Consider the following 56,207-nt stretch of genomic DNA (forward strand, 5'->3'; position numbering starts at 1 on the left):
TCGGCCTCGGCCAGGTAGATGCGCTGACGCACGTGCCGTTGGCGCAGCCTCAACCGCCCACGCGGCCCGTGGTAGGCCACCGTGTCGGCGGCCGTCTCGATGGCCCGCACGTCCAGGGTGCGGGCCTGGCCGATCAGCGCGGCCAGCAGCATCACGCCCTCGTAGCAGGACTCCCCCAGGCTGCCCAGCGGCGGCGCCTCCACCCCGAACCGTCGGGCGAACTCACCGTGGAAGTCGAGGTTCTCCTGGGTCACCAGCCCGGCGAAGAAACCCGCCGTGCTGTACAGCCGTCGCGTCGCGCCGGCACCACTGGCCAGCAGCATGTTCTCGTCCATCAGCGTGCTCAGCCGCAGACAGCGCTGATCCAGGCCGGACCGGGCGAACGCCCGGTTGAAGCGCACCGCGTCCGCACCGACAAGCAGCATCAACACCGCGTCCGCGTCACTGTGCTCGATGCGGCGCAACACCTCGGTGAAGTCGTGGGCGTCCAACGGCAGGAAGTGCCGGCCCACCACCTGCCCACCGCCGCGCAGCGCGTACCGCTGGGCCGCCCGCGCCGTGCGGCGCGGCCACACGTAGTCGTTTCCGACCACGAACCAGCGACGCACCCCCTGCTCTCCCGCGAGCAGCCGCATCGCGGGCCACAGTTGGGCATCCGGCGTCTCGCTGGTCAGGAAGACACCTTCGGTACGCTCACCGCCCTCGTAGAGTGCGGTGTAGACGTAGGGCACCCGGTGCGCCACGCGGGGCGCCAACGCCTGGCGCACCGACGAGATGTGCCACCCCGTCACCCCCTGCACAGCCCCCACCGACACCAACGCCTCGACCTCGGCGGCCACCTCGGCCGGCGGTGCGCCACCGTCGACCGGCACCAGCCGCACCTCCCGACCCAGCACCCCGCCGCAGCTATTGATCTCCTCGACCGCGAGTTGCGCGCAGAGCTCGCAGGTGGGGCCGAACATGCCGGCCGGCCCGCGCATCGGGTAGACCAGCGCGATGCTGACCACGGCACGGTCGACGGTCAGCCACGGCGGTGCCGGCGCGGACATGAGCACATGATTGCCCGGCCCTGGGCGGAAGACCAGCGCTCACCACGGACCGGGACGACTCGCTACGATGACAGGGCCACCGGACCAGGGAGTTTCATGTCAGACGTGCCCGGGGCGCCAGCCGACCTGCTGCGCTCGCTCACCCGCGCCGAACGGCTGCTGTCCCGCCGGCTGGGCGCTGTCCTGGCCGACGACGCGCTGACCATCGAGGCGTGGCGGGTGCTCTGCCTGCTCGCCGACGGCCAGGGTCACCCGATGAGCGAGGTGTCCGCCGAGGCGTCACTGCCGCCGGGCACCCTCACCAAGCTCGTCGACCAGCTCGTCGACCGCAACCTCGTCTTCCGCCGGATCGATCCGCTGGACCGCCGACGGATCCGCGCCTACCTGACGGCTCGGGGCCGACGCGAGCACGACCGCCTCGACCAGCGCGTCCGCGCCAGCCTCGCCGAGCTGGGCATCGTCGGGACGGGCAACGTCGGGACGGGCAACGCGAAGCCTGGCGGCGCGGGGCTGGACACCACGGAGAGCAGCAACCCGGATCTGCCACCGACCGCCGACCTGGTGGGTCAGCTCGACGACCTGATCGGCCGCCTCGATCCCGCCCGCCGCGACGACCCCGCCAGCCGCCAGGACCCCGCGCGTCACCTCGATCCCGCCGGCAGCCAGGACCCCGCGCGTCACCTCGACCCCGCCCGCAGCCAGGACCCCGCCCGCCGCGATTCTCGCGTCGATGCCGGCGCCGCCGGTGGCCTCCACCGCTAGCGGCCCTACGGGCAAGGCGTTTGCTGTGCCCGCACGGCAGGCCGGCCGGGTCCTCGCGCTGGCCCGGCACGCCGGGCCGAAGTCCCGACCGTCGCCCAAACTACGGTCGAGGTCGGTCGCCCCGGAGATCGCTATACCTGTGAGTCATAGTTATGACTCACAGGTATAGCGCTCGGGAGCAAGGCACCGCCGGGCGGACGGCCACCAGGGCCGACACCACGCACGACGGCCAGCGCCGCACGACAAGCCAGCGCCGCACGACGGCCAGCGCCGCACGACAAGCCAGCGCCGGTTCTGCTAGGACGTCAGGTGGGCCCGCAGGGTGTGCGCATCGGGGGCGGTGGCGGTCCACAGTGTCGCCGGGCCGCCGGCCAGCGGTAACCGGGCGACGCTGCCCTCGACCGTCGGAGGTTCGGCGGGTCGCGACGGGTCGACCACCAGCAGCGATCCGGTGGCCGGCGCGCCGTCGAGCACCGCCGGTCCGGCCCAGCCGGGTGCCTGTGGCCCCACGGCGAGGGACTGCCGCAGCAGCGGCCGGCCCCCGTAGTCGACCTGGGTGTGCACGACGGCCCCGCCGGGCGCCTCGCCGTACCGGCCGCAGATCAGCTCGTCGCGCCAGCGCAGGCTCGCGCCGGCGGCCAGGTCGATCCGGGATTCGGCGAGGTGCGCGCAGCCGGCCGCCGCGACCAGCTGTTCGGGCAGCCAGTGCAGCGTGGCTCCGGCGTGCACCACCGCCCGCACCGCCATCCGAGACACGGCACCCGGCCGGCCGGGTAGGGCGATCGACGCGGCGACGGTGTGCACCCGGACCGCCGCGCCCGGACCCACCTCGATGTCCAGGCGCAGATCGTCGCCGGCGAGCGGCCCAGCCGCCCCACCGACGAGGTGCACGGTGGCGACACCGCGGTCGGCCGGGGTCTGGCGCAACAGCAGCGGCGTCTCGCCGTGCAGCTCGACCAGGACGGTCCCACCCCGACCGTCGGCCCGAGCGACCAGTCGGGCGGATGCCCGCATCAGACCGCAACGGCCGGCACGGCACGTGGGTGCGCGGTGGCGTGGTGGGCCAGCTCGTGCCGGATCCAGTCGGCGACCGTACTCGCCGTCGTGTCACCGACGATGGACAGGAAGACGGTCGGGAGGTCGCCACGTCGGGCTCGCGCGTCGCGATCCATGACGGCGAGGTCGGCACCCACCATCGGCGCCAGGTCGGTCTTGTTGATCACGAGGAGGTCGGCGGCGGTGACGCCCGGCCCGCCCTTGCGCGGCACCTTGTCCCCTCCCGCCACGTCGACCACGAAGATCTGCCGGTCGACCAGACCCCGGCTGAAGGTCGCGGTCAGGTTGTCCCCGCCGCTCTCCACCAGGACCAGGTCCAACGGGCCGACCGTCTCGGCCAGCTCGTCGATGGCGTCCAGGTTCGCGCCGATGTCGTCGCGGATCGCGGTGTGCGGGCAGCACCCGGTCTCCACCGCGCGGATCCGCGCCGGGTCCAGCACTCCGGCCCGCCGGAGGAAGTCGGCGTCCTCGGTCGTGTAGATGTCGTTGGTCACCACCCCGAGCCGCAACTCGTCGGCGAAGGCACGGCAGAGCGCGGCCACCAGTGCCGTCTTGCCGGATCCGACCGGGCCGCCGATGCCGACCCGCAGGGCACGACCCGCAGGTGTCAGCGGCGGATGAGGGTCCACCCCCGGCTCCGGGTGGGTGTGCGGGACGGTCTCGTCGTGGGGAGCGGTGATCGGCTGCGTGGTCGGATCGACGGCGGGCACAGCGTTCGGCACAACGGTGTCAGGACGCAAAGAGACGCACCTCCCAGGTGGCATGGATTTCGGCATGGATGTCGGCGAGCGGAGCGGCCGCGGCGGGCAGCCGTTCCGGTGGGTCGTCAGCGGCCCGCGCCGCGTCGGCCGCCGTGCGGTCGCAGGAGTCGGCCAGGCCGACCAACAGGGCCTGGACCTGGTATGGGTCGAGGCCGAGCAGGCGTACGCCGGCGCTGGCCGCGCCGGTCAGCGTCCCGTACGCGGCGATCGTGGCGGTGTCGACGCGGGACAGCCCGGCCGCGGCGCAGAGCAGCCCCAGTACCAGCGGTTGGTGTATGCCGCAGGACGTCGCGGGCAGGTCACCGAACGGCGCGTCCGGCCAGATGGCCCGACCCGCGCGCAGTAGCGCTCGACCCTGCCGCCGGGAGATCGTCCGCAACGTCGGCGACGCGGTACGTGCGTCCAGCTCCACGTCGAGCTGGGCCAGCATGTGCGACCGCGCGGCGGACCCGGCGGACGCCGATCCGCCCGCCACGGACGCACCCGCCGCAGACCCGGCCGTCGCGGACCCGCCCGTCACGGACCCGTCGGCGTCGACCACGTCGACGGGACCCGCGGCCTCGACCACGTCGGCGCCCCCCAGCTTCGCCGCCCGGTGTGCGGCCGCCGCGAAGGCCGCCCCGACCAGGCCGGCGGTGGCCAACCGTCCGGCCAGGAACGCGTCCAACGAGGCCAGGTCGGTGACCCGCCCGGCGGCGACGGCCGCTTCCAGGCCGCCGGAGTGCGCGTGCGCCCCGGCCGGGAAGCGTCCGTCGGCCACCAGCAACAGCAGGCTCGGTGTCGCCATCAGAACAGGAAGTACCGCTGGGCCATCGGCAGCCGGGTCACCGGGTCCGGCTCCACCACCTGCCCGTCGATGCGGACCGTGAAGGTGTCCGGGTCCACCTCGATGCGGGGCATCGCGTTGTTCTCCGGCAGGTCGGCCTTGCCCCGCGACCGCACGTCACCTACCGGCACCACCCGGCGTCGCACGTCCAGGCGGAGCCCCGCGTCCAGGGCCGCCGGCGCCACGAAGGCCACGCTGGTGGCGGCCGCCGCCGCCCCGTACGCCCCGAACATCGGCCGCGGCAACATCGGCTGCGGCGTCGGGATGGACGCGTTGGCGTCACCCATCTGGGCGTACGCGATCATGCCGCCCTTGATGACCAGGTGCGGTCGTACGCCGAAGAACGCCGGATCCCAGAGCACCAGATCGGCGAGCTTGCCCGGCTCGACCGAGCCGACCTCGTCCTCCAACCCGTTGGCCATCGCCGCGCAGATGGTGTACTTCGCGACGTACCGTCGGGCTCGGTGATTGTCGGCGGCCCCGTCGCCCGGCAGCGCGCCGACCCGGTCCTTCATCACGTGGGCGCTCTGCCAGGTTCGCATGATCACCTCGCCGACCCGGCCCATCGCCTGCGCGTCGGAGCCGATGATGGAGATCGCGCCGAGGTCGTGCAGCAGGTCCTCGGCGGCCATCGTGGACGGGCGGATGCGGCTCTCGGCGAAGGCCAGGTCCTCCGGCACGGACGGGTTGAGGTGGTGGCAGACCATCAACATGTCCAGGTGCTCGGCGAGCGTGTTGGCGGTGTACGGCCGGGTGGGGTTCGTCGACGACGGCAACACGTTCGGCTCACTCGCCACGGTGATGATGTCCGGTGCGTGCCCGCCGCCGGCGCCCTCGGTGTGGTACGAGTGGATGGCCCGGCCGCCGATCGCCCGCAGGGTGTCGGCCACGAAACCGGCCTCGTTGAGCGTGTCGGTGTGGATCGACACCTGGACCCCGGAGGCGTCCGCCACCCGCAGGCAGGCGTCGATCGCCGCCGGAGTGGTGCCCCAGTCCTCGTGCAGCTTGAAACCGCCCGCGCCGGCCCGCAACTGCTCCCAGAGCGCCTCGGTGGAGACGGTGTTGCCCTTGCCGAGCAGCAACACGTTGACCGGCAGGGTGTCCAGGGCCTCGTGCATCCGGGCCAGGTGCCAGGCGTTCGGCGTGACGGTGGTCGCCCGGGTGCCCTCGGCCGGCCCGGTGCCGCCGCCGACCATCGTGGTGATGCCACTGGCCAACGCCTCGGTGACGATCTGCGGGCAGATGAAGTGCACGTGGGTGTCCACCGCGCCGGCGGTGAGGATCCGCCCGTTGCCGGCGATCACCTCGGTCGCCGGGCCGATGACCAGGTCGGGGTGGACGCCAGGCATGGTGTCCGGGTTGCCGGCCCGACCGAGTGCCACGATCCGTCCGTCGCGCAGCCCCACGTCGGCCTTGACCACTCCCCAGTGGTCGAGTACCACGGCACCGGTGATGACGGTGTCCAGTGCCCCTTCGGCGCGGGTCGCCCGGGACTGCCCCATCGACTCGCGGATCACCTTCCCGCCGCCGAAGACCGCCTCGTCGCCGCCGACGCAGTGGTCGGTCTCCACCTCGATCAGCAGGTTGGTGTCGGCCAGCCGGATCCGGTCACCGGTCGTAGGGCCGTACAGGTCGATGTAGCGGTCCCGCCGCACGGCGCTCACTCCGGGGACCCGTCGGCCGGCGGGTCCAGCGGGCCGGCGCACTCTCCGCGCAGCCCTGGCACGATGCGCGCTCCCCCGAACGGGACGAGGTCGACGCTGCGGCTGATGCCCGGCTCGAAGCGGACCGAGGTCCCCGCCGGCACCCCGAGCCGTTGCCCCCAGGCGGCAGCCCGGTCGAACGCCAGCGCCGGGTTGCACTCGGCGAAGTGGTAGTGCGAACCCACCTGCACCGGTCGGTCGGCGGTGTTCACCACGAGCAGGGTGGTCACCGGGCGACCCGCGTTGATCTCGACTGGGCCGGCGGCCGGCAGGATCTCCCCCGGGATCACGGAATCGGGTGGTGCACCGTCACCAGCTTGGTGCCATCCGGGAACGTCGCCTCCACCTGCACCTCCCTCAGCAGCTCGGGGATGCCGTCCTGGACGTCGTCGCGGCCGAGCACCGTCCGGCCGGCCGACATGAGGTCGACCACCGACCGGCCGTCGCGGGCACCTTCGAGCAGGAACGCGGTGATCAGCGCGACGGCTTCGGGATAGTTGAGGCGCAGGCCGCGCTCGCGGCGGCGGCGGGCGACATCGGCCGCGACGTGGACGAGCAGGCGGTCCTGCTCGTGCGGACTGAGGAACACGGGGCTCTCCCGGTGGGGTAAGCGTGCCCCGCTCGTCGTCGGCTCCGCAGTGAGCCACGCCGGGCAGCAACACACCCGGGATTACGAGCTGGAGTCACACGACCGCCGAGCCGCCGCCGACGGGTCGACCCGGGACTCCACCATCCCGGCCCGAACGACGGGCAACCGGCGGTGTCCGGTCGGATGCGGACCGCACCGCCCACCGCTGAGCAGACCGTAGAGGATCGCCACCGACCGAGGCAACAGTCCGGCACGGATCGCAGGGCATGATCGCCGGATGACGGCGACGAGGGGTACGCGGGCACTGCTCGGTGTTCTGTTCCTGGCGACGGCCACGGTCGGGTCGTGGATCCTCTGGCTGGGCTGGGACACCCGGTACACGGTCGACGAGCAGACCGGCGCGACCAGCGGCCCGTACGAGCCGTGGCAGGTGATCGGTTGTGTGTTGACGCTCGTGCTGCTGGCCGCGCTAGCCGGGACGCGGCTTAGCCCGTGGCTGGTGGCGCCGGTGATGGCCGTGGCGTTCACGGCGGCCTGGTCGTGGCGGGCCGCGTCGACCGACGACAGCGGGTTGTGGGTGGTTGGCGGGACCCTGGTGCTGCTGGGCATGGCGGCCGGCAGCATCGCGGTCAGCTTCCCGGCGCGGCGGTTCGCCCAACGCCGGGCCGGTCGGCCGGGCTAGCCGCGAGCCCACACAGCCGCGGCGAATGCCGCAACGACGACCCACCCACCAGCTCCGGAATGCGCGTGGATCGAGGGATTTGCCGCGACTTTGAGCAAAAGCGCGCGGATCGGAGATCAAAACATGCGCTCTTGCCCTTGATCGACGAGCATGAGCACGATGCGAGAGGCCGATTTCAGACAGTTGGGGAATTAGGCTAGGCATTCAGCATGGTCATTCGGGATTTTTCGGGTTGTGCCCCTTCTTCCAAACTCTGGACCGGCTCACAACAGGCGTCATACCTTCGATACGGAAGCGCCAATATCCTTATCGCCTGTCGGATCAACGACCGCCCGAATCGGCCAGATCCGCCGCGCAGGAGAAGGCAGTCAGAAAGGGACCGACTTATGCCTGATTCCCCGTATCCTAATCCACCCGATCCCGCCGACGCGTCGTTCACCAGGCGCGTACTCCTACGCATCGGCGGCGTGCTCGGCCTGACTGCCGCCGGCATCACCGCGGTCGGTGCCGGCGCGTCAGCGAATGACACCAGTGCGCCGGCTGCCCCGGACGCGCCGGGCGGCTTCGGCGCCCCGCCGGCACCGGGGATCGCCCCCCAGCAGGCGAACCGGGCCCGCACCGGGAGCATTACCAACGTCCGGCCGGGCCAGGCGACGGGGCCCGCGCCCGCCACCGCCTCAGGGGCCCGTCTCGCCCCCAACCACAGCCGCATCATCAACACCCCGCTGAGCCGCCGCCAGGCGCCGTGGACCGTGGAGGGCTGAGCGATGCAGCTGCATTTCCGCAACAGCTACGGCCCGCGGATCTGGGTCGCGATCATGCACTACGACACCGGATGCAACTCCGACGGTTCCTCGTGGGGAACCCGGGGCTGGTGGACCATTGACAACGGCGGCCAAGCGTACGTGCTGAACACGAACAATCGCTACGCCTACTACTATGCCGAGGCCGCCGACGGCACGGTGTGGACCGGCCAGTACGGACCCATCTACGTCCCGCAGACCGCCTTCAGCTGGTGCTCGAATACCGGCAGTACCAACTCGCGGGTCGTCGGGCTCCGCGAGGTCTACATACCCAGCGACAAGCACACGGTCAATCTCGTAGCGTGAGCCGCTGCTCCCGCTCAGGCCCGATCAGGGCTGGTCCGCGAGCCAGAACCCAGTCGGCCGGTCAGTGGGCCGCGGCCGGCTGCGGCGTGGGCATCGCGGCGAACGGCACATCGATGTTCTCCGCCACGCCGGGCGGTCCGTCGGGGTGCCGCCACAGGCCACGGTCGCGCAGGATCGGCAGCACGCCCTCACCGAACCAGTACGCCTCCTCCAGGTGCGGATAGCCGGAGAGGATGAACTCGTCGATGCCGAGGGCGTGGTATTCGGCGATCCGGTCGGCGACCTCGGTGTGGCTGCCGACGAGCGCGGTGCCGGCCCCGCCACGGACCAGCCCGACCCCGGCCCACAGGTTGGGCGCGACCTCCAGGCCGTCGCGGGAGCCGCCGTGCAGGTCGAGCATCCGGCGCTGCCCCTCGGACTCGCTGCGGCGCAGCCCGTCCTGCACGGCCCGGATGTCGGCCTCGGCGATGCCGTCGAGCAGCCGGTGGGCCTGTGCCCAGGCCTGCTCGGCGGTGTCCCGGGCGATCACGTGCAGCCGGATGCCGAAGCGCACCTCTCGCCCGGCGTCGGCGGCCAGCGCCCGGACCCGCGCCAGTTTGGCGGCGACAGGCGCCGGGGGCTCACCCCAGGTCAGGTAGACGTCGCTGTGGCGCACCGCCACCGGAAGCGCGGCGGCGGAGGACCCACCGAAGTAGACAGGCGGGACCGGGTCGGGCAGGCGGTGCAGCCGCGCCTGCTCGACGCGGACGTGGGTGCCGGCGTGGTCGACCGTCTCGCCGCGCCACAGCGCGCGCACCACGTGCAGGAACTCGTCGGCCCGCGCGTACCGGGCGTCCTTGTCCAGGAAGTCACCGTAGGCCCGCTGCTCCGACGACTCGCCGCCGGTGACCACGTTGAGCAGCAGCCGGCCCCGGGACAGCCGTTGGAAGGTCGAGGCCATCTGGGCGGCGAGGGTGGGTGAGGTCAGGCCGGGTCGGAAGGCGACCAGGAACTTGAGCCGCTCGGTCACCTCGGTCAGCATCGCCGTGCTCAGCCAGGCGTCCTCACACCAGGCGCCCGTCGGGGTGAGCGCGCCGACGAAGCCGAGCTGCTCGGCGGTGCGGGCGATCTGTCCCAGGTACGCCACGCTGGCCGGACGGGATCCTCCGGCGGCGCCGGTCGGCACGCCGTGCCCGCCACCGACGATGTCCCGGCTGTCGCCGTTGGTGGGCAGGAACCAGTGGAAGGTGAGGGTCATGGCGGCTCTTTCCTCCAACGGGGACGGACGGCGCACGCGCTGCGGCGGGCACCTCCTGAGGGGTGGGACGATCACGCCGACAGCCTACCCATAAAACCTATCGGGTTAGTAGGCTACTGCCGGCGCCGCCACCTGTCGATGCGCCGCTACCCCCGTATGCCCGACCCGAGGAGCCGCCATGCCCACCCCGTCAACGAGCCGCCCCCCGCGTCACCGCCTCCTGACGGCCGCGCTCACCACCGTGGCGCTGCTCGCCACCGTCGCGGTGAGCGCCTGTGGCGGCTCCGCCGACGCCGGGGAAGGCGGAAGCAAGCTCCGGATCGGGTACCAGCGCTTCGGCGGCCTCAGCCTGGTCAAGGCACGCGGCGCCGCGCCGGACGTGGAGTGGTCGCTGTTCGAGAGTGGCCCGGCGCTCACCGAGGCCCTCAAGGCCGGGTCCGTCGACATCGGACAGGTCGGCGAGGCGCCACCCGTCTTCGCCGCCGCCGGGAAGATCCCGTTCTCCATCATCGGGACCTCGGCGCCGATCCCGCAGGGCGAGGCCGTGCTGGTCAAGGCCGACCGCGGTTACCGCACCTTCGCCGACCTGAAGGGCAAGACGGTGGCGCTGAACAAGGGGTCGAACGTGCACTGGCTGCTGGTCCAGCTCCTCAAGGCGAACAACATGACCTTGAAGGACATCCAGGTCAAGTACCTCAAGCCCGCCGAGGGGCGGCCCGCGTTCGACGGCGGCCAGGTCGACGCCTGGGTGATCTGGGACCCGTACTTCGCGCTGGCCGAGCAGCCGGGGGTCCAGGTGCTCGCGGACGCGACAGGGCTGGCCAGCAACCGCGAGTACGTCCTGGCCGCCCCCGGCGCGGTCGACAAGCGGTCGGACGAGATCCGGGCGTTCCTCCAGCGCTACCGCGAGGTGACCGACTGGGGCATCGCCCACCCCGACGAGCGGGCCAGCACCCTCGCGCCGGAGCTGAAGATCCCGCAGGACGTCACCACCCGCGCCCTGGCCCGCAGCGCCCGGCCCCTCGCCCCGGTGACCCCGGCCATCGGCGACGAGCTCCAGGCGATCACCGACAGCTTCATCGCCCTGGAGCTCATTCCGGGGCCGGTCGACCTGCGATCCCGGGTCGACGACCGGTTCAGCGCGGTCTTCCAGTGAGCCGGACGACGCTCGCCGAGCCTCCCGCCGAGGTCGTGACCGCCGCGCCCGTCACGCCTCGGCGCCCGAGATCGACTCGGCGCTACCGGCGGCTGATCAGCCCGGTGGTCCTGGTCCTGGGCTGGGAGTTGGCCGCCCGGACCGGGTTGCTGGCACCGGAGAAGCTGCCCGCGCCCAGTGACGTCCTGGCCACCGGCTGGCGGCTGACCCGGGACGGGACGCTTCTCGTGCACCTGCTGGACTCGCTCACCCGCGCCGGGGCGGGGCTGCTGATCGGCGGCGTCCTGGCGCTGGTCCTGGGCACGGTGGCGGGACTGCTGCGCCTCGGTGACGACCTGGTCGACCCACCTGTGCAGATGGCCCGCATGCTGCCGCACCTGGGCCTGGTCCCGTTGCTGATCATCTGGGTCGGCATCGGTGAGTCGCTCAAGATCAGCCTGGTGGCCCTGGGCGCGTTCTTCCCCATCTACTTCAACACCTACGCCGGCATCCGGGACATCGACGAACGGCTGGTGGAGGCCGCCCGTACCTGTGGGCTGGGGCAGGCCGCCCGACTGCGGCACGTGGTGCTGCCCGGCGCGCTGCCCTCCCTCTTCCTCGGCCTGCGGCTGGCGATCGGCGCGGCCTGGCTCAGCCTGGTCGTCGGTGAGCAGGTCAACGCCCAGACCGGGATCGGCTTTCTGATGATGGAGGCGCGGGAGTTCAGCCAGACCGACGTGGTGGTGCTCGGCCTGCTCGTCTACGCCCTGCTCGGGCTGATATCCGACCTTGCGTTGCGGGTGCTGGAGAGGAGGATGTTGACATGGCGTCGCGGGCTGCGGGCCACCTGACCGGTACGACGCCGGTGTTGACCGCGCACGCGGTGCACCGGGCGTTCGGGCCGACTGTCGTGTTGGCCGGGGTCGACCTGACCATCGCCCGGGGCGAGGTGGTGGCGCTGTTGGGCGGCAGCGGCTCCGGCAAGAGCACCCTCCTGCGGATTCTCGCCGGGCTCGACGGCGAGGCCAGCGGCGACATCGTCGTGCACGGCACCGCCGCCGTGGTCTTTCAGGAGCACCGGTTGCTGCCCTGGAAACGGGTGGCGCCCAACGTCGGGCTCGGACTGTCCGGCGCGGACACCGCCGGTCGGATCCAGCGCGCGCTGGCCGAGGTCGGGCTCGCCGAACGGGACCGCGCCTGGCCGGCTGAGCTGTCCGGTGGGCAGGCGCAACGGGTGGCCGTCGCGCGGGCACTGGTCCGCGAACCGGACCTGCTGCTGCTCGACGAGCCGTTCGGCGCCCTGGACGCGCTGACCCGACTGCGGATGCAGGTCCTGCTGCGCCGGCTGCGCGCCGAGCACAGCTTCGCCGCCCTGCTGGTCACCCACGACGTGGAGGAGGCGCTGTTGCTCGCCGACCGCATCCTGCTCCTCGACGAGGGCCGCATCGCCGCGGACCTGCCCGTCGACCTGGCCCCCACCCGTACGCCGGACGACCCGGCCTTCGGCGCGCTGCGCCGGCACCTGCTCGACCGACTCGGCGTTCCCACCACCTGACGAGCGGAGATCCGATGACCCGCTGGACCCCCGATCCCACCTTCTACCCCTCCCCTTCGGAGGCGGCGACCGCACCGGCGGAGAAGCTCGCCTACGTGGCGGCCTTCGACCGTACGGCCAGCCGTCCGGACGCCATCGTGGTGCTGGACACCGATCCCGACTCCCCCGCCTACGGCACCGTGGTCGGCTGGACGGACCTGCCGCACCTCGGCGACGAGCTGCACCACTTCGGGTGGAACGCGTGCAGCAGCGCGCTCTGCCCGACCGCCCCGCACCCGCACGTGGAGCGGCGCTACCTGATCGTGCCCGGTCTGCGGTCGTCGCGCATCCACGTGCTCGACACGCAACCCGATCCGCGCCAACCGCAGGTGGTCAAGGTGATCGGGGCGGAGGAGTTGGCGAAGAAGGCCGGCTACTCGCGCCCGCACACCGTGCACTGTGGCCCGGACGGCATCTATCTCTCCGCCCTCGGCGGCGCGGACGGCGCGGAGGGGCCGGGCGGCGTCGCCATCCTCGATCACACCACGTTCGAGGTACGCGGAGCGTGGGAGTCCGACCGGGGTCCGCAGTTCCTGGCGTACGACGTGTGGTGGCACCTCACCCAGGACGTGCTGGTCACCAGCGAGTGGGGCACCCCGTCGATGATCGAGGACGGCATCATCGGTGAGTTGTTGCTGGGCCGACGCTACGGGCACGCGATCCACTTCTGGGATCTCGCGAGGCGTCGACACGTGCAGCGCGTCGACCTGGGCGAGGCGTACCAGATGCCGTTGGAGCTGCGTCCGGCGCACGACCCGACGCAGTCGTACGGGTTCGTCGGGGTGGTGATCAGTGTCGAGGACCTGTCCGCCTCGGTCTGGCTGTGGCACCGGGACGGGGACGGGGACGCCTGGGCGGTCACCAAGGTGATCGACATCCCGGCCGAGCCGGCCGACCCGGCAGATCTGCCCGACCTGCTCAAGCCGTTCGGCGCGGTGCCGCCACTGGTGACCGACATCGACCTGTCGGTCGACGACCGCTTCCTCTACGTCTCCTGCTGGGGCACCGGCGAGCTGCGCCAGTACGACGTCAGCGACCCGCTGCACCCCGTGCAGACCGGCTCGGTGCACCTCGGCGGGATCGTGCGTCGCACCGCACACCCGTCCGCACCGGACGAGCCCCTCGCGGGTGGCCCGCAGATGGTCGAGGTCAGCCGGGACGGCCGGCGGGTCTACGTCAGCAACTCCCTCTACGGCGCGTGGGACGACCAGTTCTACCCCGACGGGGTGGGGGCCTGGCTGGCGAAGCTCGACGTCGACGTGGACGCCGGCGGGCTCACCCCCGACGATCGGTTCTTCCCGCACGGGGAGGAGTTCCGCGGGCTGCGGGTGCACCAGACCCGGTTGCAGGGCGGGGACGCGTCCTCCGACTCGTACTGCTTCCCGTGACCGTCGGCACCTGGGTGACGCTCGTCGCGCTCGGCGCGTTCCACGGTCTGAACCCGGCGATGGGTTGGCTGTTCGCGGTGGCCCGGGGCCTGCAGGAACGCAGCCGGGCGGCCCTGCTGCGGTCGCTGCCGCCGATCGCGGCCGGGCATCTCGCCTCGGTGGGTGTCGTCGCGGCGCTGGTCAGCGCGACCCGGTCGGTGACGGCGAGCACCGCCGTGGCGGTGGTCGGTGGTGTGCTGCTCGTCGGGTTCGGGTTGTGGCGGCTGCTCTCCGAACGGCACTTCCGGTGGGCGGGGATGCGGTTGTCCTCGGCGCAGCTCGCCGGCTGGTCGTTCCTCATGTCGTCGGCGCACGGCGCGGGGCTGATGCTGGTGCCGCTGCTGGTGGCCGCGCCGGTGTCCGGGGGTCATTCCGGGCACCTGGCCGCCGCGCCGGTGGGTGCGCTGTCCGGGCTCGCGGCGGCGGGGGTGCACACCGTGGCCATGCTCGGTACGGCCCTGGCCGTGGCGGTGCTGGTCTACCAGGTGCTCGGGGTCGGGGTGCTGCGTCGGGCGTGGTTCAACGTGGATCGGCTCTGGGCCGGCGTGCTGGTCGCGGCCGGACTGGTGACCCTCATCCGGGCGTGAGATCGACCGTCGTGGACTTCGGCAACCTATGATCTGATGTTTCCGTGACCACTCCCACTCCCACTCCCCTCATGCGTCTGGTGGCCGGTGTCTGGGGGTTCAAGACCCTCGCGGTCGGCGTCGAGCTCGGCCTGTTCACCCGGTTGGCCGGCGGGCGGACGATGACCGTCGACGAGGTCGCCGCCGAGTTCGGGCTGCCCGACCGGCCCGCGGACCTGTTCCTGGCCGCCACCGCCTCGCTCGGCCTGTTGGAGAAGGCCGGCGACGGCTACCGCAACACCGAGTTGTCCGAGCAGTTCCTGGTCGAAGGCCGCCCGTACTACTTCGGCGCGCAGGTGCGCTACTCGGACCTGCGCACCTACCTGCCCTGGCACCGCATCGGCGAGGCCCTGCGCACGGATCGGCCGTTGACCTGGGACCCGGAGTCCCAGCAGTCGATGTTCGACACCGAGGACCCGGCGATGCTGGCGCAGTTCTGGGACGCGATGTTCTCCACGTCCAGCTTCACCGCCAGCGCGTTGGCCGACGCGTACGACTTCTCCGCGCACCACCGGTTGCTCGACGTGGGCGGCGGTGCGGGGGCGTTCCCGATCGAGTTCTGCCGCCGCCTGCCCGACCTGCGGGCGACGGTGCTGGACCTGCCGCACGTCTGCGTACGGGCGCGGGAGCGGATCGCGGAGGCCGGTCTGACCGGGCGGATCGACGCGGTCGCCGGGGACTTCCTCGTCGACCCGGCGCTGCCGGGCGGGCACGACGTCATCCTGCTCAGCATGATCCTGCACGACTGGGACGAGCCCACCAACCGGGCGCTGCTGGCCCGGTGCCACGCGGCGCTGCCGCCCGGTGGGGCGATCGTCGTGTGTGAGCTGCTGCTCAACGACGAGCGCACCGGTCCGCCGGAGGCGGCGCTGATGGGCATGAACATGCTTGTCGAGACCGAGGGCGGCCGGAACTACTCGGGCGCGGAGTACACGGCCTGGCTCGCCGACGCCGGTTTCGTCGACGTGCGTACCGTGCCGTTCGACGCCCCCGGCGCCAACGGCGCGGTGGTGGCCCGCCGGCCCTGACCGACGGCGGCACCCGGCCCCGGTGCGAACCGTGGGCCGGGTGCCGCGGCGCCGCATGGCGCTGGCGTCCGATCGGCTACCGGTACGGGTCAGGCGCGAGCCTTGGCCGGCTGCTTCATGAAGTCCATGATCGCCTTGTTGACGTCCTCGGCGTGGGTCCACGGGATGCCGTGCGGCGCGCCCTTGAGCGTGATGAGCTTGCCGGTCGGCATCATCGGCCCGAGCCGCTGGCCGGTCACCGGATAGGGCAACACCCGGTCCTGGTCACCCTGCACGATCAGCAGTGGCACGTCGACCTTCGGCAGGTCCGGGCGGAAGTCCTCCTGCCAGGCGTCCACACTGTCATGGGTGCCCTTGGCGGAGGCCATCGCGCCGATCTGCCAGTGCGCCCGGTACGCCTCCTCGCTGACCCGCTTGCCCATGTTCTGGTCCGGGTTGAAGAACGCGTCGCAGAACGACGTCAGGTACGCGAAGCGGTCCTTGATGATGGCGTCCTGGAACCCCTTGAAGAGACTCCGGTCGACACCCTCCGGGTTGTCGGAGGCCTTGGCCAGCATGGGTTGCAGCGGGCTGAGCACCACAGCTCGGCTCACCCGCTGGGAGCCGTAGTTGCCCAGGTAGCGGATGACCTCGCCGGTGCCCATCGAGTGACCCACCAGGGTCACGTCGCTCAGGTTCAGCTCCGTCATCAACACGTCCAGGTCCGCCGCGAACGTGTTGTAGTCGTACCCGAACGTCGGCTGGGCCGAGTTGCCGTATCCGCGTCGATCGTAGGTGATCGTCCGGTATCCGGCGTTGAGCAACTGGTTGGTCACCTTCTCCCAGGTTGCTCCGTTGAACGGGAAGCCGTGGATCAGCACCACCGGCTTACCGGAACCGTGATCCTCGTAGTACAGGTCGATGGGCGCGGAGTTTTCCGTTCCCACGGTGATGAAAGGCATGTTTGTCTCCTGCTCCGGTCTCGGGCTGTCGGACGTCGCGGCTTTCCCGCCGACTCGGCGGATATGCCGGCGACGGGAATCGCCCAGGAACGCCGGGAGGGCCTGTTCCGATCGGGCCGCGACGCCTAGCCTCGAAGGGGTGAGCCCATCTCCGCGGCTGCGGGCCGTCAGCGACCTGCACATCGCCCACCCGGAGAACCGCTCGTTCGTCCAGGAGCTACACCCGGACCACGACGGCGACTGGTTGCTCGTCGCCGGTGACGTGGCCGAACGGTACGACGACATCGAGTGGGCACTGGCGCTGCTGAGCACCCGGTTCGCGAAGGTTGTCTGGGCGCCGGGCAACCACGAGTTGTGGACGCCACCCAACGACCCGGTGCAGCTCCGCGGCGTGGCGCGCTACGAGGCACTGGTCCGGATGTGCCGTGGGCTGGGCGTCGTCACCCCCGAGGATCCGTACCCGGTCTGGGACGGCGTGGGCGGCCCGGCCACGATCGCCCCCCTCTTCGTGCTCTACGACTACACGTTCCGGATGCCCGGGGCGAGCACCAAGCAGGAGTCACTGGACCTGGCGTACAAGGCCGGGGTGGTGTGCACGGACGAGGCGCTGCTGCACCCCGACCCGTACCCGAGCCGGGAGGCGTGGTGCGACGCCCGGATCACCGAGACCGAGCGCCGGTTGGCCGCACTCGACCCGTCCCTGCCGACCGTGCTCGTCAACCACTACCCGCTGGTGCGCGAGCCGACCGACGTGCTGTGGTACCCGGAGTTCGCCCAGTGGTGCGGCACCGTCCGCACCCGCGACTGGCACCTGCGCTTCGGTGCGGCCACGATGGTCTACGGGCACCTGCACATCCCCCGCACCACGCACCACGACGGGGTGCGGTTCGAGGAGGTCTCGCTGGGCTACCCGCGCGAGTGGCGGCGACGCGGGTCGGTGCCCGATCCGGTGCGCACCATCAACCCCGCGGAGGACTTCCGCCAGCGCGCGTCGGTCAACGGGTAGGACCGACCACCGTCGGCGTCGCGCCAGCCGGCGCGACCCAAGATCGACTCGGCTTTCTTGAAACCGGGGTGTCCGAGCCGCTGGGACACCGCGAGTTTGCCAAAACCGAGTCGATCATCAGCGCTTTCCCAACAGTCGGGAGGCTGACCCGGCTACTCACGGCCGGGTGAGGCCGACCAACGTCGCCAGTCGCGTCCGCCGGCCGCTGCCGGCCTGGCGCGGGCGACATCTGCGATGAGGGTACGTGCCAATGGCCGACGCCGGACCTCGGCGGGCGCGACACCGTCCGCGTCGACCATGGCGCGTGGCTGCACCACGCAGGTCACCCAGTTGCAGGTACGCCCGCGCGGCGTCGAGCAGGTAGGCACCCCGATGCTCGGCCGGCAGCCGACGGCCAATTCACCCTGCGCCAGGCGGTGATCAGCCCTACCTGTGGCGTCGAGCTAACAGCCCCCTTTCAGGAGATGACTCCTGAGGAACGCGACGACCTCGCGTCCCGCTTTCTGTTGCTCGATGACAGCGGCTCCTGCGCGTTCGTGGTGTCGCCAGGCGACAACCCGACCAACCTGGCCAAGCACTGGCCGTGGTAGCCACACCGGCCTGCGCCGGCCGCACTCGCCTTGCCCCGTTGATCATGAGGTTGACGGCCGATTCGATCTCCACGGGGTCCGCCAACCTCATGATCGCCGGGGCGGGGACCAGCAACGACGAGGTCATCCGGTACGCCTGCACCAGCGACCCCGGCGACCGCGCGCCCTGGACGACGGGCCGGTCATCGGGGTCGGGGCCTTGCGGTGACCGCCTGGCTGGAAGCATCGACGGATGAGGTCGAGGCTACGCAAGCTACACATAGACGGCCGGGAGTTCGTCTGGAGGATCGACATCCGATCCGCGTCTGGCCCTGACGGCCGCCTGATTCGCTGCATGAGGCTCCGCGTGTGGGGTGCAGGAAAAGCCGGTCGCGCCCTACAGGTCGACGTGACCGAACGGCCCACCGCTGCCCCTGGCCATCGGTACGTCGAGACCGACGTGCACGGCAGCGGGGAGTCGTATCCGTACCCGACAGCTGCGGACGTCCTCGAACTTGTCCGTTACGGCCTGGGCACGGGATGGACACCGGAGGCGGTGGGTGGGACGTTCACACTCACCGCTGCGGCAGAGCTCGAGCTTTCGCGATTTGTCGTCACTGATCTTCTGTCCGTCGTCGACCCGCACCGACAGGGCCTGGGACTCGACGGGATGGGCGGCCACCGGTCCGCGTCCGGCGACCGCCCAGGCCCGGTCAGCTCGCGTACACCTCCAGGCCCGACAACTGCCCGGCCGGCCACCCGGTGTTGCCGGTGACGGTGATCCGGACGTAACGGGTCTGCGCGGCACCGAAGGTGATCGTCACCTGGTTGCCGGACGCCGGGTCGAACGTGCGCCCCGCCGAACCCGACAGCGTGCCGAAACTGCCCCCGTCCGCGCTGCCCTGCACCGCGACGGTCTGCGTCCGGCTGCCCCAGGACGACGACGGCGGCAGCCTCAGCACCACCCGCCCGACCGTGCGCGCGGAACCCAGGTCGACCTGCACCCACTGCGGGAACGCGTTGTTGGCGCTCTCCCAGTAACTGTTCGCGTCACCGTCGACCACGTTGCCCGACCCGTAGCTCTGGACGTGACTGCTCTCCGAGGTGGACCGACCCCGGGCGAGGTCCGCGTTGGCCGCGGCGTCCGTGGTGACCGTGACCGCCGAGGACGCGCTGGAGGTGTTACCGGCGGCGTCGCGGGCCACAACCGTGAAGGTGTACGCGGTGGACGCGCTCAGCCCGCTCACGGTGGCCGTGGTGCCCGTGACGGTGGCGACCACATTGCCACCCTGGCGTACCTGGTAACCGGTCACCCCGTTGTCGTCGGTGGAGGCCGTCCAGGCCAGGGACACGCTGCTCGACGTCTTGCCGGTCACCGTGAGGCCGCTCGGCGTGCTCGGCGGGTTGTCGGTGGTGGTGCCGCCTGAGGCGTACACCTCGACCTGGGCGAGTTGGGCGGCCGGCCAGCCGGTGTTGCCGCTGATGCTGAGACGGACGTAGCGGGTCGTGGTGGTCGTCAGCGTGCGCGTGACGGTGTTGCCGGTGGCCGGGTCGAAGGCGAACGCCGAGGCCCCGGCGATGGTGCTGAACGATCCGCCGTCGACGCTGCCCTGCACGGTGATGGTCTGGGTACGCGAGCCCCAGCCGGCGGGGAGTCGTACCACGAGTTTGTTGACCTGGTGGCTGGCGCCGAGGTCGACCTGCCACCAGTGCGGGAAGGAGCCCCCGCCGCTCTCCCAGTAGCTGCCGGCGTTGGCGTCCACCGCGTTGCCGGACGGGAAGCCATCGCCCTGGCTGCTCGCCGAGGTGGGCCGGCCGGCGGCCAGGTTACCGGTCGCCGGCGGTGGGGTGCCGGTCGTCGGTGGGGTGGGGCGGACCGCGGTGAGCGCGAGTTGACCCCTGAGCATCCGGCCGCCGTCGGCGGTGATCCGCAGGTAGTAGTCGGAGGAGCAGGCCACGCCGTCCTCGTCCAGGGCGCGGATGTTCGCGCCGGCCGGGGTGGTGGCCTGGGTCTCGGAGGTCTTGGCGATCTGGTTGCCCTCGTTGTACTCGTCGAACATGGACACGTAGAGGCCCTGGGAGCCGAGCCGGACCATGTTGTAGATGTGCCGCCAGTAGAAGTCGCCGTGGCGGCGGTGCCCACCGGCGAGGTCACCGGGCATCACGCAGGGCAGGTAGTCGATGCCGCGGGCCGCGCAGTCGGCCATGTCGCCGATGTTGACGTTGTTGTAGTACGAGTCGAGCCCCTCCAGGGTGTCGGTCCGGTAGACCATCCAGGGCGAGATCGCGTTGAACGCGTGGTAGACGTCGAGGAAGCCGGGGCGGGAGTCCTCTCGGCCCAGCCGCCACCAGGTGGGCACACCACCGATGACGTAGCAGCCCTGCGCCTTGAACCAGTTGATGACCTCCAGGCAGGGTCCGGGGGTGAAGGGGCGACTCGATTCGCTGAAGCCGAAGCCCCAGATGCAGACGACCGGCTTGCCGTTCTGCCGGGCGTACGCGCTGGACGCGGTGTGCGTGGACATCTTCGTCGTCCAGTCGGTCTTGATGTCCGCCTGCATGGTCAGCCAGTCGGTGACGTCGTACATGATGTAGAACTTGCGGTTGTGGCGCTCGGCCGCCGAGCGGACCTTCAGCGTCATCGCGTCGCGGGTCGGCCCCTCGTCGCCCGTCGGGTTGAAGCGTTGCAGGGCGGCGGTGTCGCAGCCGTACTCCTGCATCCACCGGAAGTGGGTGTCGACCGTCTGCTGGTCGTAGGAGGAGAAGAGGGTGGCCGGCGATCCGTTGCCCAGGTTGGGGTACGCGGTGGGGTAGCTGCGCGTGTACTCGCGCATGTCCGGCCAGGACACGATCGTGGTGTTCGCGGGCGAGGGCGGCTGGAACCGGTCGCGGCTCCAGTGCCACCAGCCGCCGATCGGCGCGGAGTCGCCGGGGGCGCTGAACCAGCCCTGGTAGCCGACGGTCACCTTGCCGACCACGTCCCCGGGGGGACTGGCGGCGGAGGCGGGGCTGGCCAGGGTGGTGAGCAGTTCGGTGGTGGAGGCGGCGGCGAGGGCGGACCCGCCCAGCACCGACGTGACGAACCTGCGGCGGGAGACCGCCATGGGGACCACTCCTTCGGGACGGAAGGCATTGACGGCCATCGTGGCAGCAGTGAATGCCGCACCGCAAGAGTGGGACGGATCTATGAAAATACTTGCCAGTTGACGGGAATTAGGGGTGCCCAGCGTGCGTAGCCGTGCGTGGCTGCGGCCGGGTCCGTTACTGGGAGGCCATCACCCGTTCGACGTCGCGCACCGGCGTGAGAGGTCGACCACCCTGGCGTCGACGGGCGTCGCGCACCGTCATCCGTACGCCCTCGGTGAAGTTGACCTTCGGGTACCACCCGAGCAGCTCGCGCGCCTTCCTGGTGTCCAACGCCATGTTGCGCACCTCGCCCGGCCAGGGCAACGGCTCGTACCGGGCCGCGTTGCCGACGCCGGACGCCTCGCGGACGGTGTCGTACACCTCGTTGATGCTCGTCTGCCGCCCGGAGGAGATGTTGACCAACCCCACCCCGTTGTGCAGACAGGCGACGGCCACCGCCTCGGCGACGTCACTGACGTGGATGAAGTCCCGCGACTGGGTGCCGTCGTCGTAGATCACCACCTGGCGACCGCCGAGCAGGGCATCGGCCATCAGGGACACGACGCCGCAGTCGCCGCCCTCCTGCCGTGGCCCGTAGACGTTGCCGAAGACCATCGACGTGTACGACATTCCGTGCTGGCGTCCGTACCAGTCGAGGTAGTGCACACCGGCGGCCTTGCTGATGCCGTACGGGCTGATCGGCGCGATCGGGTGGTCCTCGCGGACCGGCAGGTCGTGGGCGGGGACGCTGCCGAAGATGGCGCTGCTGGCCGCGTTGACCACCAGCCGTACGCCGCTGCGGGCACACGCGTCCAGCACGTTGACGGTGCCGAAGACGTTCACGTCGGCGTCGTACAGCGGTGAGCGGCGGCCCGCGGGCACGTTCGGTTGCGCGGCGAGGTGCACCACCACGTCCGGCTGCCACTGGTGGATGATGTCGACGCCCTCCGGGGTACGGATGTCACCGGTGACGACGTCCGCCTCGGTCAGTCCGCCGTAGGCGGCGTCCGCCAGATTCTCCAGCCGGCCGGTGGAGAAGTTGTCGAGCACCCGGACCTGGCTGCCCATCAGCATCAGCCGGGCGACCACGTGGCTGCCGATGAAACCGGCACCGCCCGTGACAAGAACGCGCCGGGGTGTCAGGTCGGTCGACGGTTCGACGCCCACGGCTGGTACTGGCAGGTCCATGTGGAACTCCTTGGAACGACGGGGCTGTCGGCCCGCTTCGGAAACCAAGATGGCCGGGCACGACAGTAACCCACCAAACAACCCCTAACAGGACTTTTCGCCCAACCTCGAAGGCTCCTATCGGCACTTCAGGCCAAGAAGTCCCGTTTTTACCTATCTGGCCCTGTTTGGGGTTTTGTCGGTAGTAATTTCCTCCCGGGGTGCTCGTCGGCATGCCCGGGAAGCACCGGACGCGGAGGGAGGTCGGCGTGTTGCGGAAGAACCCCCGTCACAGCACCGCGGACCGCGCTTCGGTCCTGGGCGCCGACGGCGCGGTCGCGTACGACGTCACCACCCCGTCGGCACCCCACCTGGGCATTCCGACCCGGCTCGAGGAACTCCTCGACCGTGCTGACCGGGCCGCCCGATCGGAGCAGAACGGGCGACGGACCCGCGTGGTGGTGCTCGAACCGGATGACACGGCCACGACGCCCGACCGCCTCGACGAGGAGTTCGACGTGGCCGCCCGACTGCCGGTGCCGGCCCGCGCCGAAGACCTGGTGCGGCTGCTGGTCCGCGTCCGCCCCCGGCTCCTGTTGCTCAAGCACTCGCTGGACAGCATCGACGAACGCATCATGACCAGTTGCATGAGCGTCGGAGTCGAGATCATGGTGCTGGCCCGGCCGGTCTACGGCTTGCTGCGGGCACCCGCCATGGCCCGCTTCGGTGGGCTGCCCTGGATCCGGTTGGGCTCCGGCACCCGCCGCCCCCGTCGCGAATGGCTCAAGCGGTTCATCGACCTCAGCGTCATCCTGCTCAGTGCCGCCGTGGTGCTCCCGCTGCTCGCGGCGATCACCGCCGTCGTGTCCTTCACCGGCCCACCGTTCTACCTTCAGCAGCGCGTCGGAGCCGGTGGCCGCCTGTTCCGGGTGGTCAAGTTCCGGACCATGCGGGTCGGCGCCGAACAGGCCACCGGCCCGGTCCTGGCCCAGCCGGACGACGCCCGGATCACCCGGGTCGGACGCTGGCTGCGACGGTCCCGGCTGGACGAACTCCCCCAGCTCTGGAACGTGGTACGCGGCGACATGAGCCTGGTCGGCCCCCGCCCGGAACGCCCGGAGTTCATCGCCGGCTTCGACCGGCTCCCCCACTACGACCTGCGGCACCTGATCCGACCGGGGCTGACCGGGATCGCGCAGCTCACCGGCGGGTACGCCGCCACCGTCGAGGACAAGCTGCGCTGCGACCTGCTCTACCTCAACTGCCGCTCGACGCGCGTCGACCTGGCCCTGCTCCTGCTGACCGTCGTCGAGCTGTTCCGCGGGTTCCCCCGTGGCTAGCGCCGCCACCGCGGTCGAGACCCGGGTCACCCGCAACACGGCAAGCATGCTGGCCGCGCGGGTGATCATGGCGCTGTCCGGGCTGGTCTCGGTGCCGGTCATCTACCAGCACCTCGGGCCGCAGGAGTTCGGGATCTGGGTGGTGCTGGCCGGTCTGCTGGCGATGGCCGCCCTGATCGACCTCGGACTCGGCTCCGCCCTCGTCCGCGAGGTGGCCAGGGCCGAGAGCGCGGCGGACCGCGACCTGGTGCGACGGCTGCTCGGGCTGGGGCTCGGCTGGGCCGTACTGCTGGGCCTGCTCACCCTCGGGGCGATCAGCGCCGGCTGGCCGTGGCTCGCCGGACTGCTGCGCCTCGGCAACCTGACCGACGAGGCATGGCACGCCACGCTCTGGCTGGTCGTCGGCCTGGTGGCCGGCGCCGTGGAGCTGCCGTGGCGGTCCGTGCTCGAAGGCAGCCAGCGGTACGGGTCACTCGCCGTGATCAGCGCCGGCACCGCGATCCTCGCGGCCGCGCTGGCGATCCTCGTCGTACGCCTCGGCGGTGGCCTGGTGGCGTTGGCCGCCTCGGCCGCCGCCACCGGCGCGCTGCGCACCCTCCTGCTCGCCGCGGCCACCAACCGCCAGTGCCCGGACCTGTCCCCCCGGTGGGGACGGCTGGACCTGGGCGACGTGCGTCGGGTCGGCGGCTACGGGATGCGGGTGCAGGTCTCCAGCGGCGCCGGCATGGTCAACGTGGAACTCGACCGCCTCGTCCTCGGCGGCGTCTTCGGTCCCGCCGTCGCAGGCGGCTTCGACCTGGGCACCCGCCTGCTCAACCTCCTGCGGTTGCCCCCCGGCTTCGCCCTCATCGTGTTGTTCCCCGCGGCGGTCGCGCGCACCGTCACCCGGGGCGCGTCCTGGTTGGACAGGTTCTACCTGACCACCACGCGGTACCTCGCCCTGTTCCTCGCCCCGGCCACCGCGGCCCTGATGGTGAGCGCGGACCCCCTGGTCCGGCTCTGGCTGGGCCACCAGGTCCCCTGGGCCGCGGCGAACATCATGATTCTCGCGCCCGCGTACGCCCTCAACCTGATCACGGGAGCGGCGACGATCGTCGCCCGCGCCGAGGGTCGACCCGGGTTGGAGACGCGGTACGTGCTGCTCTCCGTCGTCCTCAACCTCGCCCTCACCGTGCCGATGCTGCTGCTGTGCGGGCCGTTGGGCGTACCGGTGTCGACCGCGCTGGCGGTGGTGCTCAGCACCGGGTACTTCCTGGCCTACTTCCACACCGCCACGGCCCGGCCGCTGGCCCCGCTGGTGCGGGCGGTCTGGCCGCCGGTCGCCGCGGCGGTCGCCGCCGGGGTGGTCACCGCGGCGGCCGGCCCGTTCCTGCCCGACGGGCCGGGACGACTCGACGCCGCCCTCGCCGTGTCCACCCGGGCGGGTCTGACCCTGCTCGTCGCCGCCACGCTGCTGGCCGTCAGCGGACAGGTGGGCGCGAGCGACCGGATGCGGCTGCACCGGCTGTTGCGCGCCCCCGCGGCCGTGCTGTCGCCGACGACGGGCGGCCCCCGGTGAGCGTCGACCACCGCACCGCGCGGTGCCTGGTGTGCGGGCCCGAGCCGGCGCACCAACCCCACCTGGGCGGACTGCTGCGCCGCTGCGAAGCCTGCGGGTTCCGCTGGACCGCGCAGGAGCAGGCCGAGGCGGACGGGCGCTACGACGAGGACTACTTCGCCGCCGGCGGCTACGACGACTACTTCCGAGCCGAGCCGCGCCGGTTCGAGGCGAACCGGCGGCTGCGCTGGCTGCTGTCCACCGTCCGCCCCGGCGTCCTGCTGGAAGCCGGTCCCGCGGGCGGCTACTTCCTCGAAGCCGCGCGACAGGCCGGCATCACCGTCAGCGGCATCGAGGTCAGCCACGCCGCCGCCCGCTTCGCCCGCGACCACCTGCGCCTGCCCGTCCGCCAGGGGCACTTCGAGGACCTCGCGCCCACCCGCGCCGCCGACGTGGTCTGCGCCTTCCACGTCCTCGAACACGTCGAAGACCCCCGCGCGTTCCTGCACGCCGCCCACACCGCCCTCACGCCCGGCGGCTCGCTCGCCCTCGAAGTGCCGAACATCGCCTCCGCCGCCGCCCGGCGCCTCGGCACCGCCTGGCCGGGTCTGCAACCGCGCTACCACCGCTGGCACTTCACCCCGGACACGATGGTCCGCCTGGTGACCGACGCCGGCTTCGAGGTGGTCCGGCAGGACACCACGGTCTTCCGCTACTACATGCCGCTGCGGTACCGGCTGCGGCACGCACGACACCTCCTGCCCGCCGACCTGATCGGGCTCCGCTCACCGCGGCTGACCCATCCACGCCTCGGCGACCTGCTCCGGGTGATCGCCCGGACGCCACGAACCAGACGGAGTACCTGATGAAACTGGATGGGATCGAGCTGGTCCGTTGCCAGCTCTGCGGCCGCGCCGGCGGGCACTCGCCGACGCTCGGCGAGCTGCTGTGGAGCTGCCCGGACTGCGGGTTCGTCTGGACCGCCGGCAGCGCACCCGCGCCGGAGGAACTGTACGACGAGGCCTACTACACCACGGACGGGTACCAGGACTACTTCGCCTCCGCCGACCAGCGCCGGTTCGAGGCGAACCGGCGGCTGCGCTGGCTACTGTCCACCGTCCGCCCCGGCGTCCTGCTCGAAGCCGGCTGCGCCGGCGGCTACTTCCTCGAAGCCGCCCAGCGCGCCGGCATCACCGCCAGCGGCATCGAGGTCAGCCACGCCGCCTCCCAGTTCGCCCGCGACCACCTGCGCCTGCCCGTCCGCCAGGGCTACTTCGAGGACGTCGCGCCCACCCTCACCGCCGACGTCGTCTGCGCCTTCCACGTCCTCGAACACGTCGAGGACCCCCGCGCGTTCCTGCGCGCCGCCCACCACGCCCTCAGCCCCGGTGGCTGGCTCGCCCTCGAAGTGCCGAACATCGCCTCCGCCGCGGCGAAGCGTCTCGGCACCGCGTGGCCCGCGATCGCCCCCGCGTACCACCGTTGGCACTTCACCCCGGACACGCTGAGCCGGATGCTCGTGGAGTCCGGCTTCCGGGTGATCTCCCACGACACGATCTTCTCGCGGTACTACTGGCGTCCGCTGGGGCGGCTGCGCAACGCGCGGGACCTGCTCATCGCCGACGTCGCCGCCAGCGGCTCGCCCCGGGTGACGCACCCCCAGCTCGGCGACCTGCTGCGGATCTTCGCCCGACGCGACGACCGGGCGGTGGTCTGATGGGTGCGCCACACCTGTCGGTCCTGCTGGTCAGCTGGAACACCCGCGAGCAGACCCGGCAGTGCCTGGAGTCGCTGGCCGCGACCGCCGACGCGGACCTGGACTACGAGGTGGTGGCCGTCGACAACGGATCGTCCGACGGCTCGGCCGAGATGCTCGCCGACCAACCCCGGGTCCGCCTGATCCGCAAGCAGCACAACACCGGGTTCGCCGCCGCGGTGAACCAGGCGTACCGCCGGGCGAACGGTCAGCTCATCCTGCTGCTCAACAGCGACGTCCGGTTCCACCCGGGCGCGCTGACCCGTATGATCGACTACCTGCGGGAACGGCCGGACGTCGCGGGGGTCAGCCCGCTGTACCTCAACCCGGACGGCACCTTCCAGCAGCACTACGTCCAACAGCCCAGTTTCGCCGCCACCATCGCGCTTGTCACCGCGCTGCGCCGGCTGCCCGGCTTCCGCCAGGCGCTGCACCGGTTCCAGATGCGCGGTGAGGACTTCAGCAAGCCCCGGCAACTCGCCTCGGGCAGTTGCATGCTGCTGCGCCGGGCGGTGCTCGGGCAGCAGAGCGTCTTCGACGAGGCCTTCCCCGTCTACTGGAATGACGCGGTGCTCGCCCGCCAGCTCGACCAGGCCGGGCACGAGCTGTGGATGATCCCCGACGCCGTGGTGACGCACAGCCGCGGGGCGTCCTGCCGGCTGCTCGGGCCGACCATCCGCTACCGGCACCTCCTGGGCAGCCTGGTCGGGTATCTGCGGATGACCCAGCCGCGGCACCGGATGGTGGCGTTCCGGGCCGCCCTGCTCGCCGACCACCTGGTCAAGCGGCTCTTCGGCAAACCCGTACAGCTGGGTCTGTCCGACCTGCTCGCCGCGCTGCGCGGCGACGTCGGCCCGCTGCCCGACGGCGACACCCGCGACTGGGTGGTGGTGTTCAGCCAGGCCCGCTGGTCCGTCGACGGGCACTCGGCGGTGCTGGGACAACTGGCGGCAAATCAGCGATTGCTCTTCGTCGATCCGCCGGCGCGGCGTCCGCGCTGGCGGTGCGAGGTGACCCCGATCGGCTCGGCCGCGTGGCGCGCGGTGGCACCGACCGCGCTGCCGCTGGGGGGCTCGTTGCCCCTCGTCAACTGGATCAACAGGCGGATCGCGGCCAGTGCCCTGCGTGGTTGGCTGGACCGCCAGGCCGGCGCCCGCCTGCTGCGACTCGACGACGAGCGCGCCCGCCCGGTGCTCGGCCGGCTCGGTGAGGACGAGGTGCTGCCCGCCGGAGCGCCCCGGCCGCTGGAACGGTCCGGCCGTGGCTGAGCAACTGACCCGGCAACCGGCGGCGCCGACGGTCGTCGCGTCCGCCGACGACCGGGGCTGGGTGGTCGTCTTCAGCGCCACACCGTGGGCGAACGGCGCCCACCGGCAGCACGCGCTGGCCCGCGAACTGACCGTCGACCACCGGGTGCTCTTCGTCGATCCGACCGGGCACCGGCCCCGGTGGCGCGTCCGCGTCCGGCAGGTGGCCGACGGCCTGTGGCAGTGCGCCGGGCCGGCGCTGCTGCCGTTCGGCCGGCACCTGCCACCGGTCAACCGGGCCAACCGCTGGTTCGCCGCGCTCCTGCTCCGCCGGTGGTTCCGGCGGCGGGCCGACTCGGTCCGACTGCTGTGGCTGGACGAGGATCTGGCCGCGCCGGTCGCCGGCCGGCTGGACGCGGCCGCCGTGGTGTACGACGCCACCGACCTGGACTGGACGTTCACCCGACGCTGGAATCGTCGGCACCTGCGCCGTGCGCTGCGCTCCGCCGTGGGCGCCGCCGACCTGGTGCTCGCCTCGTCGAGCGCGCTGCCGGAGCGGATGCCGGCCCTCGACTCGGCACCGGTGGTGCTGCCGAACGGATGCGACCCGCAGCACTTCTCGCCGGACGGCCCGGTCGCGCCCTGGTTGACCGGGCTGCGCCGGCCACTTGTCGGCTACAGCGGGGCGGTCGACACCCGCGCCTTCGACGCGGACCTGGTCGCCGCGGTGGCCCGCGCGCATCCCGAGTGGACCTTCGTGCTGATCGGTCCGTCGACCCGGGCCGGCCGCGCGCCACTGACGCATCTGTCCAATGTGGAACTCGTGGACGCCGTCGGCTACTCGGACGTGCCGGGCATCCTGCGGGCCTGTGACGTCACCATCATCCCCTACCGGGTGGGCGGTCTGGTGGACTACGTGCACCCGAAGAAGTGCTACGAGTACCTCGCCCTCGGCAAACCGGTCGTCGCGACGCCGCTGCCGGCGCTGCGGGCGCTGGAGGGCACCATCGCCCTCGCCGGTGACCCGCACAGCTTCGCCGCGGCGCTCAGCGACGCGCTGGCCGAGGCCGGCGCACCGGAGCAGGCGGCCCGACGCCGGGCGGTCGCCGCCCGCAACAGTTGGTCGGCCCGGGGCGTACAACTGCGCTCACTACTGGCGGGGCTGCCCCGATGAGAGTGCCGATCGTCGCGCCCACCGTGCTGCTCGGCGGCGCCGGACTGGGCGCCCTGGTCACCGTGGTAACCCTGCTGCCCGGCGCGGTCGGCCTGGCCGCCTCCGTCGGGGTGCTCAGCTGCGGCGTGTTCCTGCTCTGGCCCTGGGCCGTGCTGCCGGTCGGCATCATCGGCGGCGCCGTCATCGGGGCCGTGCTCAGCGGCGGTGACGTACGCGCGTACATCGCGGTGAAGGTGCTGCTGCTGGCCGCCGGTGGCGTCGCGCTGGCCGCGCGGCACTGGCTACGGGTGGAGAAACCGACCCGGCGCACCGCCGCCGACGTGGGCATGCTGAGCCTGATCGGGTTGACGGTCGTGGCCGCGACCTACGGTCTGGCCGTCGGCAACCTCCCGTCCGAGGTGCTGGTCGCCGCGTACCAGGTGGCCACCATCCCGGTGTACTTCTTCGTCGCCGTACACACTCTCACCACGCCGCGTCGGATCCTTGCCGCCGGTGTGCTGTACGTGGTGCTGGCCGGCGCCTTCACCGCCATCTCGGTGGCGACGCCGGGGCGGCACGGTGGGCTCATCACCCTGATGGCGATCCCCCCGCTGATCTGGATCGCCGGCCGGCTGCGCGGTTGGCGGCGCAACGGCGTCCTCGTGCTCGGCGGGTTCTTCGCCGTGGACGTGCTGCTCGCGTCGTACCGGGGAATCTGGCTCGCCGCCGCACTCACCTTCCTGATCGTGCTGGTCCGCGGTGGCCGTACCGTCCGGACCGGCCTGGCCGCCACCGCCGTCGCGGCGGTCGCGGTGGCGGCGGTCCTCGCCCTGCAACCGGGAGTACGGGAGCGGGCCGACGAGATCACCAAGGGGCTCCAGCAGTCGGCCGGTTACCGGGGCGTGGAGTCGTCGGTGGGCCTGGGCGTGTTCGCCGACCAGCCACTGGTCGGGGCCGGTCTCGGGCAGACCACACCGGGCATCTATCTGTCCGGCTTCACCTTCACCGACGTCGGGCCGGTCTACCACGCCTTCTACGTCACCGTGCTGGCCAACCTCGGGTTGGTCGGCCTCCTGCTGGTGCTCTGGCCGATCGTGCGCAGCATCCGCGTCGGTCTGCGCGGTCGGGACGGGATCTCGCTGCCGTTCGCGGCACTCTCCTGCGGCTTCCTGGCCGCCGCCGTCTTCGCGGCGCCGACCGACGGGCACTGGGAGCTGGGACTGCTGCCGGCGCTGACCCTCCTCACGGCACAGCACGACGGCGCTCGACTCCGCCGACTCAGCGGGGCACCGCTCCCGCTCCGACCCCTGCGCCGGACGGGAGTCGCGGCATGACGCACGCCGACGCCACCGCCATCGTGGTCACCCACAACTCGCAGCGCCAGATCGTCGCCGCGCTGACCGCGCTGCGACAGGCGCAGCTACCCGTGCGGTTGGTGGACAACGCCTCCACCGACGGCACCGTCGACCTCGTCCGGCGCCGATTCCCGGAGGTGACGGTCCTCGCCAGCCGCACCAACGCCGGTTTCGCCAGCGCGGTGAACCGGGCCGCGGCCGGCGTCACCACCGACGTCTTGCTCCTGGTCAACCCGGACTGCGTGGTCGCCCCCGGCACCGCGGCGGAGCTGGTACGGGTCATCCGCAGCCGACCGTCGGTGGGCATCGCGGGACCACGGCTCATCGACGCGCACGGCCGGATCGCGATCAGCGCCCACCGGTTCGAGTCTCTCGGCACGGTGCTGGCCAGCCGGTTCGGTGGGGCGCTGGTGCCCGTCGCGCTCCGGCGGCTGCTCAGCGGGCGGCAGCGTCGGGCCGCGTACGACGCCTGTGTACGCGGCGCGCAGCCGGTGGCGGTGGACTGGGTGTCCGGCGCCTGCCTGGCGGTGCGTACCGACCTGTTCGTCGAGATCGGCGGGCTCGACGAGGGCTACTTCCTGTACTACGAGGACGAGGAGCTGTGCCTCCAGGCCGCCCGCCGTGGCGCCGAGGTGCGCTACGTGCCCTCGGTCACCGCCGTGCACAGCGGCGGCGCGAGCAGCTCCGACCCGGCCTGGATCTGGCCACACCTGTACCGCAGCATGCTGCGGTACTTCGCCCGCCACCGCGCCGGCACCCTGCGCGCCGTACGCGGTGCCGTACTCCTGCGCGCGCTGATCGGTATCGGTCTGGCCGGGGCGCGACTGCCGGTACAACCCCGGGCCGGACTGGCGCGGCTGCGGGCCTGGGCCCGCGTCGGCCGGATCGCGGTCACCCGACCTGAGACGAGAGGAGGAGCGTGATGCACGTTCTGACCACGGTCGTCGGCAAGCGCACCGAACACTGGACGGACCTGTTCGACGTTCTCTGTGCGCAGCCGGACGTCACCCTCACCGTGCTCGCCGCGGACGTGTCCCCGACGACACGACGCGAGCTGGCCCGGCTGGCCCGCACACACGAGCGGCTGCGCTACCACGTGGTCCCGCACCTGCTCGGTGAGTCGCTGACCGGGCACATGGCCTCGGTGCTGTTCCGGCTACCCGGCCAGCACGACGTGACCACCACCCGACCCGACATCCTGCACGTCATCGGTGAGGCGGCGTACCTCACCACCTGGCAGGCCCTGCGGCTGCGGCAGCGCTGCTGGGCCGGGGTGCCCACCACGTTGTACGCGGCGCAGAACGTGGTCACGCGCTTTCCGGTGCCGTTTCCCCGGATCGAGCGGCAGTCCTACCTGTCCGTCAACCACGCCTTCCCGATCACCCCCGCGGCCCTGAACGTGTTGCGGGTCAAGGGTTACCGGGGCCCGGCCACGATCGTGCCGCTCGGCGTGGACACCCGGGTCTTCCGCCCGGCGTCCACCGGGGCGGCCACGCGTCCGTTCACCGTCGGGTTCGTCGGGCGGTTCGAGCCACACAAGGGCGTGACCGACCTGCTGCGCGCCGCCGAGCTGATCGACTGCGACGTGTCGCTCGTCGGTGACGGCAGCCTGCGCGGCGAGATCGAGCGAGCCGCCGCACAGCGCCCCGGCCGCGTACACCGGCACGGCTGGGCCGGGCACGCCGAGCTGCCCGCGCTGCTGAACCGGATGGACGTGCTGGCGATGCCGTCGGTCGAGGTGGTGCAGCGCAACACGCTGCCGTGGATCGGCATCCCGCTGCGCGAACAGTTCGGCCGGGTGCTGGTCGAGGCCATGGCCTGTGGCGTGCCGGTCGTGGGCAGCGACATCGGCGAGATCCCCCACGTGGTGGGCGACGCCGGTCTCGTCTTCCCGGCCGGCGACGTCCCCGCGCTTGCCGCCCGCCTCGCGCGACTGCGCGACGAGCCCACCCTCGCCGGCCGGCTGGCCAACCGTGGACTGCGTCGCGCCGACGCCGAGTTCGGCTGGGACCGGATCGCCGACACCCTCTGCACGACCTGGCGCGGACTGCGGTCCGCGACCGGGTCTCTTCGCGTACCGCCCGCCGAGGCCGGGCAACCAACCAGAGAGGCGATCGCCTGATGAGCGCGTCGATAGATGTCAAAGGTCTGCTCGGTGTCTCCTGGCGCCGGGTGGGCGTACCGCTGATCGGCCTGTGCGCGGGCCTGGCCGCCGCCCAGGGGGTCACCCAGCTCCTTCCGGCGCGCTACGAGGCCGAGGCGTCGGTGCTGGTCAGCGCCGAGCAGACCGAGAAGGACCGACCGGCGGACCTGGCCCTCGCGCAGAACCTCACCCCCACCATCGCCCGGCTGGTCGGGTCCCGGGAGGTCGCGATCGAAGCGGCGCGTGCGTTGCAACTACCCGAGCACGCGGTACGCGGGCACGTCAGCGGCGAGTACGAACTCGGCCTCCAGATCATCACGGTGCACGCGAGCGCCGGATCCGCCACGCAGGCCGCCGCGATCGCGAACGCGGCCTCCCGCGCCGTCAGCCAACAACTGAGCCGGTTGGACATGGGCGGCTCGACAAGCATCAACGCCCGGGTGCTCGACACCGCCAGCCCGCCGCTGCGGCCCGCCTTCCCGAAGCCGCTGCTGAACGGCGTGCTCGGAGCCCTGGCCGGGCTCCTCGCCGGGTGGGGCGCGACGCTGCTCCGCGACCGGTTCGACAGCCGGCTGCGCGACGTCGCGCAGATCGAGGCGCGCCTGGGACTGCCGGTCCTCGGGGTGCTGCCGAAGCTGCCGCGCCGGTTCGCCCGCCACCACGCCTCCGCGCTCTACCGCCGCACCGACGTCGCCGACGCCGTCCGCGCCGCGATCTCGACGCTCAGCGTGCTCACCGCCCCGCTGCCGCGCCGGCGGCTGCTGGTGACCAGCGCCCACGACGACGACGGCAAGGCGCTGGTGACGGCGCTGCTCGGTCTCGGCATGGCCGACGAGCACTGCCGGGCCACGCTCGTCGACGGGGCGGTCCGGGACCCGGTGCTGTCCGGTCACTTCCCGGAGGCGCCGCACACCTGGCAGCAGGTGCTCAGCCAGAAGTGCCCGCCCGTGCGTCTGGTCGACTTCCCCACCCTGACCGTGCTGCCGGCCGAACCCCGGGAGGGCTCCGACACGCAGGCCCTGCACGACCTGGGCGGGCTGCTCAACGCGCTGGGCGAGGACGAGGACTGTGTGCTCGTGCACGCGCCGCCGATCCTGGCGGGGCGGGAGATCTCGGCGTTCGCGCAGCACGCGGACGGTGTGCTGCTCGTCGTACGGGCCGGCCGGACGAACCTTGACGACAGCACGCGGGCGGCCCGGCTGGTCCAACGGCTCGGACTTCCGCTGGCCGGTGTCGTGGTGATCGGTGCGGTGTCCCGGACCGACCACCGGCAGGGCGGCGAGCAACCGGACCTGGTTCCGGACACGGTCCAGAACACCCTGGCGCTGCCGGCGGCGCGGGCGGGCGCCCAGGGCGCCGTCATCCGGGAGTTGGTCAGCGCCCTCGTCGAGGACTCCTCCGGCAGCACGCCCGGACGGCACCGCCGGCAGGCCCGCGAGTCGGGCGAGTCGCTGGCCAGGACCGGTCACGGCCGCACGGTCGAGGGCACCACGGTCGAGGGCACCACGGTCCGGCACGCGCCGGCCCGGCACACGACGCCGGTCGAGCGCGCGACACCGACCGAGCGCGCGACACCGACCGAGCGCAGGGCACCGACCGAAGGCGCGACACCGACCGAGCGCGCGACACCGACCGAGCGCACAAGGCCGGTCGAGCGCACCGCACCGGCCGAGCGCACGGCACCGAGCGAGCACGCGACACCGACCGTGCACGCGACGCCGGTCGGCGCGGCGCCTGGTTCCGCCGAAGCGCCGGACGGCTCGACCCGGATCGAGGACGCGATCACCCAGCCGAACCCGGTGGTGACGGACGCCCCGGATCGGCCTGGGCCGGTGCCGAGGCCGGGCGTCCAGCCTGATCCCGTCGAGACCGCACCGGGCTGGGGCAGCCCCACGCTGGTGGGCGTCCGCGGACGACCGCTGGCCCAGCCCGAGGCGACCCGGCGGCCGCCGACGGCCGAGGCAGCGGCAGAGCAGCCGTCCCCGGACGCGCCTGCGCCGCACCCCACGGACAACTGGCCGGTCTTCGGACAGGAGCTGCTGGCCGCCGGCCGGCCGAGCCCGGAACGACTCTCCCCCGGGTCCGTCGTCCTGCGCCGCGCGGTGGCCGTCGGCGACGCCGAGCGGCGGGGCTGACGACCGCGACGACGATCGGCGGACCGCCCACCGGGGACCGCCAACTGCCTAGCCGAGACACCGAACAAGGAGGAATGCCGATGAGTGAGATGTTGGTGCCGACCCAGACGTCCGATCCGATGCTGGACGACCCACGCGCGCTCTACTGTGACCTGCTCAAGAAGGCGCTTACCAGGTCTGTCTTCCGCGAGACGTGGATGCCCTACCAGCCGCGCCGGGGGTCCCTGCACGGAAAGCTCTACCAGCGCGGCCGGCACCTGCTGCAACGCAAGGGGTTGGAGTTGGTCCTCCAGTTCCCGTTCGACGCGGAGGCACGGGCGACCGGCCGGGACTGGCCGCCGGAGGCCGAGACCATGATCGGTCTGCGCCGGCTGGACAACCTGGAGCGGTGCATCGCGGACGTGCTGGACCGGGGCGTACCCGGGGACCTGATCGAGACCGGCGTGTGGCGGGGCGGCGCGGTCATCTTCATGCGCGGGATGCTGCGCGCCTACGGTGACCGGGACCGCACGGTGTGGGTCGCCGACTCGTTCCGGGGCCTGCCGAAGCCGGACCCGAAACGGGTCGAGGACGTCGAGGACGCCCTCTGGCAGGTGCCCTTCCTGGCCGTGTCGTTGGAGCAGGTGAAGGCGAACTTCGACAGGTACGGGCTGCTCGACGACCAGGTGCGGTTCCTCAAGGGCTGGTTCTCGGACACCCTACCGAAGGCGCCGGTGGAGCGGATCTCGGTGATGCGCCTCGACGGGGACCTCTACGACTCCACGATGGTCGCGTTGACATCGCTCTACCCGAAGCTGTCGATCGGGGGGTACGTCATCATCGACGACTACCACGCCGTACGCGGCTGCAAGCAGGCCGTGGACGACTTCCGCGCCGAGCACGGCATCGTGGACGAGCTGCATCAGGTCGACTGGACGTGCCGCTACTGGCGGCGGTCGCGCTAGACGAGTAGCTCCTGACCCTGGCTGGGGCGGTGACCGTCGGTCACCGCCCCAGGCGTGGGTGAGGTAGCCAGCGGCACGCCGCAGAGTCACAGTCATGCCTCTGCGGCATACGCTCACCAGCGCATCGGCAGGGCGGGCAGAGGTCTCCGGACTTCGTGCCCGGTCCGGCGAGTGTGCGCAGTTCGGCATCAGCACGACGCCGGCAGGCGCATGAGGTGCGGCTCGAGGTTGCGCCAGGGGACGTTGGCGACGTCGCCGCCGGCGACGACCACGTTCACCTGACACCGCCGGGAACGACGGCCCCGACTCAGTTGGCCGGTGGCGTCTGGGGGTTGGCCGCGAGCCACTGCGCCACCCGGTCCTCGCGCAGCGCCGTGAAGAGCGCCGGCGCCCGCGTCTCGTCCAGCCGCACCGCGGAGCCGGCCGGGGTCTGGAGGTTGGGGTCGCTGAAGGGGACGGTGACGAACTGGACCGTCTCCGGCTTCACCCGGCGCAGCGCGCGGGCGAGGCCGGCCAGGTCGAGGTCGCGGTCGACGATCAGCGACTCCGCCGCCGTGGTGAGCACCCGGTCGAGCCGGCTCGGATTGGTGAGCAGACGTGTCGTGGTGACCCGGTCGGCGAGGGCGCGCACCACCAACTGCTGGTCGTAGATGCGCCCGAAGTCGCCGCCGGGCACGCCGTGCCGCTGCCGCATCAGGTCGTCGGCCGCCCTGCCGTCCAGGTCGTGACAGCCGGCAGGCCAGGTGACGCCCGTGTCCGAGGACTTCACGGTGTACGGCAGGCAGACGTTGATGCCCTCGACCGCGTCCACGAGTTTGCGGACGGCGGCGAAGTTGGCCACCAGCACCCCGTCCAGTGGCAGGCCGGTGAGCTTGGCGACCGTCTCGGCGGCCAGGGCGGCCCCGCCGAGCGCGAACGCAGCGTTGATCTTGTTGGGTCCGCCGGACCAGCTCTGCCCCGCGGCGGGCACGTCGACGTAGCTGTCCCGGGGGATGGAGACGACAGTTGCCGCGTCCCGGGCGGCGTTGACGTGCACCAGCATGATCGTGTCCGACCGCTGGCCCGGGTAGAGGGCCTGGTCCGGCTCGCCGTCGCGGGAGTCCGAGCCGAGCAGCAGGAGGTTGAGTGGTCCCGCCTCCCACCGGCGCTCGTCGCGGGGACCGGTGCCCGGACCGAGGATGTCCTCGCGCTGCACCCGGCTCTCGTACCGGTGCTTGAGGCCGAAGCCGACCGTGACAAGGCCCGCGCAGAGCACACCGAAGAGGGCGACGAGAGCGACCATGGCCTTCTTCCAGCCCGCCATGGCCCGCCACCGCGATGTCGCCGGCGGGACCGTCCCGCGGGGGTAACCGGTCACCATCTTGACCACCTCTGACCAACCTGTCGGGACGCCGGGACCTGTTGCGGGGCAAGGGATGTCGGCGTGACCGACGAGCACCCCCACCTAAGGAGTATTTAATCACTCTTTAGGGGCTCCATGCCGCTTTATCCTGTTTGCCCGATTCACCCGATGCCATTCTGGCCTCCGAGTCAGCGAGGGGGTTTGGGCATGTACGGAGTTCCCACCAAGGGGCCACACATCGGTGGCGGTCTCGCCGCCACCGGAGTCGCCATCCAGTCGTGGTTGCTGGTCGGCGTCGGACTGGTCGTGCTGGGTCTGGCGCTGTGGTTCGTCGCCATGTTGGGCCGCGAACGATGACGGGTTCCCCCCGGGGGGCGTGGCTACGCGCCAGCGCCGGCATCCTGTTCGGCGTCGCCGTCGCCGCCGCCACCCTGTGGCGGTGGCACGACATCGCCAGCGGTGAGGCTTGGCTGAACGCCAGGCTCGTCGACGCGGTCGGGTTGGCCGACACCAGATCCATCGGCGCGGCCGTCATCTTTCCGCTCGACGAGCGCTGGGTCGGCTTCATGGTGTCCAGCGGTTGCTCGGTCGCCATGTTGCTGATCCCACCGATCGTGCTGGCCTCGACGCTCGTCGGGTTCCGCCGCATCTCGATGGCGCGAGGGCTGAACGCCCTGGCGCTGGCGATCCTGCTGCTGGTCACGGTGAACCAGCTCCGACTCGCCGCGGTGGTGGTGTCGATGCAGACCTGGGGATTCCGGCTCGGCTACGAACGCAGTCACGTGCTGATCGGCTCGGTGATCACGACCGCCGGCCTGATCGCTGTCGCGATCCTGTTCGTGATCCTGGTCAGCCGCACCAAGCGCATGCGTGGGGCGGTCGCCGGTGTCCACTGAGACGCAGTCCCTCGCGCTGCTCAACACCGCGGCGTTCCTGCTGTGCGTCAGCTTCTGCGCGTACGTGCTGAGCATCCTGGTGTTCCACCTGAAGAGCCGACGTAGTCGGGGCGGAAGCCCGGACGGCTTCGACTGGCACATCATCGTGCCGTGCCGCAACGAGGCGTCCGTCATCGGCGACACGGTCCGGCGCCTGCTCACCGACTTTCCGCACGTGACCGTCTGGTGCGTCGACGACGCCTCCGAGGACGGCACCCTCGCCGCACTGGCCGCCTTCACCGACCAACCTCGGGTGCACGTCATCCGGCGTCAACTGCCGGACGCGCGGCAGGGCAAGGGCGCCGCACTCAACGCCGCCTGGCGCGCCATCGAGCAGTGGCTGCCGGCCAACGCCGATCGCACCCGGGTGATCGTCGGCGTCCTGGACGCGGACAGCCGCCTCGACCCGCAGGGTCCCGTCGCCCTCGCCGGCCGGCAGTACTTCGGCGCGGAGGAGGTCGGCGCCGTGCAGGTGGAGGTGCGGATGCTCCAGTGCGCGCCGCGCCGCTACGCCCCGACGACCGAGGTCAGCGGCTGGGGACGGCTGCTGATCCGGCTCCAGGACATGGAGTTCCGGGCTCCGATCGCCGCGATGCAGTCACTGCGCCGGCGCACCGGCAGCGTCGCGATGGGCGGCAACGGGCAGTTCACCCGACTGTCGCTGCTCAACGAGATCGCCGACGAGCACGGCACACCGTGGCACGGCGCCCTGCTGGAGGACTTCGAGCTGGGCCTGCACATCCTGCTGGCCGGCGGGCACACCGAGTACTGCTCGGAGAGCTGGGTGGCCCAGGAGGCACTGACCCGGATCGGGCCGCTGGTACGGCAGCGCACCCGCTGGGCGCAGGGGTCGATGCAGTGCGGCCGCTATCTGGGCAGGGTGCTGCGCTCGCCGCGAATCCGTAACTCGGCGACCCTGGAGATCGCCCACTTCCTGGCCGCACCGTGGACCCAACTGCTCGGCACGCCCGTCTACGTCGCCTGCCTCGTGGTGATGAGCTACTACATCGACAACACCAGCGGCGGGTTGTCGGGCTGGTGGAGCAGTGGCGGCTGGGGCGTACCCCCGCTGGTGCTCGTCTTCGGCATCGGACCGTTCGCCCTGTGGGGCATCGTCTACCGGTCCCGGTGTGAGCCGCAGTTGTCGGTGACCAAGGCGCTGCTGCTCGGCGTCTGCCACTGGCTGTACAGCTACGCCCAGTCGCTCGCGGTCTGGCTCGCCTTCGCCCGCATGGTGACCGCCCGCACCGACTGGCAGAAGACCGCCCGCGCGGCCGATCCACCGGCGCCGGCCGCCCCGGTCCGGGCCATCGGTCGAGTGTCCGTGCCGGCCCAGCCGCGCCGGACGCCACCGCCGCGCCGATCGGGCCACGCCGACGGACCTCGTTCGATCCGGCCACCCCGCCACCTGACCCACCTCACGCACCTCACCACCCCCACCACAGACCGCCCCACAATCGCCCACGTCAGAAAGTAGACCTCTATGCCACGAGTTAGATCCGGTCTCGCCCGTACCGCCGCGGTGTTGGCCGGTGGCCTCGCCATGGCCGTCCTGGCTGCCTCTCCGGCCATGGCCGACACGTCCCAGTCCTCCGCCTCCGCGCTCCAGATCAGCCTGCTCGGTGGTGGCCTCGCGAGTTCCGGCAGCACGTCCGCCACGAACGACGGCACCACCGAGTCGATCTCCGGAAACCAGAATCCCCCACTGGGCGTCCTCGGCGGACAGACAGTCATCACCGCCGGGGTGCTGGTCCAGAACGTCCGGGCCTTCAACGACGGCACCTCGGCGGCCTGCGCCGGCGTGCTCGGCGTGGGCGGCACGGTGACAATCGGTCCCGGCGGGTCGTGCCTCGTCACGCCCGGCGCCGGGGTGTCACTGGTCCTCGGAACCAGCGGCCTCGCCACGATCGCCCTGGTGGCGGACGCCATCACCTCGCAGTGCACGGCCACCAGCAGCCCGTCGGCGACGGGTTCGACGAGCCTGGTCAACGCCCGGATCACCTCGACGCTGCTCGGCATCGAGACGACACTGCTCAGCCTGCCGGTCAACCCGGCGCCGAACACCGGGCTGAACGTGCCGGGCCTGATCAACCTGACCCTCAACGGGCAGTCCAGCTCGGGTGTCGGCCAGCTCACCGTTACGGCGTTGAACCTGACGGCGCTCGGTGGGGCGTTGGCGGGGGTGACCATCGGCACCTCGAGCTGTGGCGCCAACGCGGTCGCACCCCCCATTCCGGTGATCCCGCTGGCCGGGGCACCGATCGCGCTCGGTATCGGCGCACTCGTGGCCGGCACCACGGGCGGGTTCTCGCTCTACCGGCGTCGCCGCGCGGCTGCCAGGAGCTGACCCGACATGTGTGCGAGCAGATCGACAGCACGAGAGGTCCTGATCCTGACCGGCACCAGGCCGGAAGGAGTCAAGACCGCGCCTCTGATCCGCCGTCTCCTCGATGATCCGAGGTTCACGGTGCGGGTGGCGGACACCGGTCAACAGCCGGGACGCGTCGCTGAGGCTCTCGCCCCGTTCGGCCTCCACCCGGAGGTGAGCCTGCGCCCGCAACGACGCACCGGCTCGCTCGCGGAACTGGCGGCGGCACTGATCACGGGGGTTGACGATCTGATCACACACCACCGTCCAGCGGCGGTCGTGGTGCAGGGGGACACCACGACCGCCCTGGCCGGCGGGACGGTCGCGTTCTGGCGACGCGTTCCCGTCGTACACCTGGAAGCCGGGCTGCGGACCAACGACCTGGACCGACCGTTCCCGGAGGAGGCCAACCGGGCCATGCTGGCCCGGATCGCGGCGCTGCACCTGGCGCCGACCCCGGCGGCCAGAGCGAACCTCATCGGTGAGGGCATCGCCGCCGAGGCGGTCGTGGTGACCGGCAACACCGTCGTGGACGCCCTCCAGGACCTCGTCGAGCGAGGCACGGCCCAACCACCGGCCTGGGTCGACCCGACCCGGAAGCTGGTGGTGGCCACCGTGCACCGCCGGGAGAACTGGGGCCAGGGGGTGGCCGCCACAGTGGATGGTCTGCGCCGGTTGGCAGCAGAGTGCCCCGACGTTCAGATCGTCCTGGTTGCCCATCCGAACCCGCAGGTCAGCACGGTGGTCACCACCGGCCTGGCGGGCGTCGTCAACGCCCGCGTCACCCCACCACTGCCCTATCCGCAGATGGTCGGGCTGCTGCGGATCGCCGACCTGGTCGTCACCGACTCCGGCGGATTGCAGGAGGAGGCCGCCACCCTGGGGGTCCCCCTGCTGGTCACCAGGGACACCACGGAACGGCCGGAGGCCCTGACGGCGGGCCGTGGCGAACTCGTCGGCACCGATCCCGAGCGCCTCGTGTCGGCCGGGCTCCGGCGCCTCGCCGCCGGACGCGTCGCCACGATCGGCTCGCCGTTCGGCGACGGGCGGGCGAGTGAACGCTGCGTGGCCGCCATGGCCGGACTGTTGGGCCTGCCGGCCCACCGAGTGCCGCAGCGACGCCGAGTCACCTCGTCGGTCATCTGAGGTTCGGACAATAGGGACAATCACCCATAACGGGGACAAAGCTCCATTGCATCCTGATAATTGGCATATCGACGGACGGTGTTCGGGCCTGTCGATCCCCAATCCAGTGATCAGAGGAGTCGTCAGGTGCAGGCGTGGTTCAACGGGCAGCGTTCCCCGACCCTGCAGGGCAGATACTCGGCCCAGCACAACGCCTTCGGCGTGCTTCGCCTGGCGATGGCGTGCGGCGTGATCGTCGCGCACGCCGGGCCGCTGGGCTTCGGCCAGTCGAACGTCGGCGCGGCGACGTTCGGCCGGCAGAGTGACCTCGGCACCCTGTGCCTGTACGGATTCTTCCTGATCTCCGGATACCTCATCACCGACAGCGCACTGCGTTCCACGCTGCGTCAGTACGTCCGCGCCCGCCTGCTGCGGGTCTTTCCGGGACTGTGGGCCTGCCTGCTGGTCACCGCGTTCGTCTTCGCACCCCTGGCGGCGCTCTACGAGAACGGCAACCTCGACGGCTTCTGGGGGCACCCCGAGGGGCCCTTCGACTACGTCCTGACGAACGTCGTCGCCTCGATGGAACAGTTCCCCATCTCCGGGCTGCTCGCCGACACCCCGTACGGGCAGGTCGTCGGCGGACCGAGCGCGTTCGACGGAGCACTGTGGACGCTCCGCTACGACCTGGCCTTCTACGGGATCGTCGGCATCCTCGTGGTGACCTCGGTGCTGCGCACGGCACCTCGTGCGGTACTGGTCCTGACCGCCGGCACGTACGCGCTGATCCTGGCGGACTTCTTCGCGGCGCCCACCTGGAGTTCCCGGCCGCCGCAGCACGGCGCGATCGGGCCGTTCCCGCTGATCGGCGCCTTCGCCGCCGACTGGACCCTGATGCTCGGCTTCCTCTTCCTGCTCGGCGCCGCCGCGCGGCTCTACGCACACCGGCTCCCCATCAACCGGGAACTGGCCGTCCTGGCGGCCGTCGTGCTGGTCGGCTCGCTGTGGCTGGGCGGGTTCTTCGCGGTCGGCCTGCCGGCGTTCGCCTACCTGGTGCTGTTCGCGGCGGTCTCGCTGCCGAAGCGGGTGTCCACGATCAGCCGCCGGAACGACTACACCTACGGCATCTACATCTACGGCTTCCCGGTGCAGCAGCTCATCGCCCTGTTCGGCGGCGCCCGGTTCGGAATGGTCGCCTACATCGTGCTGAGCCTGCTCGGCGCCCTGCTCTTCGCCATGTTGTCCTGGCACCTCGTCGAACGCCCGGCGCTCGGCTTCAAGACGGGCAGCGGGCGTGCCCGGCACCGGACCACCCGCCGCGCCGTCAGCCCCGGCGCCCTGCCGATCCCCGGTCCGGCGACCGCCACGGACACCGGGTCGCGGCCGGTCCCGGCCGACACCGGACGACGCAGGGCCGGCGCGCGGCACAGCCGATCCACGAAGATCGAACAGCCCACGACGAGCGCTCGTCGCGGCGTCGCCCAGTCCTACGCGGAGGCGATGCCCTTCCTGGACCTGCCGGATCGGGCCAAGAGGGAAACCGTGTCGGTCCCGGCGAAGAAGCCCACCTCGCATGCCCGGTCGGGACAGCCACGCCACGCACAGCCCTCCCCCACGACGCCAGCGCAGTGAGACCGGCGGGGCCGGAGCCGTCTCGGCCCGGCCCCACCGGCGCACCCGCGTACCCGCGTACCCGCGTACCCGCGTACCGAGTGTCTCGACTCAGGCCGCGAAGGTGCGGAACAACAGCGACGCCAGGCCGAGCGCCAACGCCAGGTTGAACACGGTGGCACTGGCGAACACCGCCACCGGCCGCCAACCGGCCTCCCGCAGGGACGCGACCCGGACCTCCAGGCCGATGCTGACGAACGCCAGGATCAGGAACCAGACCCGCAGGTCGTTGACGATCGCGATGGTGGCCTTGCCGTCCGCGCCGGCAACGTCGAGATACCAGGTGGCGATGACCGAGGCGGCGATGAAGCCCAGGACGAACTTGGGAAACCGCGTCCACAGCTCGCGCAGGCCCGGCCGTTCCGCGCCGGGCCGCCGCTCCACCCGCAGGGTGAAGTACGCGGTGAGCGCGACCGCGACCACACCCATCAGCGCGTTCTGGGTGACCTTGACGATGCTGGCGATCTGGAGTGCCTCCTCACCGGCGATCGCCCCGGCGGCGGTGACCGCGGCGGTGGTGTCGATGTTGCCGCCGATCCAGGCGCCGGCCACCGCGTCGGACAGCCCGAACACGTCGGCCAGCCAGGGCAGGACGAAGATCGACGGCAGCGCGAAGATGATCACCAGGCTCGCCGTGTAGGCCAACTGTTCCCGGCGCGCCCGGACCGCGCCGGCGGCGGCGATCGCGGCGCTGACTCCGCAGATCGACACCGCCGACGCGAGCAACGCGCGCAGCTTGTCGTCGAGGCCGAACCGGCCGGCCAGCCATCAGGTAAAGAGGAAGACGCCGCTGATCAGCAGGATCGCCTGGGCGATCGCCGGGCCGGCGGCACTGGCGATGACGGCGAGGTTGATCGAGGCCCCGAGCAGCACGAGGCCGGTCTTGATGAAGAACTCGGTCCGGAAGGCCGCCGCGATCCGGTCCCGCCACCCGAGCTGCGTGACGGCGACGTTGCCCAGCAGGCCCAGCAGGATGGCGTAGACCGGGTACTCGATCGCCGCACCGATGTCCTCGGCGGCGGTGCCCTCGGCCCACCCGGGGACGTTCTGCTCCAGGTAGCGGGTGAGCGCGGCGAGGCCGAGCACGACCACCAGGCCGAGTGCCGTCCACGCCCAGAACCGACCGTCGCGCGCCACCCCAACCGGCCCGGCCGGGCCGGCGGTGGTCGACGAGCCGGCGGGCGCGACCACGTCCACGGGCCCGTCGCCCGTCCGGGTGGCGCCCGTCGAGCGGCTCCCGTCGGGAGTGTCGGTGGCGCGGGTCTCGTCACCCGTGCGGGTCGCGTCGGCGGTCATCAGGGCACCAGCCCGGCGGGGATGGCACCGAGCAGGACCAGTGCGATCAGGACCAGACCGAGGATGGTCGCCAGCCAGTCCTCGTTGAACGCGAGTCGGGACTCGCCGGCGGTCTCCGGGTTGGGCGGTGACGGATCGGTGGTCATGACGTACCTCCAGGGGGTGAACCGTTCCGGCCGTGGCGGGTTCGGTGGGGGGCGGGACCAGGACGCGGATGCCCTGGTGCGCAGACCGTCGGGGCCGGTTGGGCCACGGGGCGGCGGGTGAGTCGGCGGCCGGGGCCGGATGAGGAACGCGGTGGCGCCGAAGCTCGGTCGGCGGTCAGCGACCCGGACAGAGCTCGGAGGCGACCCGCATCAGGTCAACGGCCCGACGCGAGGTGAGTAACGGACCAGCCGGCATCCGCCCATTTTCCTACTGTCGCAGTAGGAATTCAAGACCGTCGGCGTGATTGACCGCCCGGAGGAAGACTCAGGGCCTGCTCTGCTGTGGACGAAGTCCATCCATGATCACCGACACGTAGCTCTCGGAGAGGGCTGGCGATGCCGACTGCGACCTCGCCACCGCGTAGGTCACCTCGCCGATCAGCACGGTGACGACTGAGGCGTCGATGTCGGTACGGATCGCACCGTCGTCGCGGGCCCTGGTGATCAGGTCGAGCCCCACCGTGTTCAGGGCGGCTCGTTGCGCCGTCGTCGCCGGCAAATCCATCTCCCCGAGCCGTTCGCCCATGATCCAGTACGTGGACTGGAACGCGATCACCTCGACGAGGAAGCCGCGAAGGGCTTGTTCGGCATCCGGTTCGAGCAGCGCGTCCCGGCCTCGTTGGACGAGCGGTTCGAGCAACTCGGCCACGGCGGCGTCGATGAGCGCCTCCTTGCTGCCGAAGGTGCGAACGACAGTGGCCGTCCCCACGCCCGCTTTCCGCGAGATCGCGTCGACAGTGAGGGTGGCACGGCCCTCGGCGAGGAGCGTCTTCGTCGCGCCCAGCACGCGTTGGCGATTGCGGACGGCGTCCGCTCTGCGTCGGGTGACACCGCTCGCGGCCGGGGTTGACATCTGAAACGCCCATTCCATATCGTCAAGTGGAACACGTATTTCAGTTAGCCTACGAAACCCCACCGGACCACGCAAGCGGCGCACCTGCCACTGGCGCGCTCCTCGCTGTGCCACGAAGGAGGAGTCGATGAACCAGCGGATCCTGATCTCCGGTGCCAGCATCGCGGGGCCGACCATGGCGTTCTGGCTGGCCCGGCATGGCTTTGCGCCCACCGTGGTCGAGCGGGCACCTCACCTACGCGCGGGCGGCAACGGTGTCGACCTCCGTGGACAGGCCGTCGACATCGCCGAGCGGATGGGGATCATGTCGCAGACCCGTGCGATGGCGGCGGACATCCTCGGCATGTCCTTTGTGAACGCGGCCAACCGAAGCGTGGCCCGGATCGACATGCAGGCGATCCAGGGCGAAGCTGCCGGCACCGAGGTCGAGATCATGCGCGGCGACCTGGCGGCCATTCTGTACGAGACGACCAAGGACGACGTCGAGTACATCTTCGGTGATTCGATCCGCACGATCCAGCAGGACGACGATGGTGTGACGGTCACCTTCGAGCACGGTCCGACCCGCCGGTTCGACCTGGTCGTCGGCGCCGACGGCACGCACTCCACGGTGCGACATCTGGCCTTCGGCCCAGAGTCGCAGTTCCTCAGCCACCTGGGCCACTACTTCGCGTCCGCCAACGCGGACCCAGGCCTGGGTGAGCAGCGGTGGGTGACGCTCTACAACCAGCCGGGCAGGGCGGCCGGAATCTACCGCTCCGGCACCCACGCCGGGGCGAAGGTGAACTTCCTCTTCCGCAGCAGTCCGCTGACGTACGACTACCGGGACGTCGAGCAGCAGAAGCGGCTGCTGAGCGAGGCGTTCGCGGACCTGCCATGGGTCGTCCCGGAACTACTCGCGGGCGCACTCGCCGACCCTGATTTCTACTTCGACGCGCTGAGCCAGGTGCGGATGGGGTCGTGGTCGTCCGGGCGGGTGGTGCTCGTTGGAGACGCCGCGCACTGTGCGTCACCGGCCGCGGGCGCCGGGGCGACGCTGTCGCTCATCGGCGCCTACCGACTCGCGGGCGAGCTGTCGTCCGCTGGCGGGGATCATCGGATCGCCTTCCGGCGCTACGAGCAGGGCCATCGACAGATGGTCGAGCGAAGTCAGTCGAGCCTCTTCATCGGCATGATCGCGCCGAAGAGCCGCCGCGGCATCTGGGCTCGAAACACGATGGCCCAACTGCCGCTGCTCGCAGCCATGGCCAAGGTGGAACGCCGCCTACAGCCCAGAGCCCTGCCGCTGCCGGACTACGGGTCGAGCTAGTCGACCGCTCCGACCGGCGGGCCGGGCCGTGGCGGATCAGCCCTTCGGGGCCGGAGCCTCGCCGGCTCCGGCCCCGTCGGTGCGCCCGAGATGCCTACGGGGCCGGGTACTGCGCGAGGTAGACCGGCGCGCCGACCTTTGTCATGTCGGCCGCGCCGCCGACGCCGTTGACCACGTGGTCGATCGTGCCGGCACTGAGGTTGACGGTCATGATGTGGTGCAGTCGCACGCCCGGCCGGTTCGGGACCTCGAAGCCGTTCTCGGTGTGGATCGACGGGTTGTTCTGGTTGAAGACGTACACCCCGCCGCCGTACAGGGTGTGGTGCCGCACCCGGTCAGCGACCTTGTACCCGGCCCAGCCCTCGACCCCGCCATTCATCCAGTCGGCCTGCGTCGGCGGGTCGTACGGCAGCTCGTTCTGGTACAGGATCGTGGTGCCGTGCTCGCCGTTCCACACCGTGTTGTAGCGCTGGAAGTGCTCCACGAACAGGCCGGTCGCGGTCACGTGGTCGCCGTTGATGATGGCGCCGTAGCGACCGGTGTTGGTGCGCCAGCGGTCGGTGTCCCCGTTGACGCCCTCGGTGAAGCCCTCCACGCCGTGGTCACCGCGCCAGACCCAGGTGTGGTCGATGAGCACGTGGTCGCTGTTGACCTCCAGCGCGGTGTTCGTCCGCCCGATGTGCGGACCACCGACCCGGAAGTACACGTCGGACAGCGTGGTCGGGTTGGTGGGGCTGCTGGCGTCGTGACCGTGCTGGCGGCCCACCCGCAACAGGACCGGCGACTCGACCAGACCGGCGTCGATCGTGACGCCCGCGACGATCACTCCGGGAGCGCCGGCGACGTCCAGCGGGATGGCGCCGTTCACCGCCGTGAGGGTGGCGTGGCCGATGCCGAGCACCACGGTGCCGGGCCGCCGGACCTCGATGCTGCGGGCGATGTCGTACGTCCCGGGCGTGAGCAGCAGGTGCTTCCCGCGCGCGATTTGGGCGTTGATGACGCGTACCGGGTCGGTCGGCTTGGCGATGAAGAAGTCGCCGATGTCGAGGGTCCGCCCCGGCGTCATGCCGTCGGCCCAGGAGACTCCCCGGCTGTCACGCTGCGCGGCGGGCACCCGCACCTGGTAGCGCCCCTTGCCGTCGACGAAGAGGTACGGCTTTTCCCGACTGAGCGGGGTGGTCTCCAGGGTCGTGTAGGGCGGGTCGGGGAACGTGGCGTCGTCCGGCGCGCCCTCGACGCCCGCGAAGACCTGGTTCCAGACCGCGTTGGACCAGCTGCCGACCTCGCTGTTGCGGGTCAGCCACTGCTGCTGGGAGCCGTTCGTGGTGGCCGGCAGCCGCGAGTCGGCGATGAACCCGCCGCTGGCGTACTGCGGGCCGGCGGTGCAGTAGTCCATCAGTGACAGACCACCGCCGCCGATGTTCAGCCGGCGCATCGACACCGCCTGGGACACCGCCCAGAAGTTCGCGGTCGAGCGGCAGTCGTCCTGGCCGGCGGCGTTGATGGTGAGCGACAGGTTGGACAGGGTGCGCCAGAAGTTGACCAGGGCGAGGCAGTTGCCGGTGCCGCCGTCGGCCAGGCAGCGGTTGTAGACCTCGAGTTTGCCGTTGACGGTGACGTCGGTGGGCGAGGCGCCCAGACCGGACACCTCGGTGTAGTAGCCGACCTTGGCCTGCAGGGGCTGCTCGGCCGTGCCGTACGTGCCCGGCTTGAACAGGTAGGCGTGCCGTTCGGTGCCCATCTCGTTGTCGACCTGCCGGGCGTGCGCCGCGTCCAGGGTCTGCTGGATCTCGTCGACCGGCATGCCCGGGTCGAAGATCGTCACGTTCGGCCCGAAGTCGGGTGCGCCGTGCGTGGGGCGTCCGGCGGTGGCGGCCGTGCTCGTCGTCACGACCGCGGTGGTGACCAGAAGGGCAAGCAGGACGGTACGTCGGGACGGGGTTGTCATGTGGTTCGTCCTCTCCGCTGGCCGGAGGCGTGCTACCGGCACAGCTGGGGCGGTGAGAGCGCTCTCTGACGGGTAGACATGTTTCTACCCGTTGGATCGACCACACGCCATGACCGCGGGCGGCGAACTTCGGGAGGGACAGGTGAGAATGGAGGTCGACGCGAGGAGGCGCTGATGCCCATCGACTCGTTACCCCACCTGGACGAACACTCCACTCTCATCGCGGCGGACACCGACCGGATCTGGCCCCACCTGACCGACGTCGTCGAGAGGTCCTTCGCGCGGCCGGGGACAACCGGGTACGCCCGCCTGGTGAGCGCCGCCGACCCCGTCTCGTCCGGGCCACGACCACTCGCCGCCGGCTCGACGTTCCCCGGGTTCCGGGTGACCACCGCGATCCCCGGTCAGGAGCTGGCACTGCGCGGCAGTCACCGCTTCTCGACCTACGCGCTGATCTTCCGCCTCGACCCAGCCGGGCCGGGCCGATCTCGGCTCCGAGCCGAGACGCGCGCCGTCTTCCCCGGCCTGACCGGCGGCCTCTACCGGCAGATCCTGTTGACGTCCGGCGGTCACGTGATCAGCGTCCGCCGCATGCTGGCCGCGATCCGCCGCCGATCCGAACAAACCCCATAACCCCCCACCCCGCCCCGCCCCACCCCGCTCCGCTCGGTCGATCATGGAGTTGTGGTGGTGCACAAAAAGGTATCGGGCCGCCAAGGTGGGCACCACAAGCCCATGATCGACGCTGCGCGCGGGCCGTTCTACGCCTCGGTCAGGAACTCGTCGATCATCGGGGCCAGCCAGTCGGCACGCTGCGGGATCGAGGTGTGCGTGGTGCCGGGCAGGACGGCCAGCCGGCACGCTGGCAGACCGGTCAGGTCGCCGGGCACCGCGCCGCCGAGCAGTCGGAACATCTGCACCGCGTGCTCCGGCTGGACGATGTCCGAGTCGGCCAGCACGATCATGGTCGGCGCGGCCAGCGCGCGGATCTGCTCGGGCGTCCACTGCGGCAGGTTCGCGTCCAGCACCTTCATCTTGGTCACCAGGTTGGCCCAGCCCGCCGGGTCCGGCGCGGTCCGCAGGTACTCCTCGTGGAACTCCGAGCCGTGCAGGTGCTCGGGTTGCAGGTCCTGGATTCCGTCCAGGAGCCCGGGGTGCAGGCCGTCGTCGTCGAAGCTCACCGAGGCGAGCACCAACCGCCCGACCCGGTCGGGGTGATCGGTGCCGAGGCGCAGCGCGACCGCGGCACCCATGCTCCAGCCGAACACGTCGGCCCGCGCGACGCCCAGCCGGTCGAGCAGCTCCACCACGTCGGCGGCGAAGTGCTCCACGGTCAGCGGACGGTCCACGTCGGGAGTGCGGCCGTGGGCCTGCAACTCGACGGCGATGACCGGTCGGGTCTTCGCCAGGAGCGGGAGGATCGCGCCGAACGAGGTGCCGATGCCGGAGAGCGCTCCGTGGATCAGCACCAGGGGGCGACCCGCCCCGTTGCCGTGTGCTTCGGAATAGATGTCCATGGCCACACGGTGCGCCGACGCGCTTACGGTTGGCTTCCGGTCGCCTTACCGACGCTAAGATGACCGCCGTGCAGTTCGGGGTGCTTGGGCCGCTCGCCGTGGCCACGGACGACGGCGAGCCGGTGGTGGTGCCCGGCGCGAAGGTGCGCGCGTTGTTGGCCGACCTGCTGACCAACCGCAATCAGGTCGTGTCGGCGGATCGCCTCGTCGACGACCTGTGGGGTGCGGACGCCCCCGCCAACCCGCTCGGCGCTCTCCAGGTGCGGGTGTCCCAGCTGCGCAAGGCCCTCAACGACGCCGAGCCGGGCGCCCGCGAGGTGGTCGAGTCCCGACCGCCCGGCTACCTGCTGCGCACCGCCACCGTCGACGCCGACCGGTTCGCCGAGTTGGCCCGCAGCAGCGACGCCGACCGGTTGGCCGACGCGCTCGGGCTGTGGCGCGGCGAGGCGTACGCCGATGTGGCCGACGCCGAGTTCGTCCGCGCCGAGGCGGGCCGCCTCGCCGAGCAGCGCCTCGCCGTGCACGAACGGCTGGCCGAGGCCCGCCTGGCCCGGGGTGAGCACGACCTGGTCGCGGCCGACCTCGCCGAGCTGGTCGCCCGGCATCCGCTGCGCGAGGGCCTGCGGGCGGTGCAGCTACGCGCGCTGTACGCGGCCGGTCGCCAGTCCGAGGCGTTGGACAGCTACGCCGACCTGCGCGAGCGGCTCGCTGAGGAGTTGGGCCTCGACCCGGGGCCGGAGCTGGTCGCCCTGCACCGCCGGATCCTCGAACAGGACGCCGGCCTGAGCGCGCCGCCGAAGGCCGCGCTCATCCGCAACAGCCTGCCGGCCCAGCTCGACGAACTGGTCGGCAGGGCCGAGGCGCTGGCCGAGCTGCGGGCGCTGCTGCCCCGGCAACGGCTTGTCACACTCGTCGGGCCGGGCGGGGTCGGCAAGACGCGCCTGGCCACCGAGACGGCCCGAACCCAGTCCTTCCCGGACGGCGTTCAGCTGGTGGAGCTGGCCCCGCTGCCGGCCGGCGACCCGCGCGTCGCCGAGCAGGTGCTCGCGGTGCTCGGCGCCCACGAGGCCGCCGGCACGAGCCTGTCGGCCACTGACCGGCTGGTCACGGCCCTGCGACACCGGCACCTGCTCCTCGTCCTGGACAACTGCGAACACGTCATCGAGCCGGCCGCCGAGCTGGTCGCCCGACTGCTGCGGGACGCGCCCGGGGTGAGCGTGCTGGCCACCAGCAGGGAGCCGCTCGGGTTGACCGGCGAGCTGCTCTGGGACGTACCCCCGCTGCCCGTGCCGGTCGACGGTGACCTCGACGCGGTCCGGCGCTCGGCGGCGGCCCGGTTGTTCGCCGCCCGCGCCGCCGCGCAGCAGCGCGGCTTCCGGCTCGACGAGCAGACCGCGCCGGCGGTGGCGCAGCTCTGTCGCCGCCTCGACGGGCTGCCGCTGGCCCTGGAGTTGGCCGCGACCCGGGTCCGCGCCCTCGGTGTGCGGGGTGTGGTGGACCGGCTCGACGACCGCTTCCGGTTGCTCAGCACCGCCCAACGGGACGTGCCGACCCGGCAGCGGACACTGACCGCGGTGATCGGCTGGAGCTGGGACCTCCTCGACGCGCCCGACCGGGAGGTGCTGGCCCGGTTGGCGGTGTTCCGCGACGGCTGCACCCCGCAGGCCGCCGAGCACGTCTGCCGCACCGACCTGGACACCCTCGCGCGGCTGGTGGACCGGTCGCTGGTGGTGCTCGACGACTCCGGCGCGGAGCCGCGCTACCGGCTGCTCGAATCGGTCGCCGCGTTCGGCCTGGACCGGCTGACCGACGCCGACGAGGTACGCGCGCGGCACGCCGCCTACTTCACCGAGCTGGCCGAACGCGCCGACCCCGAGCTGCGCGGCGCCGACCAGAAACGATGGCTGTCCCTGCTGGACGCGGAGACGGCGAACCTGCGCGCGGCACTTGTTCACGGCGGCGGGCTGCGGTTGGCCATCGCCCTGAGCTGGTACTGGTATCTGCGCGGCCGGCTCACCGAGGCACGCCAAGCCCTGACCGTGCCCGGTGACCCGGGACAGGAGACCCGCGCGGCCCCCTGGCGGGTCGGCTTCGCCCTGTCGCAGGGCGAGGTGATCGCACCCGACGACGTACGCGCCGCGGTGGCGGTCGACCCGGGTGGCCACGCCGCCTGGTTCGCGGCCAACGCGGTGATCGAGCACGGCGACCTGGCCCTGGCCTCGGAGCTGCTGCCCACTGCCCCCGTCGACACGTGGACCGAGGCGGCGGTGCTCACCTCCCTGGCCCACCTCGCGCACGCCAACGGTGACCAGGCCACCCTGGAACGCACCGCGACCGGCAGCGCGGCGCTGTTCGCCGACCTCGGTGACCGGTGGGGTCGACTCCGGGCGACCGAGTGGGTGGGTGGCCTCGCCGACATGCGTGGCGAGCACGAGCGCGCCGTCGCGCTGCACCGGGAGGGGCTGCGCTGGGCGGAGGAGTTGGCGCTCTGGCCGCAGGTCTGCGCGGAACTGTCCTGGTTGGCCTGGCTCGCCGTGCAGACCCGCGACTACGCCCAGGGTCGGGAGTTGGCCGAACGCGCGTACGAGCTGGCGGTGGACCAGGGCTCGCCCGGTGCGGTGATCTTCGCGGAGATGAGCCTCGGGATGGCCGCCCGTCGCGACGGCAAGCTCGACCTGGCCGTCACCCACCTCACCCGACTCGTCGACCTGGGCCGCGGCGAGACGCAGCCGGCGCTCTACCTGCCCATGGTCCTGGTCGAGCTGGGCTACGCCGTCGAGCAGGGCGGCGACCCGGACGCGGCGCTGGCCCTGCACATCGAGGCGTTCGAGGCCGCCGAGGCGATGGCGACGATGCGCGACGCGGTCGGCCCCCTGGAGGGGATGGCGGCGGCGGCGCGCTCCCCCGAGGTCGCCGCCCGGCTGCTGGGCGCCGCGGCCGCCGCCCGACTCGCCGCGCAGTCCCCCGCCGCGCCGGCCGAACGCGACGACACCGACCGGACGACCGCTCGGCTGCGGGCCGAACTCGGGCCGGAACGGTTCGACGCGCTGCTCGCCGAGGGCGCGAAGCTGAGCCCGCGCGAGGCACGGGCTCAGCTCTGACCCGGTCGTGCCCCCAGCCGGCTGCGCTCCGGTCGCTCTGGCGTGTCTCCCGAAAATCGGGCGAGCGAGCGGGGCACAACCCCTTGCTCGCGTCCTTTGCTCTGCTTCAACATACGCAACAGTTCGGGTCGGAACTTGTTGCGCCGGTTGAAGCAGAGCAAAGGAGCCAGGTCGGGCACCGCACCCCCGGCCGCAGCGAGCGGTTCGGCGGGCGACAGCGCGCGAACGCGCCCGTCAGGCCGGCGTCTTCGGCGCGTACGAGGCGACGATCACGCCACTCTTGTGCACTCGCGTGTCGACCAGGTCGAACGACGCCTTCACGTCGGTCAGCGGCGCGGTGAGGCTGGGGCCGCCCTCCAGCACCGGGTGGATCCAGAACCGGACCTCGTCCACCAGGCCCGCCTTGATCAGTTGGGCGGTGACCGAGCCGAAGCCGTACTGGATGATGTTCTTGCCCTCCTGGGCCTTGAGGGCGGTGACCGCCTCGACCAGGTCGCCCTGGAGCACCTCCGTGTTGTTCCAGGTGGGGTTGGTCAGGGTGGTCGAGGCGACGTACTTCTTGACGTTGTTGAAGTACGCGGCGCCCGTGGCGGGGTCGCTCTCGTCCATGTTCGGCCAGGCGGCGGAGAAGCCGTCGTAGGTGGCCCGACCCATCAGCATCGCGTCGGCCTCGGTGGTCTGCGCCCCGGCGAGGCTGGCGGCCTCCTCGTCGAAGTACGGCATGGTCCACATGGGGTTGTCGATGACGCCGTCGAGGGTGATGTAGGTCGAGTTGATGAGCTTGCGCATCGGGATCTCCTGGGTGTGTGTCGTGCTCTCCGGTGACACCCAGAACTCTGCCGATCCGCGCTTACGATTCGCTTCCGACGCCCTTACCGGCGTCCGCGTCCGGGTCGGTCAGTGGGATGGGCAGCGCCTGCGCGGCCACCGTGCCACCGCCGGTCGAGTGCGCCGGCGCGGGGCGGTCCCCGCCGCGACTGTGCAGCCGCCCGCGCCCGGCGGGACCGGCCCGACGGGTCACCTCGACGGTCACCATCCGCACCGGCGGTGGCGGCGCCGTGAACCGCCCGACGCCCCACCGCACCCAGATCGGGATGCGACCGGCGTCCGCCTCGGCGTGCAGCTTCTGCACCGTACGGGCGCGGTCGGTGTGGTCGACCTCCACCACGACCGGCGGGCCGTCCGGGCGGGCACACGCCACATCGAGGACCGAGTGTCGCTGCTCCATCGGCGGCGGCAACGGCAGCACGCTCGGCGCCCGCCGGTAGACCCGCCAGCCCTGCGCCTCGGCCCACCGCACCACCGAGTCGATCACCCGGGCGGTGACCGCGTCCACGTCCAGGTCGACGAAGGTCAGCTCGGCCAACCACCGACCCAGGTCCGCGGCCAACCGCTCGCCCTGCGTCGTGACCTCCACCGGCGCAGGATAACGCCTCAGCCGACGGTGGCCGCAGTCGCGGCGAGGTGCCGGGTCAGCTCAGCCGACGGTGGCCGCGGTCGCGGCGAGGTGCCGGGTCAGCTCAGCCGACGGTGGCCGCGGTCGCGGCGAGGTGCCGGGTCAGCCAGGCGGCGGTGGCCGTCCGGGCCGCCTCCTGGTTGGCCCGCGCCAGGAAGTCGTGCCCCTCGCCGGTGAGCACCAGGTGCCGGTGCGGCACGACCCGGGCGGCGAGGGCCCGCGCCACCTGCGCCGACTCGCCGGCCGGCACGTTCGTGTCGTTCGCGCCGTGGATGAGCAGCACCGGCACGTCCAGCCGGTCGATGTGGGTCAGCGGCGACAGGTCACGCAGCAGCTCCGCGTCCCGCCGTGGATCGCCGTACTTGCTGACGGCGGCGGCGGCGATCCACGGCTCGGTGCCGGCGTAGAAGGTGTGGAAGTCGGAGATGCCGCACTCGGCGACCCCGGCGGCGAACAGCCCGGGGAAGTTCACCAGCACCGCGAGGACCAGGTAACCGCCGTAGGAGCGGCCCAGACAGCCGAGCTGACCGGGCCGGGCGACACCGGCGTCGACGAGGAACTCGGCGCAGGCCGCCACGTCGGCGATCGCACCGTAGCGGCCGGCGAGGTTGTCGGCGGCGACGAAGGAGCGGCCGAACCCGGACGACCCGCGGACGTTCGGCGCGAACACGGCGACACCCTGCGCCACGAGGGCCTGGAACAGCGGGTTGTAGCCGGGGCGCTCCTGCGCCTCCGGGCCACCGTGCAGGCTGATCGCGGTCGGCCAGGGACCCGGGCCGGCCGGGCGGTAGAGCCAGCCGGAGAGCGGCAACCCGTCCTGGGCACGCAGGTCGACAAGTTGTGGCGCGACCCCGCCGCCGCTCGTGCCGGTGGGCGGGGCGCTCGGCCGCAACGGGCGCAGCGCGCCGGACGACGGGTCGACGAGCCAGACCTCCCGGGGCTGCACCGGCCCCTGCGCGGTCAGGCAGAGCAGGTCGCCGCCGGCGGCGAACACGGCGTCGTCGAGCACCTCCCCAGGAGCGCCGACGGCCCGCTGCACGCCGTCGGTGAGGTCGAGCAGGCCCAGCTCGCTGCGCC

54 protein-coding genes (2 of these 54 cut by a window edge) are annotated in these 56,207 nt (G+C 71.8%); 32 read left to right on the plus strand and 22 right to left on the minus strand.

Annotated elements, in window-relative coordinates:
* Positions 1-1,049: the 5' portion of a substrate-binding domain-containing protein gene (locus tag AB0C25_RS12290; RefSeq protein ID WP_357372389.1), read on the minus strand. It extends 34 nt beyond the left edge of the window; only the first 1,049 of its 1,083 coding nucleotides appear in the window; it begins with the start codon at positions 1,047-1,049; its stop codon lies beyond the left edge, outside the window.
* A gap of 96 nt (positions 1,050-1,145) precedes the next feature.
* Between AB0C25_RS12290 and AB0C25_RS12295 the strand changes: the two genes are divergently transcribed.
* Positions 1,146-1,811 (plus strand): MarR family winged helix-turn-helix transcriptional regulator, encoded by a 666-nt coding sequence (locus AB0C25_RS12295; protein WP_357372391.1) that lies wholly within the window; start codon positions 1,146-1,148, stop codon positions 1,809-1,811.
* A 297-nt stretch (positions 1,812-2,108) separates the two neighbouring features.
* On the opposite strand, the gene AB0C25_RS12300 is transcribed toward AB0C25_RS12295, so the two are convergent.
* Genes AB0C25_RS12300 through AB0C25_RS12325 form a run of 6 tightly spaced genes read right to left on the minus strand, consistent with a single transcriptional unit; the run spans position 2,109 to position 6,746 of the window.
* Positions 2,109-2,825 (minus strand): urease accessory protein UreD, encoded by a 717-nt coding sequence (locus AB0C25_RS12300; RefSeq protein ID WP_357372393.1) that lies wholly within the window; start codon positions 2,823-2,825, stop codon positions 2,109-2,111.
* Complete coding sequence (ureG, locus tag AB0C25_RS12305) at positions 2,825-3,607, minus strand: urease accessory protein UreG (protein ID WP_357372394.1); 783 nt, start codon at positions 3,605-3,607, stop codon at positions 2,825-2,827. Before ureG ends, AB0C25_RS12300 begins: the two co-directional genes overlap by 1 nt.
* Positions 3,597-4,415 carry an urease accessory UreF family protein gene (locus AB0C25_RS12310; protein ID WP_357372396.1) on the minus strand — a complete coding sequence of 273 codons (819 nt, stop codon included), beginning with the start codon at positions 4,413-4,415 and terminating at the stop codon, positions 3,597-3,599. Before AB0C25_RS12310 ends, ureG begins: the two co-directional genes overlap by 11 nt.
* Entirely contained in the window at positions 4,415-6,118 is a 1,704-nt protein-coding gene (locus AB0C25_RS12315; protein ID WP_357372398.1) for an urease subunit alpha, read from the minus strand. The genes AB0C25_RS12310 and AB0C25_RS12315 overlap by 1 nt, the downstream gene beginning before the upstream one ends.
* Positions 6,115-6,447, minus strand: a complete 333-nt coding sequence (locus tag AB0C25_RS12320) for an urease subunit beta (protein WP_357372400.1) — start codon at positions 6,445-6,447, stop codon at positions 6,115-6,117. The genes AB0C25_RS12315 and AB0C25_RS12320 overlap by 4 nt, the downstream gene beginning before the upstream one ends.
* Positions 6,444-6,746 carry an urease subunit gamma gene (locus AB0C25_RS12325; RefSeq protein ID WP_355389727.1) on the minus strand — a complete coding sequence of 101 codons (303 nt, stop codon included), beginning with the start codon at positions 6,744-6,746 and terminating at the stop codon, positions 6,444-6,446. Before AB0C25_RS12325 ends, AB0C25_RS12320 begins: the two co-directional genes overlap by 4 nt.
* Before the next feature lie 277 nt (positions 6,747-7,023).
* Here AB0C25_RS12325 and AB0C25_RS12330 point away from each other — a divergent pair, with 277 nt between their 5' ends.
* The 3 genes from AB0C25_RS12330 to AB0C25_RS12340 all read left to right on the plus strand — a co-directional run bounded on the left by AB0C25_RS12330 (position 7,024) and on the right by AB0C25_RS12340 (position 8,537).
* Positions 7,024-7,428: a hypothetical protein gene (locus AB0C25_RS12330; protein ID WP_357372402.1), complete on the plus strand. Its 405-nt coding sequence runs from the start codon at positions 7,024-7,026 to the stop codon at positions 7,426-7,428.
* A 386-nt stretch (positions 7,429-7,814) separates the two neighbouring features.
* The gene (locus AB0C25_RS12335) at positions 7,815-8,192 is read left to right on the plus strand and encodes a hypothetical protein (RefSeq protein ID WP_357372404.1); all 378 of its coding nucleotides are present in this window, start codon (positions 7,815-7,817) and stop codon (positions 8,190-8,192) included.
* Between the two features lie 3 nt (positions 8,193-8,195).
* Positions 8,196-8,537 (plus strand): DUF1036 domain-containing protein, encoded by a 342-nt coding sequence (locus AB0C25_RS12340; protein ID WP_357372406.1) that lies wholly within the window; start codon positions 8,196-8,198, stop codon positions 8,535-8,537.
* 61 nt (positions 8,538-8,598) lie between these two features.
* On the opposite strand, the gene AB0C25_RS12345 is transcribed toward AB0C25_RS12340, so the two are convergent.
* The gene (locus AB0C25_RS12345) at positions 8,599-9,774 is read right to left on the minus strand and encodes an LLM class flavin-dependent oxidoreductase (RefSeq protein ID WP_357372408.1); all 1,176 of its coding nucleotides are present in this window, start codon (positions 9,772-9,774) and stop codon (positions 8,599-8,601) included.
* Between the two features lie 178 nt (positions 9,775-9,952).
* Here AB0C25_RS12345 and AB0C25_RS12350 point away from each other — a divergent pair, with 178 nt between their 5' ends.
* From AB0C25_RS12350 to AB0C25_RS12375, 6 genes are all read left to right on the plus strand, one after another.
* Positions 9,953-10,930: an aliphatic sulfonate ABC transporter substrate-binding protein gene (locus AB0C25_RS12350; RefSeq protein ID WP_357372410.1), complete on the plus strand. Its 978-nt coding sequence runs from the start codon at positions 9,953-9,955 to the stop codon at positions 10,928-10,930.
* Positions 10,927-11,760 carry an ABC transporter permease subunit gene (locus AB0C25_RS12355; RefSeq protein WP_357372412.1) on the plus strand — a complete coding sequence of 278 codons (834 nt, stop codon included), beginning with the start codon at positions 10,927-10,929 and terminating at the stop codon, positions 11,758-11,760. Before AB0C25_RS12350 ends, AB0C25_RS12355 begins: the two co-directional genes overlap by 4 nt.
* A complete protein-coding gene (locus AB0C25_RS12360; RefSeq protein ID WP_357372414.1) occupies positions 11,733-12,464 on the plus strand; it encodes an ABC transporter ATP-binding protein in 732 nt (243 codons plus the stop codon). The genes AB0C25_RS12355 and AB0C25_RS12360 overlap by 28 nt, the downstream gene beginning before the upstream one ends.
* A gap of 14 nt (positions 12,465-12,478) precedes the next feature.
* On the plus strand, positions 12,479-13,891 hold the full coding sequence (locus AB0C25_RS12365) for a selenium-binding family protein (RefSeq protein WP_357372416.1): 1,413 nt from the start codon (positions 12,479-12,481) through the stop codon (positions 13,889-13,891).
* Positions 13,888-14,517 carry a hypothetical protein gene (locus AB0C25_RS12370; RefSeq protein ID WP_357372418.1) on the plus strand — a complete coding sequence of 210 codons (630 nt, stop codon included), beginning with the start codon at positions 13,888-13,890 and terminating at the stop codon, positions 14,515-14,517. Before AB0C25_RS12365 ends, AB0C25_RS12370 begins: the two co-directional genes overlap by 4 nt.
* Before the next feature lie 71 nt (positions 14,518-14,588).
* Entirely contained in the window at positions 14,589-15,584 is a 996-nt protein-coding gene (locus AB0C25_RS12375) for a methyltransferase (RefSeq protein WP_357372738.1), read from the plus strand.
* Between the two features lie 89 nt (positions 15,585-15,673).
* Here the strand turns inward: AB0C25_RS12375 and AB0C25_RS12380 are convergent, their stop codons facing one another.
* Positions 15,674-16,525, minus strand: a complete 852-nt coding sequence (locus AB0C25_RS12380; RefSeq protein ID WP_357372420.1) for an alpha/beta hydrolase — start codon at positions 16,523-16,525, stop codon at positions 15,674-15,676.
* Positions 16,526-16,664: 139 nt separating this feature from the next.
* On the opposite strand from AB0C25_RS12380, the gene AB0C25_RS12385 reads away from it, so the two are divergent.
* Both AB0C25_RS12385 and AB0C25_RS12390 read left to right on the plus strand, forming a co-directional pair.
* Positions 16,665-17,531, plus strand: a complete 867-nt coding sequence (locus AB0C25_RS12385; RefSeq protein WP_357372422.1) for a metallophosphoesterase — start codon at positions 16,665-16,667, stop codon at positions 17,529-17,531.
* 464 nt (positions 17,532-17,995) lie between these two features.
* Positions 17,996-18,121, plus strand: coding sequence for a hypothetical protein (locus AB0C25_RS12390; protein WP_357372424.1), 126 nt, complete (start codon positions 17,996-17,998; stop codon positions 18,119-18,121).
* 692 nt (positions 18,122-18,813) lie between these two features.
* Here the strand turns inward: AB0C25_RS12390 and AB0C25_RS12395 are convergent.
* Together AB0C25_RS12395 and AB0C25_RS12400 are read right to left on the minus strand one after the other, a co-directional pair.
* Positions 18,814-21,204 (minus strand): discoidin domain-containing protein, encoded by a 2,391-nt coding sequence (locus AB0C25_RS12395; protein ID WP_357372426.1) that lies wholly within the window; start codon positions 21,202-21,204, stop codon positions 18,814-18,816.
* 157 nt (positions 21,205-21,361) lie between these two features.
* Positions 21,362-22,414: an NAD-dependent epimerase/dehydratase family protein gene (locus tag AB0C25_RS12400; protein ID WP_357372428.1), complete on the minus strand. Its 1,053-nt coding sequence runs from the start codon at positions 22,412-22,414 to the stop codon at positions 21,362-21,364.
* A gap of 248 nt (positions 22,415-22,662) precedes the next feature.
* On the opposite strand from AB0C25_RS12400, the gene AB0C25_RS12405 reads away from it, so the two are divergent.
* The 11 genes from AB0C25_RS12405 (at position 22,663) to AB0C25_RS12455 (ending at position 36,003) form a co-directional block, all read left to right on the plus strand.
* Complete coding sequence (locus AB0C25_RS12405; protein ID WP_357372430.1) at positions 22,663-23,733, plus strand: sugar transferase; 1,071 nt, start codon at positions 22,663-22,665, stop codon at positions 23,731-23,733.
* Positions 23,726-25,291, plus strand: coding sequence for an oligosaccharide flippase family protein (locus AB0C25_RS12410; RefSeq protein ID WP_357372432.1), 1,566 nt, complete (start codon positions 23,726-23,728; stop codon positions 25,289-25,291). The genes AB0C25_RS12405 and AB0C25_RS12410 overlap by 8 nt, the downstream gene beginning before the upstream one ends.
* On the plus strand, positions 25,288-26,136 hold the full coding sequence (locus tag AB0C25_RS12415; RefSeq protein WP_357372434.1) for a class I SAM-dependent methyltransferase: 849 nt from the start codon (positions 25,288-25,290) through the stop codon (positions 26,134-26,136). Before AB0C25_RS12410 ends, AB0C25_RS12415 begins: the two co-directional genes overlap by 4 nt.
* Entirely contained in the window at positions 26,136-26,987 is an 852-nt protein-coding gene (locus AB0C25_RS12420) for a class I SAM-dependent methyltransferase (protein WP_357372436.1), read from the plus strand. Before AB0C25_RS12415 ends, AB0C25_RS12420 begins: the two co-directional genes overlap by 1 nt.
* Positions 26,987-28,294: a glycosyltransferase family 2 protein gene (locus AB0C25_RS12425; RefSeq protein ID WP_357372438.1), complete on the plus strand. Its 1,308-nt coding sequence runs from the start codon at positions 26,987-26,989 to the stop codon at positions 28,292-28,294. Before AB0C25_RS12420 ends, AB0C25_RS12425 begins: the two co-directional genes overlap by 1 nt.
* The gene (locus tag AB0C25_RS12430; protein WP_357372440.1) at positions 28,287-29,447 is read left to right on the plus strand and encodes a glycosyltransferase; all 1,161 of its coding nucleotides are present in this window, start codon (positions 28,287-28,289) and stop codon (positions 29,445-29,447) included. Before AB0C25_RS12425 ends, AB0C25_RS12430 begins: the two co-directional genes overlap by 8 nt.
* On the plus strand, positions 29,444-30,760 hold the full coding sequence (locus AB0C25_RS12435) for an O-antigen ligase family protein (RefSeq protein ID WP_357372442.1): 1,317 nt from the start codon (positions 29,444-29,446) through the stop codon (positions 30,758-30,760). Before AB0C25_RS12430 ends, AB0C25_RS12435 begins: the two co-directional genes overlap by 4 nt.
* The gene (locus AB0C25_RS12440; protein WP_357372444.1) at positions 30,757-31,704 is read left to right on the plus strand and encodes a glycosyltransferase family 2 protein; all 948 of its coding nucleotides are present in this window, start codon (positions 30,757-30,759) and stop codon (positions 31,702-31,704) included. The genes AB0C25_RS12435 and AB0C25_RS12440 overlap by 4 nt, the downstream gene beginning before the upstream one ends.
* The gene (locus tag AB0C25_RS12445; RefSeq protein WP_357372446.1) at positions 31,704-32,903 is read left to right on the plus strand and encodes a glycosyltransferase; all 1,200 of its coding nucleotides are present in this window, start codon (positions 31,704-31,706) and stop codon (positions 32,901-32,903) included. The genes AB0C25_RS12440 and AB0C25_RS12445 overlap by 1 nt, the downstream gene beginning before the upstream one ends.
* A complete protein-coding gene (locus AB0C25_RS12450) occupies positions 32,903-35,059 on the plus strand; it encodes a hypothetical protein (protein ID WP_357372448.1) in 2,157 nt (718 codons plus the stop codon). The genes AB0C25_RS12445 and AB0C25_RS12450 overlap by 1 nt, the downstream gene beginning before the upstream one ends.
* An 80-nt stretch (positions 35,060-35,139) precedes the next feature.
* Positions 35,140-36,003 carry a TylF/MycF family methyltransferase gene (locus AB0C25_RS12455; RefSeq protein WP_357372450.1) on the plus strand — a complete coding sequence of 288 codons (864 nt, stop codon included), beginning with the start codon at positions 35,140-35,142 and terminating at the stop codon, positions 36,001-36,003.
* Between the two features lie 307 nt (positions 36,004-36,310).
* Here AB0C25_RS12455 and AB0C25_RS12460 read toward each other — a convergent pair whose 3' ends face one another.
* A complete protein-coding gene (locus AB0C25_RS12460; RefSeq protein WP_357372452.1) occupies positions 36,311-37,363 on the minus strand; it encodes an LCP family protein in 1,053 nt (350 codons plus the stop codon).
* Between the two features lie 189 nt (positions 37,364-37,552).
* Here AB0C25_RS12460 and AB0C25_RS12465 point away from each other — a divergent pair, with 189 nt between their 5' ends.
* The 6 genes from AB0C25_RS12465 (at position 37,553) to AB0C25_RS12490 (ending at position 43,405) form a co-directional block, all read left to right on the plus strand.
* Complete coding sequence (locus AB0C25_RS12465; protein WP_238643682.1) at positions 37,553-37,702, plus strand: hypothetical protein; 150 nt, start codon at positions 37,553-37,555, stop codon at positions 37,700-37,702.
* Positions 37,699-38,241, plus strand: coding sequence for a hypothetical protein (locus tag AB0C25_RS12470; RefSeq protein ID WP_357372454.1), 543 nt, complete (start codon positions 37,699-37,701; stop codon positions 38,239-38,241). The genes AB0C25_RS12465 and AB0C25_RS12470 overlap by 4 nt, the downstream gene beginning before the upstream one ends.
* Entirely contained in the window at positions 38,231-39,757 is a 1,527-nt protein-coding gene (locus AB0C25_RS12475) for a glycosyltransferase (protein ID WP_357372456.1), read from the plus strand. The genes AB0C25_RS12470 and AB0C25_RS12475 overlap by 11 nt, the downstream gene beginning before the upstream one ends.
* A 6-nt stretch (positions 39,758-39,763) precedes the next feature.
* Entirely contained in the window at positions 39,764-40,627 is an 864-nt protein-coding gene (locus tag AB0C25_RS12480) for a choice-of-anchor P family protein (RefSeq protein ID WP_357372458.1), read from the plus strand.
* A 6-nt stretch (positions 40,628-40,633) separates the two neighbouring features.
* The gene (gene wecB, locus AB0C25_RS12485) at positions 40,634-41,794 is read left to right on the plus strand and encodes a UDP-N-acetylglucosamine 2-epimerase (non-hydrolyzing) (protein WP_357372459.1); all 1,161 of its coding nucleotides are present in this window, start codon (positions 40,634-40,636) and stop codon (positions 41,792-41,794) included.
* A 126-nt stretch (positions 41,795-41,920) separates the two neighbouring features.
* Positions 41,921-43,405: an acyltransferase gene (locus tag AB0C25_RS12490; protein WP_357372461.1), complete on the plus strand. Its 1,485-nt coding sequence runs from the start codon at positions 41,921-41,923 to the stop codon at positions 43,403-43,405.
* 90 nt (positions 43,406-43,495) lie between these two features.
* Here AB0C25_RS12490 and AB0C25_RS12495 read toward each other — a convergent pair whose 3' ends face one another.
* The 5 genes from AB0C25_RS12495 to AB0C25_RS12515 all read right to left on the minus strand — a co-directional run bounded on the left by AB0C25_RS12495 (position 43,496) and on the right by AB0C25_RS12515 (position 45,799).
* Positions 43,496-44,209, minus strand: a complete 714-nt coding sequence (locus tag AB0C25_RS12495) for a putative sulfate exporter family transporter (RefSeq protein WP_357372740.1) — start codon at positions 44,207-44,209, stop codon at positions 43,496-43,498.
* 3 nt (positions 44,210-44,212) lie between these two features.
* The gene (locus AB0C25_RS12500; protein ID WP_357372463.1) at positions 44,213-44,740 is read right to left on the minus strand and encodes a hypothetical protein; all 528 of its coding nucleotides are present in this window, start codon (positions 44,738-44,740) and stop codon (positions 44,213-44,215) included.
* On the minus strand, positions 44,740-44,886 hold the full coding sequence (locus AB0C25_RS12505; protein WP_357372465.1) for a hypothetical protein: 147 nt from the start codon (positions 44,884-44,886) through the stop codon (positions 44,740-44,742). The genes AB0C25_RS12500 and AB0C25_RS12505 overlap by 1 nt, the downstream gene beginning before the upstream one ends.
* A gap of 175 nt (positions 44,887-45,061) precedes the next feature.
* Entirely contained in the window at positions 45,062-45,142 is an 81-nt protein-coding gene (locus tag AB0C25_RS12510; RefSeq protein ID WP_357372742.1) for a putative leader peptide, read from the minus strand.
* 69 nt (positions 45,143-45,211) lie between these two features.
* Positions 45,212-45,799 carry a TetR/AcrR family transcriptional regulator gene (locus AB0C25_RS12515; protein WP_357372467.1) on the minus strand — a complete coding sequence of 196 codons (588 nt, stop codon included), beginning with the start codon at positions 45,797-45,799 and terminating at the stop codon, positions 45,212-45,214.
* 127 nt (positions 45,800-45,926) lie between these two features.
* Here AB0C25_RS12515 and AB0C25_RS12520 point away from each other — a divergent pair, with 127 nt between their 5' ends.
* Entirely contained in the window at positions 45,927-47,108 is a 1,182-nt protein-coding gene (locus tag AB0C25_RS12520; protein WP_357372469.1) for an FAD-dependent monooxygenase, read from the plus strand.
* A gap of 94 nt (positions 47,109-47,202) precedes the next feature.
* Here AB0C25_RS12520 and AB0C25_RS12525 read toward each other — a convergent pair whose 3' ends face one another.
* Positions 47,203-49,056, minus strand: coding sequence for an adenylyl cyclase (locus AB0C25_RS12525; RefSeq protein WP_357372471.1), 1,854 nt, complete (start codon positions 49,054-49,056; stop codon positions 47,203-47,205).
* A 174-nt stretch (positions 49,057-49,230) separates the two neighbouring features.
* On the opposite strand from AB0C25_RS12525, the gene AB0C25_RS12530 reads away from it, so the two are divergent.
* Positions 49,231-49,689: a hypothetical protein gene (locus AB0C25_RS12530; protein ID WP_357372473.1), complete on the plus strand. Its 459-nt coding sequence runs from the start codon at positions 49,231-49,233 to the stop codon at positions 49,687-49,689.
* A gap of 128 nt (positions 49,690-49,817) precedes the next feature.
* On the opposite strand, the gene AB0C25_RS12535 is transcribed toward AB0C25_RS12530, so the two are convergent.
* Positions 49,818-50,573 (minus strand): alpha/beta fold hydrolase, encoded by a 756-nt coding sequence (locus AB0C25_RS12535; RefSeq protein WP_357372475.1) that lies wholly within the window; start codon positions 50,571-50,573, stop codon positions 49,818-49,820.
* A gap of 59 nt (positions 50,574-50,632) precedes the next feature.
* On the opposite strand from AB0C25_RS12535, the gene AB0C25_RS12540 reads away from it, so the two are divergent.
* Complete coding sequence (locus tag AB0C25_RS12540) at positions 50,633-53,674, plus strand: BTAD domain-containing putative transcriptional regulator (RefSeq protein ID WP_357372477.1); 3,042 nt, start codon at positions 50,633-50,635, stop codon at positions 53,672-53,674.
* 234 nt (positions 53,675-53,908) lie between these two features.
* Here AB0C25_RS12540 and AB0C25_RS12545 read toward each other — a convergent pair whose 3' ends face one another.
* The 3 genes from AB0C25_RS12545 to AB0C25_RS12555 form a co-directional block, all read right to left on the minus strand.
* Positions 53,909-54,463 carry a dihydrofolate reductase family protein gene (locus AB0C25_RS12545; protein WP_357372479.1) on the minus strand — a complete coding sequence of 185 codons (555 nt, stop codon included), beginning with the start codon at positions 54,461-54,463 and terminating at the stop codon, positions 53,909-53,911.
* A gap of 61 nt (positions 54,464-54,524) precedes the next feature.
* Positions 54,525-55,091 carry a hypothetical protein gene (locus AB0C25_RS12550; RefSeq protein WP_357372481.1) on the minus strand — a complete coding sequence of 189 codons (567 nt, stop codon included), beginning with the start codon at positions 55,089-55,091 and terminating at the stop codon, positions 54,525-54,527.
* A 103-nt stretch (positions 55,092-55,194) separates the two neighbouring features.
* On the minus strand, positions 55,195-56,207 hold the 3' portion of the coding sequence (locus AB0C25_RS12555; protein ID WP_357372483.1) for a S9 family peptidase. The gene runs 832 nt beyond the window's last position; only the last 1,013 of its 1,845 coding nucleotides appear in the window; its start codon lies beyond the right edge, outside the window; the stop codon is at positions 55,195-55,197.

Source organism: Micromonospora sp. NPDC048839 (assembly GCF_040649915.1).
Lineage (GTDB): Bacteria > Actinomycetota > Actinomycetes > Mycobacteriales > Micromonosporaceae > Micromonospora.

Excerpts from the sequence above, each read along its gene's own strand:
- AB0C25_RS12335 (WP_357372404.1), top strand. The coding sequence starts at position 7,815 with ATGCCTGATTCCCCGTATCCTAATCCACCCGATCCCGCCGACGCGTCG.
- AB0C25_RS12420 (WP_357372436.1), top strand. The coding sequence starts at position 26,136 with ATGAAACTGGATGGGATCGAGCTGGTCCGTTGCCAGCTCTGCGGCCGC.
- AB0C25_RS12390 (WP_357372424.1), top strand. The coding sequence starts at position 17,996 with ATGACTCCTGAGGAACGCGACGACCTCGCGTCCCGCTTTCTGTTGCTC.
- AB0C25_RS12500 (WP_357372463.1), bottom strand. The coding sequence starts at position 44,740 with ATGACCGCCGACGCGACCCGCACGGGTGACGAGACCCGCGCCACCGAC.
- wecB (WP_357372459.1), top strand. The coding sequence starts at position 40,634 with ATGTGTGCGAGCAGATCGACAGCACGAGAGGTCCTGATCCTGACCGGC.
- AB0C25_RS12450 (WP_357372448.1), top strand. The coding sequence starts at position 32,903 with ATGAGCGCGTCGATAGATGTCAAAGGTCTGCTCGGTGTCTCCTGGCGC.
- AB0C25_RS12520 (WP_357372469.1), top strand. The coding sequence starts at position 45,927 with ATGAACCAGCGGATCCTGATCTCCGGTGCCAGCATCGCGGGGCCGACC.
- AB0C25_RS12340 (WP_357372406.1), top strand. The coding sequence starts at position 8,196 with ATGCAGCTGCATTTCCGCAACAGCTACGGCCCGCGGATCTGGGTCGCG.
- AB0C25_RS12545 (WP_357372479.1), bottom strand. The coding sequence starts at position 54,463 with ATGCGCAAGCTCATCAACTCGACCTACATCACCCTCGACGGCGTCATC.
- AB0C25_RS12540 (WP_357372477.1), top strand. The coding sequence starts at position 50,633 with ATGACCGCCGTGCAGTTCGGGGTGCTTGGGCCGCTCGCCGTGGCCACG.
- AB0C25_RS12345 (WP_357372408.1), bottom strand. The coding sequence starts at position 9,774 with ATGACCCTCACCTTCCACTGGTTCCTGCCCACCAACGGCGACAGCCGG.
- AB0C25_RS12440 (WP_357372444.1), top strand. The coding sequence starts at position 30,757 with ATGACGCACGCCGACGCCACCGCCATCGTGGTCACCCACAACTCGCAG.
- AB0C25_RS12530 (WP_357372473.1), top strand. The coding sequence starts at position 49,231 with ATGCCCATCGACTCGTTACCCCACCTGGACGAACACTCCACTCTCATC.
- AB0C25_RS12375 (WP_357372738.1), top strand. The coding sequence starts at position 14,589 with ATGCGTCTGGTGGCCGGTGTCTGGGGGTTCAAGACCCTCGCGGTCGGC.
- AB0C25_RS12400 (WP_357372428.1), bottom strand. The coding sequence starts at position 22,414 with ATGGACCTGCCAGTACCAGCCGTGGGCGTCGAACCGTCGACCGACCTG.
- AB0C25_RS12445 (WP_357372446.1), top strand. The coding sequence starts at position 31,704 with ATGCACGTTCTGACCACGGTCGTCGGCAAGCGCACCGAACACTGGACG.
- AB0C25_RS12295 (WP_357372391.1), top strand. The coding sequence starts at position 1,146 with ATGTCAGACGTGCCCGGGGCGCCAGCCGACCTGCTGCGCTCGCTCACC.
- AB0C25_RS12435 (WP_357372442.1), top strand. The coding sequence starts at position 29,444 with ATGAGAGTGCCGATCGTCGCGCCCACCGTGCTGCTCGGCGGCGCCGGA.
- AB0C25_RS12535 (WP_357372475.1), bottom strand. The coding sequence starts at position 50,573 with ATGGACATCTATTCCGAAGCACACGGCAACGGGGCGGGTCGCCCCCTG.
- AB0C25_RS12465 (WP_238643682.1), top strand. The coding sequence starts at position 37,553 with ATGTACGGAGTTCCCACCAAGGGGCCACACATCGGTGGCGGTCTCGCC.
- AB0C25_RS12460 (WP_357372452.1), bottom strand. The coding sequence starts at position 37,363 with ATGGTGACCGGTTACCCCCGCGGGACGGTCCCGCCGGCGACATCGCGG.
- AB0C25_RS12515 (WP_357372467.1), bottom strand. The coding sequence starts at position 45,799 with ATGTCAACCCCGGCCGCGAGCGGTGTCACCCGACGCAGAGCGGACGCC.
- AB0C25_RS12360 (WP_357372414.1), top strand. The coding sequence starts at position 11,733 with ATGGCGTCGCGGGCTGCGGGCCACCTGACCGGTACGACGCCGGTGTTG.
- AB0C25_RS12365 (WP_357372416.1), top strand. The coding sequence starts at position 12,479 with ATGACCCGCTGGACCCCCGATCCCACCTTCTACCCCTCCCCTTCGGAG.
- AB0C25_RS12505 (WP_357372465.1), bottom strand. The coding sequence starts at position 44,886 with ATGACCACCGATCCGTCACCGCCCAACCCGGAGACCGCCGGCGAGTCC.
- AB0C25_RS12380 (WP_357372420.1), bottom strand. The coding sequence starts at position 16,525 with ATGCCTTTCATCACCGTGGGAACGGAAAACTCCGCGCCCATCGACCTG.
- AB0C25_RS12480 (WP_357372458.1), top strand. The coding sequence starts at position 39,764 with ATGCCACGAGTTAGATCCGGTCTCGCCCGTACCGCCGCGGTGTTGGCC.
- AB0C25_RS12330 (WP_357372402.1), top strand. The coding sequence starts at position 7,024 with ATGACGGCGACGAGGGGTACGCGGGCACTGCTCGGTGTTCTGTTCCTG.
- AB0C25_RS12470 (WP_357372454.1), top strand. The coding sequence starts at position 37,699 with ATGACGGGTTCCCCCCGGGGGGCGTGGCTACGCGCCAGCGCCGGCATC.
- AB0C25_RS12300 (WP_357372393.1), bottom strand. The coding sequence starts at position 2,825 with ATGCGGGCATCCGCCCGACTGGTCGCTCGGGCCGACGGTCGGGGTGGG.
- AB0C25_RS12425 (WP_357372438.1), top strand. The coding sequence starts at position 26,987 with ATGGGTGCGCCACACCTGTCGGTCCTGCTGGTCAGCTGGAACACCCGC.
- AB0C25_RS12310 (WP_357372396.1), bottom strand. The coding sequence starts at position 4,415 with ATGGCGACACCGAGCCTGCTGTTGCTGGTGGCCGACGGACGCTTCCCG.
- AB0C25_RS12455 (WP_357372450.1), top strand. The coding sequence starts at position 35,140 with ATGAGTGAGATGTTGGTGCCGACCCAGACGTCCGATCCGATGCTGGAC.
- AB0C25_RS12510 (WP_357372742.1), bottom strand. The coding sequence starts at position 45,142 with ATGCCGGCTGGTCCGTTACTCACCTCGCGTCGGGCCGTTGACCTGATG.
- AB0C25_RS12395 (WP_357372426.1), bottom strand. The coding sequence starts at position 21,204 with ATGGCGGTCTCCCGCCGCAGGTTCGTCACGTCGGTGCTGGGCGGGTCC.
- AB0C25_RS12525 (WP_357372471.1), bottom strand. The coding sequence starts at position 49,056 with ATGACAACCCCGTCCCGACGTACCGTCCTGCTTGCCCTTCTGGTCACC.
- AB0C25_RS12350 (WP_357372410.1), top strand. The coding sequence starts at position 9,953 with ATGCCCACCCCGTCAACGAGCCGCCCCCCGCGTCACCGCCTCCTGACG.